The following is a 56,755-nucleotide window of genomic DNA, read 5'->3' as shown; positions in this document are numbered from 1 at the left end:
GGGCCGAGGGGGCCCGGGCGCATCTGCTGCGTCTGCTGGAGCGGCGGGTGGTAAAGGCGGCCACCGTGGTGCTCGGTACGACCTCGGACCTCGTGGACCGCGCGCGCCGGACCGGAGCGCGCGACGCACGGCTCGCCGCCGTGGCGCTGCCCGGCCGCCGCGGCACCGCCGAGCACGACGACCCGGAGCGGCTCGGCTCCAAGATCCGGGCCGAACTCGGCGCCACCGGGCGCCCGTTGCTGATGGCCGTCGGTTCGCTCGACCGGCACCGCGGTTACGACACCCTCCTGGACGCCACCCGCGCCTGGTGCCGCCTCGACCCCGTGCCGCTCGTCGTCATCGCCGGCGAAGGCCCGCTGCGGGGCGTCCTGCAGCGCCGTATCGAGGACGAGGAACTGCCCGTACGGCTCCTCGGGCGGCGCGACGACGCGAGCGAGCTGCTCACCGCCGCCGATGTGGCACTGCTGCCCAGCAGTTGGGAGTCCCGCTCCGTGCTCGTGCAGGAAGCCCTGCACGCGCGTGTGCCGCTCGTCGCGACCCGTGTCGGCGGCGTCCCCGAACTCGTCGGCGACGCCGCGGAACTCGTCCCGTACGGCGACGCGAAGGCCCTCGCCGACGCCGTCACCCGGCTCCTCGCCGACCCCGTCCGACGCGAACTCCTGAAGGACAGGGGCACCCGGCAGGCCGCCACCTGGCCGACCGAGGACGAGACGGTCGCCCAGGTACTGAGCGTCTACGACGAGTTGACGCAGCCCCGACCCCTCATTTAGGGATCTAGGGCACGTGTCGGCGCGCCCTGAGCGCCAGGCTCAACGCCAGTACGGTCTGTGGGTCTTCGAGGTCCGTGCCGAGCAACTCGCCGATGCGGGCGAGGCGGTTGTAGAGCGTCTGCCGGTTGAGGTGGAGTTCGCGGGCCGTTTCCGCCTTGCGGCCCGCGTGCGCCAGGTACGTCTCCAGGGTGGGCAGCAGGGGCGGCCGGGAGCGGTCGTCGTGGTCGCGCAGGGGGCCGATCGCGCGGTCGACGAAGGCCGCGAGGTCGGGGTGGTCCCGCAGCCGCCACAGCAGGAGGTCGATGTCGAGGCGGCGGGCGTCGTACCAGGGACGGTCGGTCAGGCCCTGCGCCGCCGTCGCCGTCTCCGCCGCGTGCCGCAGCCCCGCCGACGCTGCCGCCCAGCCGCCCGCGACGCCCACGACCACCACCGGCGGCTGCGCCCCCGGCCGCTGCATGCCGGCCCGCTCCACGCCGGCCCGCAGCGCCGCCGCCACCCGGTCCGCGACCGCCGGGCGCTCCGACTCCGACCGCAGGCCCAGCAGGACGAGGACACGGCCCTCGACGGGCCGTACGCCCAGCAGCACCGGCACCCCCACCGAGGCCAGTTCCTCGGAGACGGCACGCGCCAGCACCGCCCAGCCGCCCCCGGGCGACAGGGCGTCCCCGAGCCGCATGACGACCGGCAGCAGCGGACTGGTGCCGGGCTTGAAGCCCAGCACGCGCGCCTGCGCCGGCGCGTCCTCGGCGGTGATCCGGCCCTCGGCGAGGTCGGTGAGGAAGTCGCCGCGCCCGCGCGCCGCCAGCTCCTCCTCCTGCCGGGCCTGCATCAGCACCACGGCGAGGATGCCCGCAGCCCGCTCGGCCGCCATCCGGTGGACCGGCACCAGCGGCGCCCTTACGGGCAGCAACACCAGCCGTGCCCGCACGGAACCGGTCCCCGGGCCGCCCCCGGGGACGTCCACCAGCACGGAGCCGGACGGCGGGGTCTCCTTGTGCTGGCCGCGTAGCCCCTCCCACACCTGGAGCGGGTCCGCGCCCTCGGGGCCCTCCCCGGCGGCGTACAGGAGCTGGCCGTCGGGTGTCTCCAGGAAGACCGGGTTGCCGCAGAAGCCGGCCAGGATGCCCAGCACCTGGGGCACCCCGCCGCCGCCCAGCAGGGCCTCCGTACAGCGGCGGTGCACCTCCTCGGCCCGCTGGAGCAGCGCGTAGTGGCCGTTGACGATCTCGGTGTGGATCTCCTCGGTGACCGTCACGAAGGGCACCTCGCGGTGCAGCTGGACCAGCGGCAGACCGGCCGCGCGTGCCGTGTCGACGAGGGCCGCGGGCAGACGTGTGAAGCGCGGGCCCAGCTCGACGACGAGGGCGGCGATACCGCGTTCGGCCAGGGTGCGGACGAACACGCGCTGGTCGGCCGGGCGGGTGCCGAGTCCGTAGCCGGTGGTCAGCAGCAGCTCGCCGCCCTTGAGCAGCGAGGCGATGTTGGGCACCTCGCCCGCGTGCACCCAGCGCACGGTGCGCTGCAGCCGGTCGGCGCCCGCGAGCACCTCGGGCAGCCCGCTGCGCAGCCCGGGCAGCTCCAGCGCCCGCTGAACGGTGATTCCGGCGCCCTGGGTGGCGGGTCTGCTGTCCGTGCCGCTGTCCATAGCCGGACGCTACCTGCGCGGATGCCGCCACAACAGCTCAGGGCCGACGCGAGCGCCCTCGGGGCACGGGGAATTGCTTGACCGGCCGGGGCGGCACCGCGAGGCGCGGACGTCCTCGAGGCTCCCCCGGCGGGGCGGCTGAGCGCTCCGCCGGAAGCGCGGCGAGGGGCCGTCGGCCGACGTGGACCCACCCGCGCCGACCCAGCCGGGGGCGTCCTGGGCGATCGAAACGTCCGCGGCGCCGTCGTGGCTGGTCGCGCCCACGTGGCGGAGCCGCATGTCGACCGCCGGCCCCGCACCCCGTCGAACGCCACCGAACCGCGGCGGACCCGCCAGGTCCGTTCAGCCGCCGTAGGCGCCCGATGCCGTCAGGCGCAGGGCCGTGTCGATGAGCGGCACGTGGCTGAAGGCCTGGGGGAAGTTGCCCACCTGGCGCTTGAGACGCGGGTCCCACTCCTCGGCGAGCAGCCCGAGGTCGTTGCGGAGCGAGAGCAGCTTCTCGAAGAGCTTCCTCGCCTCGTCCACGCGGCCGATCATCGCCAGGTCGTCGGCCATCCAGAACGAGCAGGCCAGGAAGGCCCCCTCGTCGCCGGGCAGGCCGTCGACGCCCTCGCTGTCGCCCTCGGTCGGGTAGCGCAGGATGAAGCCGTCCGGGGTCGACAGCTCGCGCTGGATGGCCTCGATGGTGCCGATGACGCGCTTGTCGTCGGGCGGCAGGAAACCCATCTGCGGGATCAGCAGCAGCGAGGCGTCGAGCTCCTTGGAGCCGTACGACTGCGTGAAGGTGTTGCGCTCCTTGTCGTAACCCCTTTCGCACACGTCCCGGTGGATCTCGTCGCGCAGCTCCTTCCAGCGCTCCAGCGGGCCGTCCGCGTCGCCGGACTCGATGAGCTTGATGGTGCGGTCGACGGCGACCCAGGCCATCACCTTGGAGTGGACGAAGTGCCGGCGCGGGCCGCGCACCTCCCAGATGCCCTCGTCCGGCTCGTCCCAGTGCTGTTCCAGGTAGCGGATCAGCTTCAGCTGGAGGAGGGAGGCGTAGTCGCTGCGGGCCAGGCCCGTCATGTGGCCGAGGTGCAGGGCCTCGGTGACCTCGCCGTACACGTCGAGCTGGAGCTGGTGGGCGGCGCCGTTGCCGACGCGCACCGGCGCCGAGTTCTCGTAGCCGGGCAGCCAGTCCAGCTCCGCCTCGCCCAGCTCGCGCTCGCCCGCGATGCCGTACATGATCTGCAGGTTCTCGGGGTCGCCGGCGACCGCCCGCAGCAGCCACTCGCGCCAGGCGCGGGCCTCCTCGCGGTAACCGGTGCGCAGCAGCGAGGACAGGGTGATGGCCGCGTCACGCAGCCAGGTGTAGCGGTAGTCCCAGTTGCGGACGCCGCCGATGTCCTCGGGGAGGGAGGTCGTCGGCGCGGCGACGATGCCGCCGGTCGGGGCGTACGTCAGCGCCTTCAGCGTGATCAGCGAGCGGATCACCGCCTCGCGGTAGGGGCCGTGGTACGTACAGTGCTCGACCCACTCCCGCCAGAAGTCCTCCGTAGCCTCCAGGGAGGCCTCCGGCTCCGGCAGCGGCGGGGGCTCCTTGTGCGAGGGCTGCCAGGAGATGGTGAAGGCGATCCGGTCACCGGGGGCGACCGTGAAGTCCGAGTACGTCGTCAGCGACTTGCCGTAGGTCTCGCACTCGGTGTCGTACCAGACCGAGTCGGGGCCGGCGACGGCGACCGTACGGCCGTCGTGCTTGTGCACCCAGGGCACGACACGGCCGTACGAGAAACGCATGCGCAGGGCCGAGCGCATGGGGACGCGGCCCGAGACGCCCTCGACGATCCGGATCAGCTGCGGGGCGCCGTCACGCGGGGGCATGAAATCGGTCACTCGGACCGTGCCGCGCGGGGTGTCCCACTCGGATTCCAGGATCAGCGAGTCGCCGCGGTAGCCGCGCCGGGCCGCCCGCGGGGGCTGGGCGTCGGAGGCGTGGGCGGGGCCCAGCCGCCAGAAACCGTGCTCCTCGGTGCCCAGCAGACCGGCGAAGATGGCATGCGAGTCGAAGCGCGGCAGGCACAGCCAGTCCACCGTGCCGTCCCGGCAGACCAGGGCAGCGGTCTGCATGTCTCCGATGAGTGCGTAGTCTTCGATGCGCCCGGCCACGTGCAACTCCAGTCGAACGGCCACGTCACCCCCAGCAGGGGGCTGTCGCTATTGCGGTCAAGGGGTCGTTGTAATGCGTCGTTGAGCGGTGAAGCAAAGCAGTCGTGCCTGCCGTGTGGCAAAACGACAATTGATGCTCAACGAACTGACGAGCTCTCGTTGTTCCGGTCATCACGTGCGGGGGTGGTGACGTGTATCCGGCCGGGCTCGGCAGCGAGTGTCCGAGCAGGATACGACGCACGTAGATGATCTGTGTGCCGCTCCCGGCAACCGGGATCGGCCGAACGGGTGAGCAACCGTCGGGAAACAGCGGAAGAAGTGCACGTCCGTGGCGGTCCGTGTGCGGAGCGTGCCCGGAAGCCGTCGGCTGCGGTCGCTGATACCCTGGTAGCCCGTGGACCGGTGGGCGAGAAAACCCCGGAACCGCAACCCAGACCGCGACCACGGGAGCCCCCTCTTGGCCATGCCGCCGCATGTTTTTCGAAACAGCACAGCCACGACGACCAAGCACATCTTCGTCACCGGGGGTGTCGCCTCCTCCCTGGGCAAGGGCCTGACGGCCTCCAGCCTCGGCATGCTGCTCAAGGCGCGCGGCCTCAGGGTCGTGATGCAGAAGCTCGACCCGTATCTGAACGTGGACCCGGGCACGATGAACCCCTTCCAGCACGGTGAGGTCTTCGTCACGAACGACGGGGCGGAGACCGACCTGGACATCGGACACTACGAGCGCTTCCTCGACCGTGACTTGGACGGCTCCGCCAATGTCACTACGGGACAGGTCTACTCGACGGTGATCGCCAAGGAGCGGCGCGGCGAGTACCTCGGTGACACCGTGCAGGTCATCCCGCACATCACCAACGAGATCAAGCACCGGATCCGCCGGATGGCGACCGACGAGGTCGACGTCGTCATCACGGAGGTCGGCGGCACGGTCGGTGACATCGAGTCGCTGCCGTTCCTGGAGACGGTGCGCCAGGTGCGGCACGAGGTCGGCCGTGACAACGTCTTCGTCGTCCACATCTCCCTCCTGCCCTACATCGGCCCGTCGGGAGAGCTGAAGACGAAGCCGACCCAGCACTCGGTTGCGGCCCTGCGCAACATCGGTATCCAGCCGGACGCCATCGTGCTGCGCTGCGACCGCGAGGTGCCGACCGCGATCAAGCGCAAGATCTCCCTGATGTGCGACGTCGACGAGGCCGCCGTGGTGGCCTGTCCCGACGCCCGCTCGATCTACGACATCCCGAAGACCGTGCACGGCGAGGGCCTGGACGCCTATGTCGTCCGCAAGCTGGACCTGCCCTTCCGCGACGTGGACTGGACGACCTGGGACGACCTGCTCGACCGCGTCCACAACCCCGACCACGAGATCACCCTCGCCCTGGTCGGCAAGTACATCGACCTGCCCGACGCCTACCTCTCGGTCACCGAGGCCCTGCGCGCCGGCGGCTTCGCCAACAAGGCCCGCGTGAAGATCAAGTGGGTCACCTCCGACGACTGCAAGACCCCGGCCGGCGCCAAGGCGCAGCTGGCGGACGTCGACGGCATCTGCATCCCCGGCGGCTTCGGCGACCGCGGTGTGCTCGGCAAGGTCGGCGCGATCAGGTACGCCCGCGAGAACAGGATCCCGCTGCTCGGCCTCTGTCTGGGCCTGCAGTGCATCGTGATCGAGGCCGCGCGCAACCTGGCCGACATCGGCGACGCCAACTCCACCGAGTTCGACCCGGCCACCGCCCACCCGGTCATCTCCACCATGGCCGAGCAGCTGGACATCGTCGCCGGCGAGGGGGACATGGGCGGAACGATGCGCCTGGGCATGTATCCGGCCAAGCTGGCCGAGGGCTCCATCGTGCGCGAGGTGTACGACGGCAAGGAGTACGTCGAGGAGCGGCACCGCCACCGCTACGAGGTCAACAACGCCTACCGCGCGGAGCTGGAGAAGAAGGCGGGCATCCTGTTCTCCGGCACGTCGCCCGACGGCAAGCTCGTGGAGTACGTGGAGTACCCCCGCGAGGTGCACCCTTATCTGGTCGCCACCCAGGCGCACCCCGAACTGCGCTCGCGTCCGACCAGGCCGCACCCGCTGTTCGCGGGCCTGGTGAAGGCCGCCGTCGAGCGGAAGAACTCCGACTGACACAACGGTTGTACGGTGGCCGGGGCGCGCGCATTCAAAAGGTGAGCGCCCCGGCTGCTCTTTTTTGCATGTGGGGAAGGACAGGGCATGACGATCAAGGACACTCCCGAGGAGTGGGAGATCCGGGCGACGAGGACCCCCTTCGTGGGCAACAAGACCTCCGTCCGCACGGACGACGTGGTCATGCCCGACGGAACGGTCGTCCACCGCGACTACCAGGTCCACCCGGGCTCGGTCGGCGTCCTCGCCCTGGACGACGAGGGACGTGTCCTGGTGATCCGCCAGTACCGCCATCCCGTGCGCCGGAAGCTCTGGGAGATCCCGGCCGGCCTGCTCGACGTGCCCGGTGAGAACCCGCTGCACGCGGCCCAGCGCGAGCTGTACGAGGAGGCGCACGTCAAGGCCGAGGACTGGCGGGTGCTGGCCGACGTCTACACCACCCCGGGCGGCTCCGACGAGGCCGTGCGGATCTTCCTGGCCCGGGATCTGTCCGAGGCGGAGGGCGAGCGCTTCGCGGTCGAGCACGAGGAGATCGACCTGGAGTACGACCGTGTGCCGCTCGACGAGCTGGCCCGGGGCGTCCTCGCGGGTGACCTGCACAACAACTGCCTCGTGGTGGGCGTCCTTTCGCTCATCGCGGCGCAGAACGGCGACGGGCTCGACGCGCTGCGTCCGGCCGAGGCGCCGTGGCCCGCGCGTCCGTTCGAGTCCTGAACACTTCCCGGCGTGTCGGTGTGACCATCGGCTGATCCGATCGAGGGACCTGTCCGCCGCGCTCCACCAGGAACGTTGCAGAGCGTGAACTAGGCTCTGCCCCATGCCCGGACCGGGGTCCCGGCGGGTTTGCGTGCGGTGGGACGGGAGTGTGGCCCGTGACGGATCAGGCGGTGGACACAGAAGGCGGCGCACGGCTGTCGGTAAGTCAGTTCCTGGGCCGTACAAGGGAGTTGAAGGAGCTGCGCGCCGACATCGAGCGCGCCGGCCTGGACACCCTCTCCGGGAGGAAACCCCCACGCGCGCGCGTCCTGCTCATCGCCGGAAAGCCCGGCTCCGGACGCACCGCGCTCGCCGAGGAACTCGTGCGACAGGTCGCGGACCGTTACGACGACGGAGTGCTGCGCGCCCGGCTGAGCGAGCCCGACGGCACCCCCGTCCCCGTCGAGCACGCCGCCCGTGAGCTGCTGGCCGCCCTGGACCTGCCCACGCCCGCCGGAGCCGCCGCCGACGACCTGACCGAGGTCCTGCGCACCGCCCTCGCCGACCGGCGGGTCCTGCTGCTGCTCGACGACGCGGCCGACGCCGAGCAGGTCGACGCCCTCCTCCCGGACACACCCGACTGCCTGGTGGTCGCCGTGTCCGGCGGCCCCCTCACCGGCATCTCCGACGTCCGCCCCTGCACCCTGGGCGGCCTCGACACCAAGTCCGGCCTGGAGCTGCTCACCCGCCACACCGGTTCGGTCCGCATCACCGTCGACCCCCGTGCCGCCGAGGGCCTGGTCGAGGAGTGCCAGGGGCAGCCCGCCGTGCTGACGCTGGCCGGCGGCTGGCTCGCCGCGCGCCCCAAGGCGGCCGTCGCCGACCTGGCCAAGCAGCTGCACAGCGAGGACGGCGAGGGCACCCCGCTCAGCCGGGTCTTCCGGCTCGTCCACCACTCGCTGCCCCCGGCCTCCGCCCGGATACTGCGACTGCTCTCGCTGGCCCCGGCCGGCCTTGTCGACCCGCACACCGCCGCGGCGCTGGCCGGCTGCTCCGTCGACGGCGCGCGGGCCGCCCTGGACGACTTCGTCGCCCTCGGCCTGCTGCACACCGTGGACTCGCCGCTGCCCCAGTACGAGGTGCCCGGCTGTCTGCACCCCCTGCTCAGAAGGCTGGCCGCGAGCCAGGACCGCCCCGGCGAGCTCCAGCTGGCCCGCGCCCGGATGCTGGAGCGGACGGTACGCCTGCTGCAGGCCTGCCGGACCATCACCGAGACCGACGACCCCGAGGCCCGCGAGAAGCTGCAGGCGATGCCCCGCTCGCTGCGCTTCCCGAGCCCCCGGGCCGCAGAGGAGTGGCTGCGCATCCGGCGGCCCGCGCTGCTGGCCTCCGCCCGGGCCGCGGTGGCCGACGGGGAGCTGGACACCCTCGCCAGGCGACTGATGTCCCAGCTGGTCAGGGCGATGGTGGCGCACTTCGGCACCCAGGCCGCCGCGCCCGACCTGTACGGCGTCCACGCGCTGGTCCTCGATGTCGCCGAGCGCCGGAAGCTGCCCCGCGAGAAGGCCGCCGCGCTGTTGAACCTGGGCGATCTGGACGGCCAGACGGGCCGTACGGCGCAGGCTCTGGTGCGGTATCGGGCCGCGCTGGACGCCGGACGCGAGGCGAACGACCCGTACGCGACCGGGCGCGCGATGGAATCCGTAGGTGGCGCGCATCTGGAGCTCGAGGACTACGACCGGGCCGCCGACTGGTTCGGCCGGGCCCTGGCCCAGCGGCTGGCCCGGGACGAGCGCGCCGAGGCCGCCCGGCTGTACGGCCGTATCGCCGCCGCCCACACCTACGCGGGCCGCTACGGCGAGGCGCAGCGCAACTGGCGGGCCGCTGCCGCCGGGTACCGCAAGAACGGCGATGTGGCGGCCCACGCCCGGGCGTTGAGCGAGCTCGCGCGCGTCCAGGAGTACGCGGGGCGGCCCGAGGAGTCGCTGCGCACCTGCCACGAGGCGCTGGAGTGGGCGCGCCGGGCCGAGGACGAGCGGCTGCAGGCCGCGCTGCAGTTGCGGCTCGCCGACACGCTGGAGCACCTCGGCGATCCTGCGGCCGCCGCGCTGCACCGGGGACGGGCCGAGCGCCTCCTCGGTGACGAGCCGGAACGGGCCGATGACACGAAACAAGCCGCTGATGCCTGCGAAATCCGTAGTACATCCGCTGAAGATTGATGCAATGAAAGGCTAGACAGCGGGAACACCTTCATTAAACTGGCTCTGCCGCCTTCTCCTGCGGTGTCTCCCGGTGTGTTCCGTCATGCCTGGGTACGTGTTGTATTGCCCCACATCCACTGAGCCAAGGACCGTGATCCACGTGAAGGTCGGCATCCCCCGCGAGGTCAAGAACAACGAGTTCCGGGTGGCCATCACCCCCGCCGGGGTGCACGAGCTCGTGCGCCACGGCCACCAGGTCGTCATCGAGCGGGGCGCCGGCCTCGGCTCGTCGATCCCGGACGACGAGTACACCGCCGAGGGCGCCCTGATCCTGGACACCGCCGACGAGGTCTGGGCCACCGCCGACCTGCTGCTGAAGGTCAAGGAGCCGATCGCCGAGGAGTACCACCGCCTCCGCAAGGACCAGACGCTCTTCACCTACCTGCACCTGGCCGCGTCCAAGGAGTGCACCGACGCGCTCATCGAGTCCGGCACCACGGCGATCGCCTACGAGACCGTCGAGCTGCCCAGCCGCGCCCTGCCGCTGCTCGCGCCCATGTCCGAGGTCGCGGGCCGGCTGGCCCCGCAGGTCGGCGCCTACCACCTGATGCGCTCGGTCGGCGGCCGCGGTGTGCTGCCCGGCGGTGTCCCCGGCACCCAGCCCGCGCGTGCCGTCGTCATCGGCGGCGGTGTCTCCGGCTGGAACGCCACCCAGATCGCCGTCGGCATGGGCTTCCACGTCACCCTGCTCGACCGCGACATCAACAAGCTCCGTGAGGCCGACAAGGTCTTCGGCACCAAGGTCCGGGCGATCATGTCCAACGCCTTCGAGCTGGAGAAGGCCGTCCTGGACGCCGACCTCGTCATCGGCGCCGTGCTCATCCCGGGCGCCAAGGCCCCGAAGCTGGTCACCAACGAGCTGGTCGCCCGGATGAAGCCCGGAAGTGTCCTTGTCGACATCGCGATCGACCAGGGCGGCTGCTTCGAGGACTCCCGTCCCACCACCCACGCCGAGCCGACCTTCACGGTCCACGACTCGGTCTTCTACTGCGTCGCCAACATGCCCGGCGCGGTGCCCAACACCTCCACCTACGCGCTGACCAACGCCACGCTGCCCTACATCGTCGAACTCGCCGACCACGGCTGGGTGGAGGCGCTGCGCCGCGACCCCGCGCTGGCCAAGGGGCTCAACACCCATGACGGCAAGGTCGTTTACCGCGAGGTGGCTCAGGCGCACGGACTGGAGCACGTGGAGCTGGAGACGCTGCTCGGCTGAGCCCGATCGGGCCGAAAACGTAAGTCACCTTTTCGTAAAGGCGATACGTCAACAAGGCGCGTCAACCGTGCGCACCCGGCCGGACCTTGCCCCACAAGGTCCGGCCGGATGTGTGTATGGTCACTTTGCGCCTCTCGGTCAACTCGCCTCGAACGTAACCCTTCGACCGATTCGCACACCGGCGGAACCTGCCGTGCGACGGCCGTACGCCCTTGACAGCGGGATGTTTCATTGCCGACACATCGGGCCGGGTCCGGCGGATTGTGTTGCTGCGGACGCCCGACACGCCATAGAGTCGCCAACCGTCGGCATGGTGCCACGCTGACCTTGTCTAGAAGTTTCCTGGTCCCCAAGGAGGTAAGACGACTTGTGAATGAGTCGACATTTTCTCCCGGGGGTGGTCAACCAGGAATGCCTACGCGGGGCCCCGGTCCCGCGGGGCTCGAGGCTGTCGGCTCCGTCGCTGTCCGAACCTTCGCAGCCCAACAGAGCCAGACCGTCCCCCGCATGGTTCTGTCAGCACCCCAGAGCATGGATGGCCATCACGTGAACGCCATGGCCGGCGACGGAAGTGGCGCGCCCCACAACCACTTCGCCGACTACGACGAACTGCCCGAAGGGCACTTCTACGACCCCGACGCGGAGTACGAGCCGGATCCCGAGTACGCGGCCACGCTCGCGCCCGACGCTGCCCGCCAGCGCCGTGAGCGCATCGGCCCGACCGGGCGCCCGCTGCCGTACTTCCCGATCCCGGGCCCGCTGACCGACCACGGCCCCGCGAAGATCATCGCGATGTGCAACCAGAAGGGCGGCGTGGGCAAGACGACGTCGACCATCAACCTGGGTGCCGCGCTCGCGGAGTACGGCCGGCGTGTGCTGCTCGTGGACTTCGACCCGCAGGGCGCGCTGTCGGTGGGCCTCGGTGTCAACCCGATGGAGCTCGACCTCACCGTCTACAACCTGCTCATGGAGCGGGGCATGGCGGCCGACGAGGTGCTCCTGAAGACGGCGGTCCCCAACATGGACCTGCTGCCCAGCAACATCGACCTGTCGGCGGCGGAGGTCCAGCTGGTCTCCGAGGTCGCGCGCGAGTCCACGCTGCAGCGCGCCCTGAAGCCGCTCATGGCCGACTACGACTACATCGTGATCGACTGTCAGCCCTCGCTGGGTCTGCTCACCGTGAACGCCCTGACGGCGGCGCACAAGGTGATAGTGCCCCTCGAGTGCGAGTTCTTCGCGCTGCGCGGTGTCGCGCTGCTCACCGAGACCATCGAGAAGGTCCAGGAGCGGCTCAACCCGGAGCTGGAGCTCGACGGGATCCTCGCCACGATGTACGACTCGCGCACGGTCCACAGCCGCGAGGTGCTGGCCCGCGTGGTCGAGGCCTTCGACGACCACGTCTACCACACGGTCATCGGCCGCACGGTCCGCTTCCCGGAGACCACGGTCGCGGGCGAGCCGATCACCACCTACGCCTCCAACTCCGTCGGCGCCGCCGCCTACCGCCAGCTCGCCAGGGAGGTGCTCGCCCGGTGTCACGCCGAGTGAGTCTGCCGGGGGCCGACGAACTCTTCCGTACGACAGGGGGAATGGCGCTCCAGCCGTCCACTCCGCGGCGGGGGGCCAACGGCGAAGCCCCTGTGCCCGCGCCCGCCGGGGAGAGCGACCCGGCCGCCGCCGGGCCCGAGGACGCGCCGCAGTCGGTGCCCGCGCAGGGCGGCGACGGCGAGGGCGCGGAGCATGTGGCGGCGGAGCCCGAGCCGTCCGACGTGGGCGAGTCCCGGGATCGGCCGGCCCGCCGTCAGACGGCGCAGGAAGGTTCTGCCGCGGCCGACGCGGGCGCCCAGCCGCGCAAACGCGGGCGGGCGGCCAACCGGCGCCCCAGCGGGCGGGAACGGCACGACGAGAAGATCACCGTGTACGTGTCCGCCGAGGAGCTGATGGATCTGGAGCACGCGCGTCTGGTGCTCCGGGGCGAGCACGGACTGGCCGTCGACCGGGGGCGCATAGTGCGCGAGGCGGTCGCCGTGGTCCTGGCCGACCTGGAGTCCCGCGGGGACGCGAGCATCCTCGTACGCCGACTGCGCGGGCGGTAGACGGTAGCCTGCGGGGGCCATGACCTCGAACGACGTTTCCAGCCCCGGCCCCGGCGCCGGCCGCAGGCGTGCGCTGGGGCGGGGACCGGGCGCGGGCGCTCCGCGGGTCGAGCCGACGCCCCCGACGCCGGAGGAACAGGCCGCGGCGGAGCCGACGACCCCGGAAGCCCTGACCGAGGCCGGCGAGGAACGCACCGAGGAGCGATCCACATCCGCGGCGACGGGGTCCGGGCCGGTCGAGCGGGAGGTACGTGAGCGGGGTCCGGTCGGGGCGGAGGCCATCGGCGCCGCAGCAGCCGCATTCGAGGCCGTCGATCCCGCGGCAGCCGTATGTGAGGCCGTCCAGCCCGGGGTGGCGGGGGCAGAGGTGCTCGGGCCTCGGGTGGCTGAGGCGGAAGCGCTCGGGGCCGGTGCGGCTGGGGCAGAGGTCGTCGAGCCGGATGCGATCGGGCATCTCACTGGCGAAGGGGCGGGGACGCCCGAGCAGGCAGCCGACGCCTCTGACGTGATCCCCGAGCCGGCGAACACGCCTGCCGAGACAGGGGACGTCCCGCGGGAGCCGGCACCGGGCGCCGAGAGCGCAGCCTCCGCACCCCTCGCCGACCCGGACAAAGCCGACCACGGTGTCTTCAAGGTGCGGCTCTCCAACTTCGAGGGTCCCTTCGATCTGCTCCTGCAGCTGATCTCCAAGCACAAGCTGGACGTCACCGAGGTCGCGCTGTCCAAGGTGACCGACGAGTTCATGGCGCACATCCGCGCCATGGGGCCGGACTGGGACCTCGATCAGACGACCGAGTTCCTGGTCGTCGCGGCCACGTTGCTCGACCTGAAGGCCGCCCGGCTGCTGCCGTCCGCGGAGGTCGAGGACGAGGCCGATCTCGCCCTCCTCGAAGCACGCGACCTGCTCTTCGCCCGGCTGCTGCAGTACCGCGCGTACAAACAGATCGCCGACATCTTCAGCCGGCGGCTGGAGGACGAGGCCCGCCGCTACCCCCGCACCGTCGGACTGGAGCCGCACCACGCCGAGCTGCTGCCAGAGGTCGTCATCAGCATCGGCCCGGAGGGGTTCGCCCGGCTCGCGGTCAAGGCCATGCAGCCGAAGCCCAGGCCGCAGGTCTACGTCGACCACATCCACGCCCCGCTGGTCAGCGTCCAGGAGCAGGCCCGCATCGTGATCGACCGGCTCCGGGAACTCGGCGCGGCCAGCTTCCGCTCCCTCGTCGAGGACACCGACGACACCCTCACCGTCGTAGCCAGGTTCCTGGCGCTTCTGGAGCTGTACCGGGAGAAGGCCGTAGCGCTCGACCAGGAGACCGCCCTCGGGGAGCTGATCGTGCGGTGGACCGGCGGCGAGGGGGAGACCAGGCCGATGGTGACCGACGAGTTCGACCGACCGCCCGAGCCGCCCAAGGAGGACAAGCCGTGAGCGAGGAGACGACCGAGCTGCCGGCCGGCCTGCGCGCCGTCGCCGATCTCGAGCTCAAGCCCGCCCTGGAGGCCGTCCTGATGGTCGTGGACGAGCCCGCCACCGAGGAGCACCTCGCGAAGATCCTGGAGCGCCCGAAGCGCCAGATCGGCGACGCGCTGCGGGCGCTGGCCGACGACTACACCGTGCAGGGCCGCGGCTTCGAGCTGCGCTTCGTCGCGGGCGGCTGGCGTTTCTACAGCCGCGCCGAGTACGCCCCGGCCGTGGAACGCCTGGTCCTGGAGGGCCAGACGGCCCGGCTCACCCAGGCCGCCCTGGAGACGCTCGCGGTCGTCGCCTACCGCCAGCCGGTCAGCCGCAGCCGCGTCTCGGCCGTCCGCGGGGTCAACTGCGACGGGGTCATGCGCACCCTGCTGCAACGGGGTCTGGTCGAGGAGGCGGGCGCGGAACACGAAACAGGTGCGATCCTGTACAGGACGACGAACTACTTCCTGGAGCGGATGGGCCTGCGCGGTCTGGACGAGCTCCCGGAGCTCGCGCCCTTCCTCCCTGAGGCGGAGGCGATCGAGGCCGAGACCCAGGAAGGCGTTCCCTCGTTCGACCCGGACGCACCCGATGACGGTCCGGGCGCCCACGACGAACACACGACGACGACGGAACTTTGATGCGAAGCAGCGGCAGCGGCAAGAGCGGCGGGCGCGGTAACCACCGCGGAGCCGGCAACAACAGGGACCAGAAGCAGGGTCAGGGCCAGGGCCAGAGCCAGGGCCGCCCCCGCAAGCCCCGCCCCGAGGAGCGCCGCTACGACGTGGGCCCCGGCGCCACCCAGGACGGCCCCAAGTCCGGGCGCGGCGGCGCGGCCCGCGGCGGCGCCAAGGGCGGCCCCAAGCAGGGACAGCAGCGCGGCGGCCGCACGGCTCCCGCCCGCTCCCGTGAGTACGACGCACGGACCGAGGAGCGCAACCGGGACCGGTACGCGGGCAAGAAGGACATCAAGCCGCCCAAGACCTTCCCGGGCGCCGAGCAGGAGGGCGAGCGGCTGCAGAAGGTCCTCGCGCGCGCGGGCTACGGCTCCCGGCGCGCCTGCGAGGAGCTGATCGAGCAGGCCCGGGTCGAGGTCAACGGCGAGATCGTGCTGGAGCAGGGCAAGCGGGTCGACCCTGAGAAGGACGAGGTGAAGGTCGACGGCCTGACGGTCGCCACGCAGTCGTACCAGTTCTTCTCGCTCAACAAGCCCGCCGGTGTCGTCTCGACGATGGAGGACCCGGAGGGGCGCCAGTGCCTCGGGGACTACGTCACCAACCGCGAGACCAGGCTCTTCCACGTCGGGCGCCTCGACACCGAGACCGAGGGCGTCATCCTGCTCACCAACCACGGTGAGCTGGCGCACCGGCTGACCCATCCCAAGTACGGCGTGAAGAAGACCTACCTCGCCGCCATCGTCGGCCCGATCCCGCGGGACCTGGGCAAGAAGCTCAAGGACGGCATCCAGCTGGAGGACGGCTACGCGCGCGCCGACCACTTCCGGGTCGTCGAGCAGACCGGCAAGAACTACCTGGTCGAGGTGACCCTGCACGAGGGGCGCAAGCACATCGTGCGCCGCATGCTCGCGGAGGCCGGCTTCCCGGTCGAGAAGCTGGTGCGGACCTCCTTCGGCCCGATCACCCTGGGCGACCAGAAGTCGGGCTGGCTGCGGCGGCTGTCCAACACCGAGGTCGGCATGCTGATGAAGGAAGTCGACCTCTAGCCGATGCTTTTTCGCCCTCTTGCCGGTCTGTACTGCGTGACCGGCGAGAGGAGTGTGCAGGAATGCCTGCTACGACGACGGACCGCGACGAGTTCGTCCGGCTGACGGACCCGTACCGGCGGGAGCTGCTCGCGCACTGCTACCGGATGCTGGGCTCGGTCGACGAGGCCGAGGACCTGGTGCAGGAGACGTATCTGCGGGCCTGGCGGTCCTACGACGGCTACGAGGGTCGCGCGAGCCTGCGGACCTGGCTGCACCGGATCGCCACCAACACCTGTCTGACGGCCCTGGAGAGCCGTGCGCGGCGTCCGCTGCCCTCCGGGCTCGGAGGGCCGTCACAGGCGCCCGAGGAGCCGCTCAGGGGCGCCGCGACGGACGTGCCGTGGCTGCAGCCGCTGCCGGACGCCCTCGTCGACCCGGCGACCGTGGTGGCCGCCCGGGGCAGCCTGCGGCTCGCCCTGGTCGCCGCGCTCCAGCATCTGCCCGCCCGGCAGCGGGCGGTGCTCATCCTGCGGGACGTGCTGGCCTGGCGGGCGCCCGAGGTGGCCGCGCTGCTCGGAACGTCGACCGCGGCCGTCAAGAGCACCCTGCAACGCGCGCGTGCCCGGCTCGACGAGGCGGCCCCCGAGGAGGACCTCGTCGTCGAACCCGGGGGCGCGGCGGACCGCGAGGTGCTCGACCGCTACATGGCCGCCTTCGAGCACGCCGACCTGGACGCGCTGGTCGACCTCCTGCAGGACGGCGTGGAGCTGGAGATGCCGCCCAACCTGGAGTGGTTCCGCGGCCGCAAGGACGTGCTGCGGTTCCTGCACGCGCGCGTGCACGAGGAGGGCGGACTGCGGATGCTGCCCACGCGCGCGAACGGGCAGCCGGCTCTCGTCATGTACGTGCGCGGGGTGGACGGCGTGCTGCGCGCGCACTCGGTGCAGGTGCTCACCGTGGTGGACGGGACGGTGGCCCGGGTCACCGCCTTCCTCGACGTGGAGCAGGTCGTCCGCTTCGGGTTCCCGCGGGTGCTGTCGTGAACGCCGGGGAGCTGCTGGAGCGTTCGCTCGCCTACGCGCTGGGGTGCGTCGCCGGAGTGGGGGCCGGGCGGCTGGAGCGGGGGACGCCGTGCGCGGAGTGGGACCTGGGGGAGCTGCTCGGGCATCTCGACGACTCGCTCGACGCCCTGCACGAGGGGCTGACGGGCGGGCGGATCGGGCTGACGCCGGGGACCGCCGACCCGGCCTGCGCGTTCCGCACGCGCGCGTGTGCCGTGCTCGGTGCCTGGGCCGCCGGGCCCGGGGAGCGGGTGCTGGTGGGCGAACTGCCGCTGGACGTGCGGGTGATGGCCGCCGTGGGGGCCGTGGAGATCGCCGTGCACGGATGGGACGTGGCGCAGGCCTGCGGGCGCCGGCGGCCCATACCGGCCGCGCTCGCCGCCGAACTGCTTCCCGTCGCGCGGTGCGTGGTCGCGGCGGAGGACCGGGGCGTGCGGTTCGGCGCGCCGGTCGCCGTGCCGCTGGGCGCGGGGCCCGGCGGGCGGCTGCTGGCCTTCCTGGGGCGGCGCGATTCCTTTGCGGGGTGAGGGTGGTCTGCCTTCCGTGAGCGACCTCATGAGCTCATGGAAGGAACCCCCGTCATGACCGACACCCTGAATGTCTCCGTGCACGAACCCCCCGTGGCGAACGGCCCGTCCCGTCGCGGCTGGACCGTCCTGCTGGCCGGACTCGGCGCGCTGCTGTGCTCCCTGGACGTCGTGGTCGTCGCGACCGCGCTGCCGGCGCTGCGAGCCGATTTCGGGGCGAGCCTGTCGGACCTGGAGTGGACGATCAACGCCTACAACCTGGTCTTCGCCTGCCTCACCCTGACCGGCGCCGCACTCGGCGACCGCTTCGGACGCCGGCGGATGTACGTCGTCGGGCTCGCCGTCTTCACCCTCGCCTCCGCCACCGCCGCCCTGTCGAACGGGCCGGAACAGCTCATCGGCGCCCGGATCGTGCAGGGCGCCGGGGCGGCCGTCCTGCTTCCGCTCACCCTGACCCTGATCAGTGAGGCGTTCCCGGCCGAGAAGCGGGGGGTCGCCATCGGGGTGTGGGGCGGGGTGACCGGACTCGGGGTGGCCGCCGGGCCGGTGCTGGGCGGGGCCGTCACCGAGGGGCTGTCCTGGCAGTGGATCTTCTGGCTGAACGTGCCGATCGGCCTGGCGATGCTGCCCTTCGCCGCCACCAGGCTCCGGGAGAGTCACGGCACCCGGCCCCAACTCGACCTGGTGGGGCTGGTGCTGGCGGCCGTCGGGCTGACCGGGCTGGCCTGGGCGCCGGTCCGGGCGCCGCAGGCGGGGTGGGGGAGCGCCGAGGTGCTGGGCGCGCTGGCCGCGGGAGTCGTGTTCGTCGCGGCCTTCCTGCTGTGGGAGCGCAAGGGCGCCCGTTACCCCATGCTGCCGCTCGCGCACTTCCGCAACCGCGGCTTCGCCACCGCCAACGCGGCCGGCTTCCTGGTCTTCGGCTCGCTGCTGGGCGCCCTCTTCCTGATCACGCAGCTCTTCCAGACCGGACTCGGCTACTCCCCGCTCCAGGCGGGCGTGCGCATCCTCGTCTGGAACGCCATGCCGCTGCTGATCGCCCCGGTCGCGGGCGCCCTCGCGGACCGCTTCGGAACCCGGCCCTTCATGCTGATCGGGCTGCTGCTGCAGGGAACCGGCCTCGCCCTGCTCGCCTGGCAGGTCGAACCCGGTGTCAGCTACGGACAGTTGGTGCTGCCGCTGATCATCGCCGGCATCGGTGTCTCCATGGTCTTCCCGAGCGTCGCCAACGCCGTGACGTCCTCCGTCCCGCTCGGCGAGGCGGGCGTCGCGGCCGGCGTCAACAACGCCCTGCGGGAACTGGGCGGAGTCTTCGGCGTCGCCGTCGCCGCCCTGGTCTTCACCCGGTACGGCGGCTACGGCTCCCCGGCGTCCTTCCTGGACGGCTGCGCGCCTGCCCTGTGGGTGTCGGCGGGGGCCGCGGGAGCGGGCGCGCTGGTGGCGGCGTTCGCGCCGTCCCGCACGCGCGCGTGAGCCCACTCCGTGCCGTCGAGCAGCCCGCGCATGCGCTCGGCGGCACGGACCGCGGCCGCGCCGCAGCAGTTGTTGAACAGCACGTGCAGTCGGCCGACCCGCTCGGCGAGCCCGCGCAAGCGGGGCAGCCACTCGGCGAGTTCGGCCTCCCCGTAGTCGTACCGGAAGCGGTCCTCCTTGCTCCCCGAGCCCCAGGCGGGACTGCGGCCGTGGAAGCGGACGACGGACAGGTCCGGTGAAGTGACCGGTGTGACGGGCGGGATGGACGAGGGGAGCGTCTGCGTCATGTCGACGGCCACGGCGGCCATGCCATACCGCGCCAGCAGGGCGCGCGTCGCGTCCGCCCATTCCTCGCGCCACCAGTCCGGATGCCGGAACTCCACGGAGAGGGGCCATCCCGCGGTCCGTTCGGCGCATTCCCTCAGGAACCGCCCGGCCCGCCGTCCGGGCCGGAACCACGGAGGGAACTGGAACAGCACAGCGCCGAGCCGTCCCGCCGCCCGCAGCGGCTCGACGCCCTCGGTGAACCGCGCCCACACCGCGTCGAGCACCTTCGGGTCCCGGGGGTCGGCGGGCAACCCGTCCGGCATCACGGACCCGCGGGTCGGGTGACCGGTCAGCAGCGAGAACGCCTTCACGTCGAAGACGAAGCCCTCGGGCGTACGGTCCGCCCACAGCTCGGAGTTGCGGGCGCTGGGCAGGGCGTAGTACGCCGAGTCGACCTCGACCACCGGGAACCGGCACGCGTAGTACCGCAACCGCCCCTCGGCGTCCCGGCTTCCCGCCGGATACCAGCCGCTGCCGACCAGCGCGCGGTCCGTCCACGAACACGTGCCCACCAGGATCTCGCCCATGCGGGGCCGGTTACCCGCACGGGGGTTGTGGAAGCACGTCCATGCTGTTTATAGTCGTAGTGACTATTAAAGACGGCTGTCGAGAGGGTGGTGAACATGACGTTCGACAAGGCGAGTTACGACAAGTACGCCTACGAGCCCTTCGCCGTCACCGTCGACCTCGCCGTCCTCACCATCCGGGACGGCGCGCTGCAGGTGCTGCTGGTCGAGCGCGGGCAGGAGCCGTACGCCGGGCACTGGGCGCTGCCCGGCGGCTTCGTCGAGCCGGACGAGTCGGCGGAGACGGCCGCCGGACGTGAACTCGCCGAGGAGACGGGCCTGTCCGACGTCACCGGACTCCATCTGGAGCAGCTGCGCACCTACAGCGAGCCCGACCGGGACCCCCGGATGCGGGTCGTGTCCGTCGCGTTCACCGCGCTGCTGCCCCACGCGCCCGAACCGCACGCCGGGAGCGACGCGGCGCGGGCGAGCTGGCTGCCGTACCACGCGGACCGGCCGCTCGCCTTCGACCACGACCGGATCCTGGCCGACGCCCACGAACGAGTCGGCGCCAAGCTCGAGTACAGCTGCCTCGCCACCGCCTTCTGCGCGCCCGAGTTCACCCTCGGCGAGCTGCAGCAGGTCTACGAGACGGTCTGGGGCACGCCCCTCGACCGACCCAACTTCCGCCGCAAGGTGCTCGCCACACCCGGGTTCGTCGAACCGGTGCCGGGCGGCGCCCGACTGACCGGAGGGCGCGGCAAACCCGCCGCCCTCTACCGCGCGGGTCAGGCCACCGCTCTGCACCCGCCCCTCCTCCGACCGTCCCGGGAAGGACGCCCCGCATGAGCGCAACCATCGTCGACAAGCGCGCCGCCACCGGGGCGCTGATCGGGCTCGCCCTCGGGGACGCGCTCGGCTTCCCGACCGAGTTCAACGACGTGCCCTCGATCCTCGCCAAGTGCGGGCCGTGGCGGCAGATGCGACTGCCGACGCCGGCGATCGTCACCGACGACACGCAGATGACGCTGGCCGTCGCGCACGGCATGCGCACGGCGATGGACCGCGGGGTGCTCGCGCCCAAGCGGCTGGAGCGGCCGCTGCGCGAGGAGTTCGTGAACTGGTACCAGTCGCCGGACAACAACCGGGCGCCCGGGAACACCTGTCTGCGGGCGTGCAGCCTGCTCAAGGACGAGAACCGGCCCTGGCAGGACGCCAGCCAGATCGGCTCCAAGGGCTGCGGCGCCAACATGCGAGTGGCGCCCGTCGGGCTCGCACCGGGACTGAGCGACGAACAGCGCGCCGGGGCGGCCCAGTTGCAGGCCGGGCTCACCCACGCCCATCCCACGGCGCTCGCCGCGTCCGACCTGACGGCGAGGGCGGTACGACTGCTCGCGCAGGGCACCGAACCGGCGGCCCTGGTCGGGCTGCTGCGGACCTACGCACGTGACAACCGCAGCCGCTACCACCACCCCTGGCTCGGCGGCCTGTGGACCCGGGCCGACGACTCCACGGCCGAGGAGTTCATCGCCCGCGGCTGGGACGAGTGCCTGGGGGTACTCGACCGTCTCGACGAGGCCGTGCGCACCGCCGACTCCGAGACCGACCCGTGCCTGGCCACCGGCGCGGGCTGGATCGCCGAAGAGGCGCTGGCGACCGGCCTGTTGTGCTTCCTGCTCTTCCCCGACGAACCGGTCACCGCCATCCGCCGTGCCGCCTGCACCTCCGGCGACTCGGACTCCATCGCCTGCCTGACGGGCGCGTTCGCGGGCGCGTACCTGGGCGCGGACGCCTGGCCGACCGACTGGGCGGACCGCATCGAGTACCGGGGCGACCTGATGACGCTCGGCGCCCTCTGGGACGCTTGACCCGTGACCGACACCCTGCCCCTCGACCTGACCCCGGTGATCGCCGAACAGCCCGACCCGGTCCTCTTCGCGACCGTCTCCGGCGCACACCTCTACGGCTTCCCGTCCCATGACTCGGACGTCGACCTGCGGGGCGTGCACCTGCTGCCGGCCGCCGACCTCGTCGGGTTGCGTGAGCCGGAGGAGACGCGGTCACGGATGTGGGACCGGGAAGGCGTCGAGATGGATCTCGTCACCCACGACGTGCGCAAGTTCGTCCGGTTGATGCTGCGCCGCAACGGCTATGTGCTGGAGCAGCTGCTCTCGCCCCTGGTCGTCCACACCACGGACGCGCACCGGGAGCTGACCGCACTCGCGCCCGGTGTGCTCACCGCGCATCACGCCCACCACTACCGCGGATTCGCCACCACCCAGTGGCGGCTCTTCGAGAGGACCGGCGAGCTCAAGCCGCTGCTCTACACCTTCCGGGTGCTGCTCACCGGCATTCATCTGATGCGCTGCGGTGAAGTGCAGGCACATCTGCCCACGCTGCTCGGGGAGGTGCCCGAGGCGCCCGCGTACCTGCCGGAGCTCATCGCCGCCAAGGTGGAGCGGGAGCACGGGGACGCCGATGTCGACCACGCGCGCGTGGAGGCCGATGTGGAGCGGTTGCACGGGGTGCTCGACCGGGCGCAGGAGGCGTCAGAGCTGCCCGACGCCCCGCGGGGGTACGACGCCCTGCACGACTTCGTCGTACGGGTCCGGCTGGAGGGCTGAGGCGCGCCGGACGCGGAGGAGGAAGCCCTCCACGCGGCGCCGGTCCGGGGTTTCGGGCAGGGGGGTGTGCGCAGACGCCTCGTCCGCCTCCGTCGCCAGGCGGTTCATCCACGACTCGACCTCGGGCCAGGCGAGTTCGCCGCGTTTCACGGCGAGCAGGGGCTCACGCTGTTCGCCCACGTCGATGGTGAGGGTGCCCGTGCGGAGCAGGTCGCGGGAGCTCATCAGCAGGCGCAGCAGGTGCATCGCGTGCTTCCAGCGCGGGGCGCCGTGGGCGCGGACGTCCGCCTCCAGCTTCCTACGCTGGCCGAGGGCGTAGCGGGAGAAGGTCTCGTGGGTCAGGCGGGAGAGGAACGCCTCACGCAGGGAGAGCAGTTCGCGGCCCACGGGGTCCACGTGCTCCACCAGGGGGGAGTGCAGGCACTCCAGGATGTTCGGGTTCGCGCGCAGGGCCAGTTCGCAGAAGCGTTCCAGTTCCCAGCTGAACTGTTCGTCCGCCGGGCCCTCGACATGCGTCGGCGGCTTCTCGAAACGCCAGAACAGGGGAGTGGGGGCGAGGTACACGCCCCGGCGGTCGGTGTCGCTGCCCTCCGTCGCCAGACCGAAGGCGCGCGACCCCATGACGCAGGAGTAGATCGTGTGGTCGCGCACCAGGGCCTCGGGCTGCATGTCCGCGAGCGTACGCGGCGCCTCACGCCAGGTGGATCGAATTTCCCTCCACCGTGATCTGCTCCGGCGGCAGCGGCTTCGGCGCCGGTCCGCCCGCCACCGTACCGTCGGCGATGCGGTACTTGCTGCCGTGGCACGGGCAGTCGATGGTGCCGTCGGCGACCGTGCTCACCGTGCAGCCCAGATGCGTGCAGATCGCCGAGAAGGCCTTGAACTCGCCCTTCGCCGGCTGGGTGACGACGACCTTCTCGTCCTTGAAGATCTTGCCCCCGCCGACCGGGATCTCGGAGGTCTGCGCGAGCTCCTGGCCGGCCGAGGCCTTCACGGACGAGGAACCCGAACCGCCCCCGCTGTCGCCGTACTTGCTGCAGCCCGCGGCCAGCGGCACAGCACCTGTGGCGAGGAGAACCGTGCGTCGCGTCGAACGGTGGGTCATGTCGTCACTCCGAACGTACGGAAGAACCAGAGGGCGGACGTCAGCCAGATGAGGGTGAGAACGGTGAAGACCAGCCCACCGACGAACGGCAGCAGCCAGCCCGGCAGCCGCTCCGAGCGGAGCAGCAGCATCTTGGCACTGAAGGCACCGAAGAAGAAGCAACCCAGGACGGAGTGCCACATGACGCGCGTGCTGTACGTCTGGTAGCCCAGCGCGTACAGACAGTGAACCGCCACCGGGACCGCCACCAGGAACGCGATCCGCCCCGACCAGCGGTGCAGCGTCGGCGCCCAGCCCGGTCCGCGGAGCTTGCCGTAGACCATGAACGCGGACACCAGCTGGACGAGCGCGAAGAAGAAGGCGGTCGTCGCCAGCCACGACTTCACCGCCCCCGTACTGCTGAACCCGGCGAGGTTGAAGGCGGTGCCGGCCGGGTGGTGGGCCTTTCCGTAGACGCCGAGGCCGACGGCCACCGCGGCGGCGACCAGGGCCGGGACCAGATAGCGGGCCGGGCCCGGCGCCCGATGGCCCGGCCCCGGAGGCGGAAAGCTCTGCGTGGCGGCGTTCGGATCGACGGTCATGGTCGGCTCCCCGGGCAGAAGGATCAAGGAGTTACGGGACGTGCCGTGAGCTGCTCTCCGTCGACCGTCACCGCGCCCGTGGCCGGGTCGATGGCGGGCGCGGCCGTGCGCTTGCCGTCACGGGTGAGCAGACCGACCTGGCGGCCGTTCGGCAGGACGATCCAGCCGCCGACGATCCGGGCGCCGCGCACCTGGCTGTTGGCCCGGTACAGCCCGGACGGCTTCTTGGCCTTGGCCAGGGTGAAGGTGTAGTGGCCGCCACCGAGGTCGGCGGTACCGCTCAGCCGCGCGCCTCCCTTCAGGGTGCCGTTCAACCGCGCGCCGTTCTCGCCGGTCAGCGCCATGCTGCCGTCACCGCGCACATCGCCCTTCAGCCAGGACTCGATGTTGTGGCCGTCGCAGAAGTACGCGATCGCCTTGCCGCCGCGCAGCGAGACGGCGACGGCGGAGGAGTCGTCGTCCGTGCGGCCCGTGTAGACGCCGGTGGTCGCCGCCGTGTGCGTCGGAGTCGGGCTGGGACTCGGCGGTGCGCTGGTCCTCGTGGGCGCGGGAGACGCGGCCGGCGACTCCTCCTTGTACGTCGACGAGGCGCTCTTGGTGCCGGTGGTCGAGTTGAGCGTGAGCATGAACAGACCGAACAGCAGTCCCGCGAGCAAGGTCAGCAGCGGTCCCGGACGCTTCATGAAGGCCTCCCCCGAGGCGAGTTTCCTGTCATGAGACCGGACCGGCGGCCACGGCGTAAAGAGGCGCACGGGGTGTTCCGCCGCCAAGTATCGGAATAGAGACATTCGGGTGACATTGTCGGAGATCGTCGGGCCGTCTCAGCGGGCGGGCGCCGACGGCCGCCGCCGCGCGGGCTGACTAGGCTGGACGGTCGTAGAGCCGATACGTGAGCGAGGAGCAGCGCCGTGGCGGTACGAGCGGTCCGGGGAGCCGTCCAACTGGAACGGGACGAGGCCGGACACATGGACGAGCAGGTCGGAGCCCTGCTCACCGCCGTCCTGGAGCGGAACGGCCTGAGTGCCGACGACGTGATCAGCATCTGGTTCACGGCCACGCCCGACCTGCACAGCGACTTCCCCGCGGCCGCCGCCCGCAAGCTCGGCATCGTCGACGTCCCCCTGATCTGCGCGCAGGAACTCGACATCGCGGGCGCCATGCCCCGGGTGGTGCGGATACTCGCGCACATCGAGACCGACCGGTCCCGCGCCGAGATCAACCACGTCTACCTCGGCGCCGCGGCCGCCCTGCGCAAGGACATCGCCCAGTGAGAACCGCACTCGTCATCGGCACCGGCCTCATCGGTACGTCCGCGGCCCTCGCCCTGTCCCAGCGGGGCGTCGTCGTCCACCTCACCGACCACGATCCGGAGCAGGCCCGCACCGCGGCCGCCCTGGGCGCCGGCACGGACCAGGTCCCCGAGGGGCCCGTCGACCTCGCGATCGTCGCCGCCCCGCCGGCCCATGTCGCCGCCGTGCTCGCCGACGCCATGCGCCGGGGCGTGGCCCGCGGCTACATCGACGTGGCCAGCGTCAAGGGCGGCCCGCGCCGCGAGCTGGAGGCGCTGGGCCTGGAGCTGTCGTCGTACATCGGCACGCACCCCATGTCCGGCCGGGAGAAGTCCGGCCCGCTGGCCGCCACCGGCGACCTCTTCGAGGGCCGTCCCTGGGTCCTGACGCCGACCCGGGACACCGACACCGAGGTGCTGAACCTCGCACTCGAGCTGGTCTCGCACTGCCGTGCCGTGCCGGTGGTGATGGACGCCGACGCCCACGACCGTGCCGTCGCGCTCGTCTCCCACATGCCCCACCTGGTCTCCAGCATGGTCGCCGCGCGCCTGGAGAACGCCGAGGAGGCGGCCGTACGGCTGTGCGGGCAGGGCATCCGGGACGTGACCCGGATCGCCGCCTCCGACCCCCGGATGTGGATCGACATCCTCTCCGCGAACCCCGGGCCGGTCGCCGACCTGCTCTCGGACGTCGCCGCCGACCTGGAGGAGACCGTCGAGGCGCTGCGCTCCCTGCAGTCCTCGGACGACGCCAAGCGGCGCGAGGGCACGGCCGGCATCGAGGACGTGCTGCGGCGCGGCAACGCGGGCCAGGTCCGCGTCCCCGGCAAGCACGGCTCCGCGCCGCGGGTCTACGAGGCCGTGACCGTCCTGATCAGCGACGAGCCGGGCCAGCTGGCCCGTATCTTCGCCGACGCCGGCCGGGCCGGGGTCAACATCGAGGACGTGCGCATCGAGCACGCCACCGGGCAGCAGGCGGGTCTGATCCAGCTGATGGTGGAGCCGCAGGCGGCACCGGTGCTCAGTGCCGCGCTGCGGGAGCGGGGCTGGTCCATCCGGCAGTGATCCTCCTGATCATCCGCCTGTAAGAGGGGACCCGGGAGGCCGGTAACCTTGTGCGGGGCGCGCTCGCGCCCGTACACCACCCACCGCACCGCACCAGGAAGGTGTCCCCTCGTGGAAAACGGCGCCGCCAAGCCCGTGATCGTCGCCATCGACGGTCCGTCAGGCACGGGCAAGTCGAGCACGTCGAAGGCCGTCGCCGCGCAGCTCGGCCTGAGCTACCTGGACACCGGTGCCCAGTACCGGGCGATCACCTGGTGGATGGTGACCAACGGGATCGACCTCGAGGACCCCTCCGCGATCGCCGCCGTGGCCGGCAAGCCCGAGATCGTCTCCGGTACGGACCCGGCGAACCCGACGATCAGCGTCGACGGTACCGATGTGGCCGGGCCGATCCGTACCCAGGACGTCACCGCCAAGGTCAGCGCGGTCAGCGCGGTGCCCGAGGTGCGCGCCCGGATCACCGAGCTGCAGCGCACGCTGGCCGCCTCCGCGGAGACCGGCATAGTGGTCGAGGGCCGCGACATCGGTACGACCGTGCTGCCCGACGCCGATCTGAAGATCTTCCTCACCGCCTCCGCCGAGGCCCGCGCGGCCCGCCGCAGCGGTGAGCTGAAGGGCGCCGACGTCAACGCCACCCGCGAGGCCCTGATCAAGCGGGACTCGGCCGACTCCTCCCGCAAGACCTCGCCGCTCGCCAAGGCGGACGACGCGGTCGAGGTGGACACCACCGAGCTCACCCTCGCGCAGGTCATAGAGTGCGTCGTCACTCTCGTCGAGGAGAAGCGGGCCGGGAAGTGACCGCTGCTCCCATCGCCTCCGAGCGGGGCGCCGACGTCGGGCGCCGGATCGGCGTCGGCCTGATGTACGGGCTGTGGAAGCCGAGGGTGCTCGGTGCCTGGAAGGTGCCCGCCAGCGGCCCGGCGATCCTCGCCGTGAACCACTCCCACAACATCGACGGCCCCATGGTCATGGGAGTCGCGCCCCGGCCGACGCACTTCCTCATCAAGAAGGAGGCGTTCGTCGGCCCCCTCGACCCGTTCCTGACGGCCATCGGCCAGCTGAAGGTGGACCGCTCGGTCGCCGACCGCGGGGCCATAACGCGCGCGCTCGACGTCCTCGCGGCCGGGGGAGTCCTGGGCATCTTCCCGGAGGGCACCCGCGGAGAGGGCGACTTCGCCTCCCTGCGCGCGGGGCTCGCCTACTTCGCCGTCCGCAGCGGCGCCCCGATCGTCCCGGTCGCCGTCCTGGGAAGTTCCGAGAAGCCCGGACGGTTGATAAAGGGGCTGCCTCCGCTGCGCAGCCGCGTCGACGTCGTCTTCGGCGACCCCTTCGAGGCGGGCGACGGCTCCGGACGGCGCACCCGAGCGGCCCTGGACGCGGCGACCGAGCGCATCCAGAAGCAGCTCGGCACCCACCTGGAAAACGCACGGCGCCTGACCGGGCGCTAGGCGACACTGAGTAGTGGATCAGACCGGTGACACCGGGCGGTCCACCGATCACCACGATGAACGAGGTACGGACTTCATGAACGACGACATCCACTCCGAGGGCTCTTTCGAGGAGCACGACCACGGAGAGCTTGGCGATGCCGAGTACGCGGAGTTCATGGAGCTCGCCGCGGAAGAGGGCTTCGACCTCGAGGACGTCGAGGGGGCCATCGAGGCCGCGGGGCACGGGCCGCTGCCGGTGCTGGCGGTGGTCGGGCGGCCGAACGTCGGCAAGTCGACCCTCGTCAACCGCATCATCGGCCGCCGTGAGGCGGTCGTCGAGGACAAGCCCGGTGTCACCCGTGACCGGGTGACCTACGAGGCCGAGTGGGCGGGCCGGCGCTTCAAGGTCGTCGACACCGGCGGCTGGGAGCAGGACGTCCTCGGCATCGACGCCTCCGTGGCCGCCCAGGCCGAGTACGCGATCGAGGCCGCCGACGCGGTGGTGTTCGTCGTCGACGCCAAGGTCGGCGCGACCGACACCGACGAGGCGGTCGTACGACTGCTGCGCAAGGCCGGCAAGCCGGTCGTGCTGGCGGCCAACAAGGTCGACGGCCCGAGCGGCGAGGCGGACGCCGCCTACCTCTGGTCCCTCGGCCTCGGCGAGCCGCACCCGGTCTCCGCGCTGCACGGCCGCGGCACCGGCGACATGCTCGACGCCGTCCTGGAGGCCCTCCCGGACGCGCCCGCGCAGACCTTCGGCGGTACCGGCATCGGCGGCCCCCGCCGGATCGCCCTCATCGGCCGCCCGAACGTCGGCAAGTCCTCCCTGCTGAACAAGGTGGCGGGCGAGGAGCGCGTCGTCGTCAACGAAATCGCGGGCACCACCCGCGACCCGGTCGACGAGCTGATCGAACTCGGCGGTGTCACCTGGAAGTTCGTCGACACGGCCGGTATCCGCAAGCGTGTCCACCTTCAGCAGGGCGCCGACTACTACGCCTCGCTGCGCACCGCGGCCGCCATCGAGAAGGCCGAGGTGGCGGTCATCCTGATCGACGCCTCGGAGTCCATCTCGGTGCAGGACCAGCGGATCGTCACCATGGCGGTCGAGGCGGGCCGCGCCATGGTCATCGCCTACAACAAGTGGGACACCCTCGACGAGGAGCGGCGCTACTACCTGGAGCGGGAGATCGAGACCGAGTTCGGCCAGGTGGCGTGGGCGCCCCGGGTCAACGTCTCGGCGCGCACCGGGCGGCACATGGAGAAGCTGGTCCCGGCGATCGAGACCGCCCTCGCCGGCTGGGAGACCCGTGTTCCCACCGGCCGCCTGAACGCCTTCCTCGGTGAGCTGGTCGCCGCCCACCCGCACCCGATCCGGGGCGGCAAGCAGCCGCGCATCCTCTTCGGCACCCAGGCCGGCACCAAGCCGCCGCGGTTCGTCTTCTTCGCCTCCGGCTTCATCGAGGCGGGCTACCGGCGCTTCATCGAGCGCCGGCTGCGGGAGGAGTTCGGCTTCGAGGGGACGCCGATCCATATCTCCGTGCGGGTGCGCGAGAAGCGCGGCAAGAAGAAGTAGGCGCGAACGCCACGCGAACGACAAGGAGGGCGGCCCCCGTGGGGACCGCCCTCCTTCTCATGTCCGCTCAGTCGCCTCTGCGCGAACCCGGCGGCAGGGCCGCCGGTACGTGCTGCATCGCCGAGGCCTGCGGCCCGATGTGCCCGACCCGCTGCCACTGCGACTGCTGGCGCGCGACGGACGCCCCCGCGCTGTAGGCGCCGTAGGAGCTGCTGAAAGACCCCGGGTGGTGCCCGCCGTACGACCCCGTGCCGTGCGGGATGTTCCCGAAGGCGGTGAAGCCCAGGTCCTCCTCGCCGCTGCGGTCGCCCGGCAGCGTGCGGAAGGACTTGACGTACTCGGCGTAGAGCGCGTCGTAGATCGGCGTGGCCGATGGGCCGCCCAGGAAATCCGGGGCCGACCTCGACGAAGGGATCGACTGGAACGACTGGCGGCGCGAAACGTCGTATGCGTGCACGTATGTCCAAACGACCTCGGGTCACTTGGGATGCGGGTGCAGGCGACGGCGGCCCTCAGGTGCCGGCGAGGGGCATGGCCGCGGCGACCAGCTTGCCGCCCGCCGCGGCCTTGTCGAGCGCGTCCCGCAGCAGGTCCTCACGCGGCTGGCGGCCGATCGAGCCCACCGGCGCGGCGAACATCAGAACCTGCTGGTGCTTGTTGGCCGCGGCCCGCCAGCCCTCCGTCACCTGCAGCGGCTGGTGCGCCTGCCACCACGCCACCGGCTGTCCGCCGGCCGCGTTCGGCTGCAGCACCGCGTGCAGCTGCCCGACGGCCAGCAGCACCGACCAGCCGTGCAGCACCGGCGGCACCTCGGTGATCTCCGTCAGCGGCATGAACCCCTGCTCGATGAGCAGCGGCAGGAAGTCGTCGCCGAGACCCGTGGCCCCCGGCCGTACGATCGGTCCCGTCGGCTCGACCACCAGCGCCGGGTGCAACTCCCCGGCGATCAGCACGAGTCCGCTGGTCACCCCGAGCACGGCCTGCTCCGGCACGACCTTGTGCGGGTCCAGGTCCACCGTGTCGCCGGAGATGGACCGCACGGCCCCCTGGAGCTGCTCCTCGGTCACCTGCACGACCTGCGAGGGCAGGCAGGAGGCGTGGGCGAAGGCGAGGACGGCGGTCTCGTCGCCGATGAACAGGACGGTGCTGGTGCGCTCCTGCTCGGAGTCGCCCGGGGTGCGGCAGGACGTGCAGTCGTAGCTGCCGGGGGCGTTCGCTCCGGCGAGCAGCCGGTCGGCCTCTTCGTCGCCGATCTCGGCGCGTACCTCGTCGCTGACGTCGAGCATGCGGGGCACGGTGGCTCCCCTCGGGAAGTGTGAACCGGGCGGGTCCCGGACTCATGAAGAAGACAACGGAGGACCTGTGGCGAGAGTCACGCTCCTGGGCGAACGGAATCAATCCATCCAACGCGGATGGTCACGACGGGTTCGGAATCGGTCACTCACGGTCAAGTGCTTGTCAGGTCAAGGGAGTTGGTTGCGTGAAGTGAGTCACAGTCAGATGGCCCAGGTGGTCGAAATATCAGGAAATCACGGAGCGAATCAGGTCTCCGGAAAAACTCGCTACCTCCGGTAACACCCAACTGACCTGGCACGACGGCTCATTGGTTGTCGTCCCGCCCCACCGCTCCTTAGATTCCTCGGCCGTGTGCAACGAGCACCGCTCGGGAAACGTCCGTCCACCGCACCCGGCCCGCACCACCGGCCGGCGCGGTCGCGGCGGACGGGGCGGAGCGTGGCGACCGGCCCAAGTGCCGCGAGCGCGCCCCGCCTTGGGGGACCCCGGGTGTTTCGAGAGGGAATTACATGTCCGAGTGTGCCGATACCACCCGCGACAACGTTCGTAAGACGCGTACGACGGCGGTCCTCGCCGGGGCCGCACTGCTCGCCCCCCTCGGACTGCTGGCCGCCACCGGCAACGCGGTCGCGGCGGACGGCGGAGTGTGGGACCGCATCGCCCAGTGCGAGAGCGGCGGCAACTGGCACATCAACACCGGCAACGGCTACTACGGCGGGCTGCAGTTCTCCGCCGGCACCTGGCGCGCGTACGGCGGCTCGGCCTACGCCCCCACCGCCGACAAGGCCTCCAGGCAAGCGCAGATCGCCGTCGCCACCAAGGTCCAGCACGCCCAGGGCTGGGGCGCCTGGCCGGTCTGCTCGGCCCGGGCCGGTGCGTACGGCAAGGCGCCCGCCTCGTCGGGTGCCGCGTCCACGAAGGCCGCCCCCGAGGAGGTCGTCTCCAAGAAGGCGTCGAAGAACGCCTCGAAGAAGGTTGCGAAGCAGCCGTCGAAGGCGCCGGCCCACTCCACCGAGCACACCAACCGCAGCTCCTCCCGCGGCGACTACACGGTCCGTGAGGGCGACACCCTCAGCATGATCGCCGCGCGGCACGGAACCACCTGGCAGCGCCTGTACGCCGCCAACAAGGCCGTCATCGGCGGCGATCCGAACCTGATCGTGCCCGGGCAGCAGCTCGAACTCTGAGGCACATCCCCTCACCGGGTACCGCGGGGCCTCGTCCGGCACAACGGACGAGGCCCTTCGGCGTCCGTCGGTCACGGGGCAGCCCTGTCATCGTCTGGCCCGCTCGTCCGCCTCGCCGCCGAACACGACCGTCCCGCGCCGCAGTTCGTACACCAGGACCGGGGTTCGGTGGCGAAGCCCGGGCGGCAGCCGCTGCTCGGCGACGATCACACACGCGTCCAGACCGGCGAGCAGTTCGTACGTCCGGGCCGCGACCGGCGGTGACATCCCCTGCGCCGGCTCGTCGACGAGGACCACGCGCGCGTGTGCCAGCAGCGCCCGCGCGAGGGCGAGCATGCGCTGCTCGCCGCCCGAGAGCGTGCCGGCCCGGTGCTGGAGCAGGGGCTTGAGCTGCGGATAGGCGTCGAGGGCGAAGTCGTACTGCTGGGAGGCGAGTTCGAGGTTCTCATGGACGGTGAGGGAGCCGAACACCGCCTGGCGCTCCGGGACCAGGCACAGTCCGCGCCGGGCACGCTCGTACGCAGGCAGCCGGGTCACGTCGGTCCCGTCCCAGATCACCGTGCCGGCGGACAGGGGCACGGTTCCGGCCAGAGCGCGCAGGGCGGTCGTACGGCCGGAGCCGTTGCGGCCGAGGAGGACCGTGAGGCCGGGCGAGGGGGCGGCGAGGGTGACGCCGTGCAGGGCCTCCAAGGGGCCGTAGCGCACGCGGGCGTCGCGGAGGGCGATGCCGGTCATGGGACGACCTCGTCCAGTACGTGGTCCGGGGGGCCGGAGGCGACGATGTGACCGGCCGTCATGACGTGCACGACGTCGGCGAGGTCCGCGACCAGGTCGAGATCGTGCTCCACGACGAGGAGGGCGGTGCCGTCGGCCGCGAGGGCCTTCAGTACGCGGGTCATGGCGGCGACCTCGGTGCCGTCCAGGCCGGCCGCGGGTTCGTCCAGGAGCAGGACGCGGGGGTTGCCGGCGAGCGCCCGGGCCAGTTCCACGCGGCGGAGGGTGCCGGTGGGGAGGGCGGCGGCGGGGAGGGAACTCGCCGGGCCGTCCAGACCGAAGAGTCTCAGGGCGCGCTCGACTGCCTCCGGATCGGTGGGGCGGCCCTGTTCCGCGCCCACGCGGACGTTCTCGGCGACGGTGAGGGAGGGGAAGACGGAGAGCTGCTGGAAGGTGCGGGCGATTCCGAGGCGGGTGCGGGTGTGGGGTGGGAGCCGGGTGATGTCTCGGTCGCCGAGGTAAACCTGGCCGTGGGTGGGGTGGAGGGTGCCGGCCAGGCAGTGGAACAGGGTGCTCTTGCCCGCGCCGTTGGGGCCGACGACGGCGGTGATCCGGCCGGGAGGTACGTCGATGTCGACTCCGTCGAGGGCGGTGAAGCGGCCGTATCGGGCGTGGAGTGAGCGGGCCTTGAGGGTCGGTGCGGCGGCGGCTGCGGGTGCGGGTGCGTGGCGGGGCACCCGGCCTCCGGCCGGGTTTGTGTTCCAACCCCCACCACCCGTGCGGGATTCGTGGTCGGGTGCGGGTGGCCCTGGTGGGGGTGGAGCGCCGTCGGCGGCTGCCACCCGCGGCCGAGGGGTCACTCCCGCCAGTGCCCGTCGCCGGGTGGCAGGTCGAGCTGCGGGGTGTACGTGCGTCCGCACACGCGCTCCCGCCGGCGTGAGCTTCGCCGTCCGCCGGCCCCGCAGGCGGCTCGCCGCTGTGCGCAAGGCCTCGTGCGGGCCGGCCGGGAAGCGGCCCACCAGTACTGCCAGGACGCCGATCACGGCGGCCGCCACCCCGCCCCTGGTGCCGGCGTCGAGGCCGACCAGGAGGGCCGCCGCGGCCAGGGCCCCCAGGGTGCTGTCGGCGCCCAGGACCACCACCGCGGCGAACCAGAGGAGGCCGCGCACGGGGTCGAAGGCGGCGGGATCGAAGGCGCGCACCCCCATGCCCAGCATGCCGCCGCCGAGAGCGGCCAGCGCGGCGCCCGAGACGAAGGCCAGCAGCTTCAGCGAGGGCACCTGCACGCCGGTCGCCGACGCCCCCGACTCGTCGTCCCGCATCGCGGCCAGCGCCCGGCCGGTACGGCCTCGGCGCAGGGCGTGGGTCGCGAGCAACGCCGCCGCCAGCAGCACCAGTTCGAGGACGTAGTACGCGCGGTCGCCGTCGAAGGCCGCCGGGCGGTCCAGGGACAGGCCGGACGTCGCGTAGGGCTGGGCGAAGACGAAACGGCTCACGCCGACGCCCACGGCGAAGGTCACCAGGGCGAGCGCCAGGCCCCGGCGACTGATCGCGGGCCGGCCCGTCAGCAGGCCCAGGGGAGCCACCAGGACGACCGCGACCACGAGGGCGGCCAGTTCCGGGAGACGGGGCAGGCCCGGGAAGCGGCCGGCGGAGAGAAGGGCCGTGAAGAGGGCGCCCAGACCCGCGTACGCGGCCTGGCCGAGGGAGATCTGGCCGCCGCGGCCCGTGACGACGACCAGGGAGAGCAGGACCACCCCCAGCGCCGGTACCTGGACCGATGTGTGCAGGTCCGAACCCGCGAAGCCCAGCGGCAGCAGGAACAGCACGACCGCCACGATCCACGCGCCCGGCGGTGTCGGCAGGCGCGCGGTGGCCGTGCGGGGCAGGGCGTCACGCATGTCGACGCGAGGCATCGCCAGGGACGTGACCAGCAGGGCGACGACGAACAGGTTCGCGTCGGCCGCCTGCAGCAGCGGCCCGCCCCAGCCCGACGGATGCAGCCGGGTCAACTGGCTCTGCGCCACCCCGATGCCGAGCGCCACCGCCACGGCGACCGGCAGACTGCGCATCCGCGCGGCCACCGCCACCGCCACGACCTCCATGACCAGCAGCGGCAGTCCGTACGGGTCCAGCCGGACGTACGGCGCGAGCAGTACGCCCGTCAGACCCGCCGTGAAGGCCCCGAACGCCCAGCCGGCCGCCGCCACCCGGTCCGCGTCGATCCCGCCGAGCACCGCGAGCTGCCGGTCGTCCACCACGGCCCGCAGCTCCCGCCCGAACCGGGTCCAGCGGATCACGGAACCGACACCGGCCGCCAGGACGAGGACCACCGCCAACTGCCCCCAGGGGTCCGCCGACACCAGCTCGGGGGCGTCGTCCCTCGCCCCCTGCCCCCACAGCAGCGCCGCCCCGCCGACCAGCAGCACGAAGACACCGATCGAGGCGACCAGGGTCTGCGCCGGGTCGCTGCCCCGGACCGCGAGCGGGCGGAAGACGAACCGCTCCAGGGTCACGCCGATCGCCGGAGCCAGGACGACGAGTGTCGCGGTCGCCGCGAGCCACAGCGGCCACCCCCACTCGACCACGCACTGCCGCAGCACGTACGCGCACACCATGGCGATCGCGCCGTGCGCGAAGTTCAGCACGCCGGTCGCGCGGTACGTCACGATCAGGCCGATCCCGGTGAGCGCGGCCGCGCTGCCCACCGAGAGGCCGGCGAGCGTGAGGTCGTACGTCAGGGACGACATCAGTCGGTTTCTTCGACGGGCTCACAGATGGGGCACGGGCCCAGTTCGCCGCCGGCCAGGAGCTTGGCGTCCACCGGGACCGCCTCCACCTTCCCGGCCACCAGCGGACAGTCCGCCCGGTGCCAGAGCGTGCCCCCGGGCACCATCAGCAGGTCCCCGCTGACCGCGAGGGGCGCACCGGCCGGCTGCACCGGCTCGTCCGCGTCCGAGGGCTCGGCGGCGACCAGGAGGCCGTACAGCTCCTCCACGCGCGTGGCGGCGAGCGCGCCCCGGCCGTGCGTGAGCAGCACCGCCCCCGCGATGATCAGGGCCGCGCCCGGGATCGAGCAGGAGGCCAGATAGGGCAGCTGCCGCTCGGCGTAGCGCTCGCCCGAGACGCCGTACCAGCCGATGACGCACAGCACCGCGCCCGCGGCGAGCGCGGCCCAGCCGGCCCACAGGACGGGGTGCACGCTCCGGAGTCTGGCTGTCCGCATCTCTGGCTCCCACACGTCACGCGTCTGACTGTCTTCCCAGGTCTGCCGATCGCTTGCACTATGCCTTCTGGAAGCTGACCCTGAAAGCACCGGGCGCACCTTGCCCGGAACGACACCCGGTGGTGAGCCAGATGGTTCTCGGGAGCGACCTCAGGCGGGGGAAGGCACGAAGGGGGCGCGGCCCACGGGCGGCGGGACGGGGTACGGCGGCGCTCGCCGCCCTCGTTCTCATCCTCACCCCCGTCCTCGCGGCGTGCAGCGACAAGAGCGGCGGCGGCAGCCAGAGCGCGCCCCCCACTCCGTCCGTGGCGACCCCGGCGACGAGCGCACCGGCCACCGCGCCCGCCGACCCGGCGGCCGCCAAGCAGGAGATCACGGTCAACTGGCAGAAGTTCTTCGACCCGAAGACGTCACTGGCCGAGAAGCAGAAGGTGCTGGAGAACGGCGACAGCATGGCGCCGGTGCTGAAGGCCTTCAGCGGTGACAAGCGCGGCGGCCAGGTGCAGGCGCAGGTCCAGACGATCGAGTTCACCTCACCGACCAAGGCGACCGTGACGTACGCGCTGACCCTGCAGGGCGCCACCGCGCTGCCGAAGGCCTCCGGGACCGCGGTTCAGCAGGGCGGCACCTGGAAGGTGTCCGTCAACACCCTGTGCGCGCTGGTCCAGCTGAGCGGCGATGCGTCGGGTTCGCCGGCCGCGGGCTGCTGAGGGCGCGGCTGCCGCCGCGCTGCTGCTCCTGCTGGGCACGGCGTGCGGCAGCCGGCTGCCGGAGAGCGACTTCGAGCACGACACCCGCACACCCGTGCCCGCGCCGAGCGGCGGCACACCGATCCCGGTCGGCATCATCACCAGTGTCACCAGCCCGGTCGGCGGCGCGGCCTTCACCGGCCCGCGCGACGGCGCCAAGGCCTGGTTCGACCGCCTCAACGCGCGCGGGGGCATCGACGGGCACCCCGTCCAGGTGCGCGAGTGCGACGACGGCGGCAGCGGTGTCGGCGACAACACCTGCGTCCACCAGCTGGTCGACGAGGAGAAGGTCGTCGCCCTGGTCGCCACCACCGCCCTCGACTACGCGGGCGCCCCCCGCGTCTCGCACGCGCGCGTACCCGACATCGGCGGCCAGCCCATCGGCGCCGCCTACGACACCTGGCCGCACCTGTACGGCATCTACGGCAGCCTCGCGCCCAGGAACGGCACCCCGGGCTGGGGCGGGAAGCTGTACGGCGGCACGGAGGTCTACCGGTACTTCAAACAGAAGCAGGGCGCCCGTACGGCGGCCGTCGTGTCGTACAACCAGGCCTCCTCCGCCGCCTACGCCCGTCTGGTCGAGCAGGGGCTGAAGGCCGAGGGCTACAAGGTCGTCAGCGAGCAGGTCGACTTCGCGCTGCCCAACTTCCGCGCCGCCGCGGCCGACCTGAAGGAGCAGGGCGCCGACCTGGTCTTCGACGCCATCGACACCCACGGCAACGCCCAGCTGTGCAAGGCGATGGACGAGGTCGGCGCCAAGGTCATCGCCAAGGTCACGAACGTCCAGAACTGGACCTCCACCGTCCCGGACGACTACCAGGACTCGCCGCGCTGCCGCAACGCCCTGTGGGCGACGGGGGCCAGCCGCGACTACGACGACACCGCGAACGCGGCCGTGCGGGAGTTCCGGGACGCGACCAAGAGCCTGAAGACGCACTCCCAGTGGCAACTGGAGGGCTGGGCGGCCGCGATGTGGTTCACGGACGCGGCCAGGTCCTGCGCGCGGACGGGCATCACGCGCGCGTGCGTGGACGGATTCATGAACCGCGGCGACGGCTACACCGCCGACGGGCTGCTGCTGCCCGTGTCCTTCCAGCGGCTGGCCGAGCCGCCGAAGACCCGCCGGACCTGTCTGTCGGTGGCGCGCTGGAGGGACGGCAAGGGCTGGGTCTCACAAGGGGACATGAACCACACCTGTTTCGATGTGCCGCAACTGCCGTACTCCCCCTGATAGAGACTTTGACCATGCTGGAGACCTCGGCACGACTGCTGCGTCTGCTCTCTCTGCTCCAGGCGCACCGTGATTGGTCCGGCGCCGACCTCGCCGAGCGCCTCGGCGTCACCGCGCGCACGGTGCGCCGGGACGTCGACCGCCTGCGCGAGCTGGGTTACCCCGTCAACGCCAGTCCCGGCACCGGGGGCGGCTACCAGCTGGGCGCGGGCGCCGAACTGCCGCCGCTGCTGCTGGACGACGACGAGGCCGTCGCCGTGGCCGTCGGCCTGCGCACGGCCGCCGGGCAGGGCATCGAGGGCATCGGCGAGACCTCCGTACGGGCCCTCGCCAAGCTGGAGCAGGTGCTGCCGAGCCGGCTGCGCCGCCGGGTCGGCGCCCTGAACGCCTTCACCGTGCCCATGCTGCGCGGCCCCCTGCCCTCCGCGGTCGATCCCGCCGTCCTGACCGAGCTGGCCATCCTCTGCCGGGACTCCGAGCGCCTGCGCTTCGAGTACAGCGACCACGGGGGCCAGGCCACCCGCCGTACCGTAGAACCCCACCGACTCGTCTGCAGCGAGCGGCGCTGGTACCTCGTCGCCTGGGATCTGGAGCGCGAGGACTGGCGGACCTTCCGCGTCGACCGCATCACGCCCAGGCCGCCGCACGGCCCACGCTTCGCCCCGCGCACCCCGCCCGCCGAGGACCTCGCCGCGTACGTCTCGAAGGGCGTCTCCATGCGCGCGTACGCCACCCAGGCCGTCGTCCGTCTGCTCGTGCCCCGGGAGGAGGCCGCCGAGCGGATCTCGCCGAGCGCCGGGACGCTGGAGGCGGACGGGCCGGACGCCTGCGTCCTGCGCACGGGAGCGGCGAGCCTGGAGGTGATGGTGATTCACGTGATGATGACGGGCTTCGAGTTCGAGGTGCTGGAGCCCGCCGAGCTGATCGAGGCGATCAGGACGTCTCGGGACCGCCTGTCGCGCGGACTTCTCCGAGCGGCTCGTCCTCGGTCGCCGCGTACTCCGGATGGTGCAGGTCGAACGCCGGGGACTCGGAGCGGATCCTCGGCAGGCCGGTGAAGTTGTGCCGGGGCGGCGGGCAGGAGGTCGCCCACTCCAGGGAGCGGCCGTACCCCCAGGGATCGTCGGTCTCGACCCGCACGCCGTACTTCGAGGTCTTCCAGACGTTGTAGAGGAACGGCAGCGTCGACATGCCGAGCAGGAACGCCCCGATCGTCGACACCGTGTTCAGGGCGGTGAAGCCGTCCGCGGCCAGGTAGTCGGCGTACCGGCGGGGCATGCCCTCCGCGCCCAGCCAGTGCTGCACCAGGAACGTGGTGTGGAAGCCGACGAACAGCGTCCAGAAGTGGATCTTCCCGAGCCGCTCGTCCAGCATCTTCCCGGTGAACTTCGGCCACCAGAAGTACAGCCCGCCGAAGATCGCGAAGACGACCGTGCCGAACACCACGTAGTGGAAGTGGGCCACGACGAAGTAGGTGTCCGAGACGTGGAAGTCCAGCGGCGGCGACGCCAGCAGGACTCCGGTCAGACCGCCGAACAGGAACGTCACCAGGAAGCCGGCCGCCCACAGCATCGGCGTCTCGAAGGACAGCGAGCCCTTGATCATCGTCCCGGTCCAGTTGAAGAACTTCACGCCCGTGGGGACGGCGATCAGGAAGCTCATGAAGGAGAAGAACGGCAGCAGCACGGCGCCGGTGACGAACATGTGGTGCGCCCACACGACCACCGAGAGACCGGTGATCGACATCGTCGCGCCGACCAGCGTCAGATAGCCGAAGATCGGCTTGCGGGCGAAGACCGGGATGATCTCCGTGATGATCCCGAAGAACGGCAGCGCGATGATGTACACCTCGGGATGCCCGAAGAACCAGAATAGGTGCTGCCACAGCAGCGCCCCGCCGTTGGCGGGTTCGAAGACCTGCGCGCCGAAGCGCCGGTCCGCCTCCAGTACCAGCAGCGCCGCCGCGAGCACCGGGAACGCCATCAGGATCAGGATCGACGTGAACAGCGTGTTCCAGGTGAAGATCGGCATCCGGAACATCGTCATGCCGGGCGCGCGCATCCCGATGATCGTCGTGATGAAGTTGACCGCGCCGAGGATCGTTCCGAACCCGGCCAGCGCCAGCCCCATGATCCACAGGTCGGGGCCGAGACCGGGGGAGTGCACGGAGTCGTTGAGCGGCGCGTAGGCGAACCAGCCGAAGGCGGCGGCCCCGTCGGGCGTGAGCAGCGAGCCGAGCACGATCAGACCGCCGAACAGAAACAGCCAGTACGAGAACATGTTCAGCCGGGGGAACGCCACGTCGGGGGCGCCGATCTGCAGCGGCATCAGCTCGTTGGCGAAGCCCGCGAAGGACGGGGTGGCGAACAGCAGCAGCATGATCGTGCCGTGCATCGTGAACAGCTGGTTGTACTCCTGGTTGCTCAGGATCTGCAGCCCGGGACGGGCGAGTTCGGCCCGCATCAGCAGCGCCATCACCCCGCCGACCAGGAAGAACACGAACGAGGTGATCAGGTAGAGATGCCCGATCTTCTTGTGGTCGGTGGTGGTCAGCCAGTCGACGACCAGCCGGCCGCGCTGCTTGTGCGGTACGGGTCGCGCCGCCGCCCGCACGGTCTGGGTCCCCATCGTTCGCTCGCCCCTTCGCTCGTCGCACCGGGTCCGCTGCAGCCCGCGCTCGCTCGCGAGCTCACGCCATGATGCGCGCCTCGGCGTGCGCCGCGACAGGGGGTGTGCGGGGGTTGTGTGCCGGATCCATGTATTTCCTATGCGGTGTCAGCTCCCGCGACCGGCGCCCGGAATCGGCCCGGAATCGAATCCGACGGCGACCGGGGGCCGTTCTCACGGCACTTTCCGCCCGGGTATTGGACAAGCCCGAGCGACACGCGGGAATTACGTTCGATTGACTGCGGAAGGCGTACGGAACCGCTCGTACGTGTGACTCAGTGCCGCCGAAACGCGCGTCGTGATCCTGTGACAGAAGTGTGACCGGAGGGGCACGTGGGACCCGTCGTGGCGGTCCGGGGTACCGCGGGCCGGGGGCAGGGCCTAGCGTGGCGGCATGGCACCGATTCCCACTCCGCAGGCGGAGCCCGAGGACAGTCCGGAGGCGTATGTCGGCCTCGACCAGGCAGGCGCCGAGCGTCGCGCGCGGGAGCGCGGCTGGTCCACGGTGCGCTCACTGCCGCCGGGGGCGATCATCACGATGGAGTACCGCCAGGGCCGGCTGAACTTCGAGGTGAAGGACGGTCTGGTGGTACGGGCCTGGAAGGGCTGACACGCGCGAAGGCCCCGGTCCCTCGATGAGGGGGCCGGGGCCTTCGTCCTGCGGGGCGTGGGTTGTGCGTACCGGACCCCGCTGTCCTGGAGCCGCTCAGCCGCCCGTCACGGGGCGGGCCGAGGCCGGTGTGCCGCGGGAGACGCGGTCGGGGTGGGGTGGCCGCCGACTGCCCACCGGGGTCACCGGCGTGCGCTCGGAGCGGGCCGTGTGCGGGCCGGGGGCGAGATAGACGGGCGCCCGGGGCGAGCGGGCCGCCGGCTCGTGCGCGGCCTCGTCCTGAGCCGTCGTACGCGGTGTGAGCAGCACCGGCGAGCCCGCGGGGGCCGGGGTCGGTGCGGGTGCCGTGGCGGCCTTGCGAGCCCGCCAGCGGTCGCGCAGGTCGAACAGCTCGACCTCGGCGCGGGCGATGAGCGGTTCGCACCAGGGCAGGGCGAGCAGGACCAGCAGACCGGCCGCCCAGCCCAGCAGGACGTCGCTCAGCCAGTGCGTACCCAGGTAGACGGTGGCCATCCCGACGCCCAGCGAGGTCACGGCGGAGATCGCCGACAGCCAGCGGCGGGCCCTCGGCGTGGAGGCGAGATAGGCCAGGATTCCCCAGGTCACGACGGCGTTGGCGGTGTGACCGCTGGGAAATATATCGCCGCCCAGACCCATCTCGTTCGAGCCGATCGTGGTCGCGTAGTGCGGGCCCAGGCGGCCCATGCCGAGCTTCGCGGCGCCGACGGAGATGTTCAGCAGCAGCAGCGCCGTGCCCAGCGTCAGCAGCGGACGCAGCGTGTGCTGCCGCCAGGAGCGCCAGCCCAGCCAGGCCGCGACCATCACGGCGGTCGGGCCGCGCTGGCCGAGGACCACGTAGTAGTCGACGAACCAGTGGACGCCGTGCCACTGCTGGTACGGCCGGAAGAACATGACCTGCCAGTCCAGGCGGACGAGCCAGGAGGTGGTCACCACGGCCCACACGATCGCCAGGTAGAACGCCAGGGTGCCGGTCAGCAGCGCCACCCGGTGCCGGCTCATCTTCGGGACATCGAGGTTCGCCGGTCGTTCCGGCTCCCGGTCCAGTCTGGCGAACACCCGGTCCAGACGGGTGAGGTTTCGTTCGGTACGCACCCAATCGACGTTACAGCCAGTGAGGTAAGTTCTCCGTCTCTTCAGCGGGTTTGTGATGACGATGTGATGTGGGATTCCTCTCAGCGAGGGGTTTATTTCCAGGGAATCCGCAATGGTGGGCCGCCGCGCCCTTCATTTCCATTGATCATTCCGCGAATCAGTTTTCTGCGGCTTATGAATTCGTTCACCGAAAGCTGGCCGGGATTTACCTGGACGCTCACGAGGCGCCAGGATCGATCATGGCGGACCGGAGCCGTTCAGCCAGAACGCGCCGTACACGGCCGACGCCACCGCGACACCGCCCACCACCAGCGCCGACCTGGACGTACGGGCCCGGGCCAGGACGACGGCGAGCGGCAGCAGCAGCGGGAAGGCGGGCAGCAGCAGGCGGGGTTTCGAGCCGAAGTAGCTCGAGGCGCACAGCGCGAGCGCGGTGACCACGCCCGCGTACACCAGCAGCGGAACCGGCTGGCGTTGCCGTACGCAGACGACGTACAGCCACACCACGAGCCCGACCCCGAGGACGATCCCGGTGCCCGCGAGGGCCGACGGCAACGACGTGAACTTGTCGGCGACGAAGCGGACGAAGGCGGCGCCCCCGTCGAAGCCGTTGCGCCAGCCCGCCTGGACGTCCAGATAGCCCAGCGGACCCTTGCCGGTGCGGTGGCCGACCCACAGGACGTAGCCGGCGGCGCCCAGCGGGGCGAGGAGAAGCCCCAGCGCCCGCCGTACGGCCGTGGGGGCGCGCGCAGGGGTTCCGGCGCCCTCTGGTGGCGGGACGCGCTCCACGGGCCTCTCTGCGGGCGACGCGGGGGCGTGAGCGCCCGCGGGGGCGCCGTCCGCGTCCGGCGCGCTCCGGTTCCGCGCGAAAGAGGCAATCCCGGCGGCCCACACCGCCGCCACGACGGCCAGCCCGACCGGTCGGGTCAGCCCCGCCAGCGCGGCCAGCCCCCCCGCCGTCAGCCAGCGGCCGGTCAGCACCGCGTACAGCGCCCAGGCGGCGAGCGCGGTGAACAGCGACTCGCTGTACGCCATCGACTGCACGATCCCCACGGGCAGCGCGGCCCACAGCAGCACGGCGCACACCGCGGCCCGCCGGCCGTGCACCAGCTCCGCGACCGCGAAGATCCCCCAGGCCGCCGCGAGCGAGGCGAGCAGGCTGACGGCGAAACCCGCGCCGGCGTACGACAGGGGCGTGAGCGCGTGCAGCAGCCGCTCCAGCCAGGGCAGCAGCGGGAAGAAGGCCAGGTTGGAGTGCACGTCCCCGTTCGGCAGCCGCACCTCGTAGCCGTAACCGAGCTCGGCCACCCGCGTGTACCACAGCGAGTCCCAGCGGGCCGTCAGCAGCGTGTACGCGCTCTTGCCGCGCGCCCCGCTCCACACCGCCAGTACGAGCAGGCCCAGCGCACGCACGGCCGCGTACCCGAGGAGGGCCGGGGCCGCGCGGCGCAGGGCCCGGCCGGCGGGTGGCGCGGGGCGCGTCGCAAGATCCGTCACGGGCTCGATTATCGACGGCGCCGGAACCGGCGGACCCGGCGCCGCGTGCTCCCAGGTGAGGGGGAGTGGCGCACGCCACACGAGTTCTGTACGCCTCTGAGAGGTCCGCCACGTGAACGTGGCGCGAACTCGCGTACGCTGACGAGTCACTCGCCTTCGTTGCGCGGGCCGGGGACAGCCGCTCCTCCCCGGCCGAGATCACGGGGAGTCCCCACCCCGCGATGCCCGCCGAAGGCGAGGAAGCATCTGGGAGGTACGTACATGTCCGGGACGACCACGGCCGCAGCGCTGCGCCGTCGGGCGGCCGGGGCCGGTGCCAACCGCTGGGTCGTGCTCGTCGTGCTCTGTGTGAGCCTGCTGCTGGTCGCCGTGGACGCGACCGTGCTGCACGTCGCGGTCCCCGCGGTCACCGAGGACCTCAGGCCCGGCGCGATAGAGCTGCTCTGGATCGTCGACGTCTACCCCCTCGTCTGCGCCTCGCTGCTGATCCTCTTCGGCACACTGGGCGACCGCGTCGGCCGCAGACGGATCCTGCTCCTCGGCTACGGTCTCTTCGGCATCGCCTCCGGTCTCGCCGCCCTCGCCCAGGACCCGCAGGTCCTCATCCTCGCCAGGGCGCTGCTCGGCGTCGGCGGCGCGATGATCATGCCGGCCACGTTGTCGATCCTGCGCCAGGTCTTCCCCGACCGGCGGGAGCGGGCGCTGGCGATCGGCGTGTGGAGCGCGGTCGCCGCGGTCGGCGCGGCGGTCGGACCGCTGCTCGGCGGCTTCCTGCTCGAGCACTTCTGGTGGGGCTCGGTCTTCCTCGTCAACATCCCGCTGATGCTGGTCAGCCTGCCGGTGGGGCGGATGCTGCTGCCGGAGTCGCGGGGCTCGGGCGACGGGCCCTGGGACGTGGTCGGCGCGCTGATGGCCGCGGCCGGGCTCTTCGGTGTCGTGTTCGGGGTGAAGCGGCTCGGCGGCGGGGAGCCGGCGGGCAGCGCGTTCACCCTGGCCCCCCTGGTGGTGGGCGCGGTGCTGCTGGTGTTCTTCGTGCGCCGGCAGCGCCGGCGCACGCACCCGCTGGTCGACCTCGGTATGTTCGCCCGTCCGGCGTTCAGCACCTCGGTGGGCTGCATCGTGCTGGCGATGCTCGCGCTGGTGGGCCTGGAGCTGATCGCGGCGCAGTATCTGCAGCTGGTGCTGGAGCTGTCGCCGCTCCAGACCGGCCTGCGGCTGCTGCCGCTGACCTTCGCGGCGATGGCCGCGGGGCTGGCAGGGGCTCGGATGCTGCGCCGGTTCGGGCCGCGAGCGATGGTGTGCTTCGGGTTCTCTGCGACGGCGGGGGCGGTGCTGCTGCTGACGCTGATGGGCGCCACCGACAACCCGCCCCTGCTGCTGTTCGGCTTCGTCCTGCTCGGCTTCGGGCTGGAGACGACGCTCTTCGGGGCGTACGAGTCGATGCTGAGCGAGGCCCCGGCGGCGCAGGCCGGTGGCGCGGCGGCGGTCGGGGAGACCTCGTACCAGCTGGGCGCGGGGATCGGGATCGCGCTGCTCGGCAGCGTCATGAACGCGGCGTACGCGCCCGGCCTGTCCTCCGTTCCCGGGGTCCCTGCCTCGGCGTCGGCCTCCGCGGCGCACTCGCTGGGCGAGGCCTACGATGTCGCCGGGCGTCTCGGCGGCCCGGTCGGCGTCGCCCTGCGCCGCGCGGCCCGGGACTCCTTCGTGCACGGACTGCATGTGACGCTGCTGGTCAGCGCGGGCCTGTTGCTGCTGGGCGCGGTGATGGCGCTGCGGCTGCCGCGGGTGATGCAGTGCGCGGAGGCGGCGGCACCGGTGGAGCTGCCGGCGCCCCGGGAGGTCGCTCAGTCCCGTGTCTCCGCGTAGCCGCTCACCTCTGCGCGTGGGCCGCTCACTGGACGTGCGGGACACCGCGTCGTAACGTCGGCCCCAGAGTCGTAACTAGCGCTGCTAGTTTTCGTGTGCCGGAGGGTGTTCTGATGTCCGCGTCCTCGAAGTTGCCCCCGTTCGACCCCGCCGACCCCCTCGGCATCGACGACCTGCTGGAACCCGAGGACCTGGCGGTGCGCGACACCGTGCGGGCCTGGGCGGCGGACCGGGTGCTGCCGCAGGTCGCCGAGTGGTACGAGAAGGGCGAGCTGCCCGGGATCCGGGAGCTGGCCAGGGAACTCGGCGGCATCGGAGCCCTCGGCATGTCCCTCGACGGGTACGGGTGCGCCGGGGCCAGTGCCGTGCAGTACGGGCTCGCCTGCCTGGAATTGGAGGCCGCCGACTCCGGGATCCGGTCGCTGGTCTCCGTGCAGGGGTCTCTCGCCATGTACGCCGTCCACCGGTTCGGCAGCGAGGAGCAGAAGCAGACCTGGCTGCCGCGGATGGCGAGCGGTGAGGTCATCGGGTGCTTCGGACTCACCGAACCCGATCACGGGTCCGACCCCGCCTCCATGCGGACCTCCGCCAAGCGCGACGGCACCGACTGGGTGCTCAGCGGGCGGAAGATGTGGATCACCAACGGCTCCGTCGCCGGGGTGGCCGTGGTGTGGGCGCAGACCGAGGAGGGGATCCGCGGGTTCGTCGTACCCACCGACAGCGCCGGGTTCTCCGCGCCCGAGATCAAGCACAAGTGGTCACTGCGGGCGAGCGTGACGAGCGAACTCGTGCTCGACGACGTGAGGCTGCCCGGCGACGCCGTCCTGCCGGAGGTCGTGGGGCTCAAGGGGCCGCTGAGCTGTCTGTCCCACGCCCGGTACGGGATCGTGTGGGGCGCGATGGGTGCGGCCCGGTCGTGTTTCGAGGCCGCGGTGGACTACGCGAAGACGCGGGAGCAGTTCGGACGGCCCATCGGCGGCTTCCAGCTCACCCAGGCCAAGCTCGCCGACATGGCGGTCGAACTGCACAAGGGGATCCTGCTCGCCCATCACCTCGGGCGGCGCATGGACGCCGGCCGCCTGCGTCCCGAGCAGGTCAGCTTCGGCAAGCTCAACAACGTGCGCGAGGCCATCGAGATCTGCCGGACGGCCCGTACGATCCTCGGCGCCAACGGGATCTCGCTCGAATACCCCGTCATGCGGCACGCGACCAACCTCGAGTCGGTGCTGACGTACGAGGGCACCGTCGAGATGCACCAGCTCGTGCTGGGCAAGGCACTCACCGGGCTCGACGCCTTCCGGTGAACCCTGCGCGGGGGCAGGGCCGGTGAGCGGCCCTGCCTCAGCTCTGGTTGTAGAAACCGTCCTCACGGCGCGCGGCCGGCTCGCCGCTGACGATCTCGGTGTTCGCCGGGGTCAGCAGGAAGACCCGGTTGGCGACCCGCTCGATGGTGCCGCGCAGCCCGAAGGTCAGCCCGGCCGCGAAGTCGACGACACGCTTGGCGTCGGCCGCCTCCATGGCCGTGAGATTCACGATCACCGGGACGCCCTCACGGAACAGCTCGCCGATGGCGCGCGCGTCCCGGAAGCTGTCCGGGGTCACCGTGCCGATGCGGCGGCCCTTCTCCTCGGCGACGTCCGAGGCCACCTTGACCCGCGGGTCGGTGACCCAGGCATCCCCGGGCTGCTCGGTCCCTTCGGAGTAGTCGTCGTCGTAGTAACGCTCGTCGTCGTTGTCGTCGACGAGGCCGAGCCAGGCACTCGCTTTGCGTACCGATCCCATGGACGCCTCCTCTCACAGCGGTCTTTTTTGCTTTCCGCATCCCTATGGTCATCCATGATGCGGACGTCGCGCCAAGTGGATAGACGCCGCGCGGGGGGTTTGTGACGGTACTGGTGCACAGCGAATACGTCGAGAGCCCGGGTGCCCCAAGGGTCTTGATGTATGCGGCTGCTGACTGTGAGTGAAATATGATTCTTCGTGGCGTACGGGTGATGGACGGTGCGTCCGGGTGAACGGGTGATCGATACGATGCGGCAGCTCAGCGCCGTGCCAACGGCCCGGGAAGTCACACGCGTCACGGGGGATCACCATGTTCGGAATCGTCAGGCCCTGCACCCATCGGCTCGGTGAGAATCTCAAGTCCCAGTGGATGGCGCACTTGTGCGGACTGTGTCTCGCGCTGCGCGGGGACCACGGACAGTTCGCTCGGGTCGTCACCAACTACGACGGGCTCCTCATATCCGTTCTGACGGAGGCTCAGGCGGAAAAGGCGGGCATCTGGCGGCGTACGGCGGGCCCGTGCCCCTTGCGCGGGATGCGCACCGCCTCCGTCGCCCGGGGCGAGGGCTCGCGGCTCGCGGCCGCCGTCTCCCTGGTGCTTGCCTCGGCCAAGGTGCGCGACCATGTCGCCGACGGCGACGGGTTGCTGGCGCGAAGGCCCGTGGCGCTCGCGGCCCGCCGGGTCGCCGCGAGCTGGGGCGCGGCGGGGGCCCGTACGGGAGCCGACGTCGGCTTCGACACGGCCGTGCTGGTGGACGCCGTGGACCGGCAACTCGGCATCGAGGCGCTCGCCGGACCGGGCACGCCCCTGCTCACGGTCACCGAGCCGACCGAGACCGCGACCGCCGCGGCCTTCGCCCACACGGCCGTTCTCGCAGGCAGACCCCGCAACGCCGAGCCGCTGGCCGAGGTCGGGCGGCTGTTCGGGCGGCTCGCGCATCTGCTGGACGCCGTGGAGGACAGGCAAGCTGACGCGGCGTCGGGTGCCTGGAACCCGCTCACCGCGACCGGGACCCCGCTCACCGAGGCACGACGGCTCTCGGACGACGCGCTGCACGGGATCCGGCTCGCGCTGCGGGAGGTGGAGTTCGCTGACGGGAAGCTCGCTCACCGGCTGCTCGTGCACGAACTGCGCGCCTCCGTCGACCGCGCCTTCGGCACGGCGTCCTGCGCGCACCGCTCGACTCCCTCGCTCGCGGGACCGTACGCGCCGCCCGGCTCCCCCGGCGGGCCGCCGCCCCAGCCACCCCGGCGTGAGCGGCGCGGACTGCTCGCGGGGTGCGCGGTGTGGGCGGGGCTGGCCTGCACCTGCCAGGTGTGCTGCGGCGAGTACGAGGACCCGTGGAGCCGTGAGCGCAGGGACGGTCTGTGCCGCGACGCGAGCTGCTCCGACTGCGGGGACTGCGGGGACTGCTGCAACTGCTGCAACTGCTGCCAGTGCTGCGGGGAGTGCGACGGATGCGACTGCTGTGACTGCGGCTGCGACTGCGGTTGCTGAACCGGCTACCGACAGTGGCGTATACGGGATGCGCGCGGTCCGGCGGCCACCTGGTGTTTCCCGGAGATCCTGTTTCCGGGACGTAAAACAAAAACATGATCCGGTGACCGTCGCCTCGTGAAGGTCGTTGGGCGGGAGCAGAACAGTTTCTTCCTTCCCCCGACCCGCCCCTCATATAAGGCACTTCCGTGGACGTCACAGCAAACGTCACATCCCGAGCGACCACCAGTATCCGCACCAGACTGCTGAGGATCCTCATCCTCGCCCTGGCGGTCCTGCTGGCGCTGCTCGGGCTCGCCGCCGGCGAGCAGATCTCCGCCTACCGCAACGCATCCGCCACCGAGCACAACGCACGCCTGGAGATCACCCTCCAGGGCCTCGTCCACGAACTGCAGAAAGAACGCGGCCTCAGCACCGGATACGTCGGCGGCGTCTGGCAGTTCAAGGCCAAGCTGCCGGCCCAGCGCGAGGCCACCGACGCCGCCCGCACCGCGCTGGACAAGGCGCTGAAGGGCCGCGGCGACCGCGCCGCCGACTCCGTGCGCGAGTCGCTCGGACGGCTCGACGGACTCGCCGGCATCCGCGGTCACGCGGACGACCACACCGGCGTCGTGAAGGACACCTTCGACTACTTCACCACCACCATCACCGTCCTCGACCGGCTCGACCTCGGCCTCGACGAGGTCCACGACGGCCCCCTGCGCGACGCCTACCAGTCGCTGCAGACCCTCGGCAACGCCAAGGAGTTCACCGGCGAGGAGCGCGCCATCGTGCTCGGCTCGGTGCGCGGCGGGAAGTTCCACGGCGACGACTACAGCCGCTTCATGCAGATCCGGGCCGGCCGGCTCGCCGCCTTCGCCGCCTTCCCGCGCTCGGCCACCGCCGCCCAGGAACGGCGCCTGAACGCGGCCCTGACCACACCGGACGCCGAGCGCATGCTGGCGTACGAGAGCACCGCGGTGCACGGCGGCGGACGGCTCGGCTCCCGCGCCATCCCGCCGATGGCCTGGTGGGACGCGACCACCTCCACCATCAACGGACTGCGCCAGGCGCAGGTCTCGCTCGGCGCCGACGTCGAGAACCGCGCCGCCGAGCTGGAGAGCGCCGCCCAGCGCGACCTGCTGCTGTTCGCGCTGCTCGCCCTCGGCACCGTCGCCGCGCTCGGCGCCCTGGCCCTCGACTGTGTACGATCCGTCTCCGCGCCGCTCGTCGAACTCGCCCAGCAGGCCCGGGAGATGGCCGGCGAGCGACTGCCGCGCGCCGTCGCCGCCGTCCAGAACGCCGCCTCCGGGGAGACTCCCGAACCACCCGCCCCACTGACCCTCCCCGGCAGGACGGGCGCCGAGGTGCGTGAGGTGGCCGAGGCCTTCGACCGCGTCCAGCGCGCCGCCTTCGACCTCGCCACCGAACAGGCCGTGCTGCGCCGCAACGCCACCGACTCCCTGGTCAGCCTGGGCCGCCGCAACCAGAACCTGGTCCGCCGGCAGATCAGCTTCATCAACAAGCTGGAGCACGAGGACGCCGACCCGGCCACCCTGGCCAACCTCTTCGAACTCGATCACCTGGCCACCCGGATGCGCCGCAACGCCGAGAGCCTGCTGGTGCTCGCCGGTGAGTCCAGCCCCCGCCCCTGGGCCACCCCGCTCGCCCTCACCGACGTGCTGCGCGCCGCGCTCTCCGAGGTCGAGGAGTACCGCCGGGTCACCCTGCGGCGGATCGAACCCGCGCACATCACCGGCTCCGTCGTCGCCGAAGTCGCCCATCTGCTCGCCGAACTGGTCGAGAACGCGCTCAGTTTCTCCCCGCCGGACTCAGACGTCGAGATCGAGGGGCGCCGCACCAGCGCCGGCTACCTGGTCGCGATCGTCGACCACGGATTCGGCATGGACGCCCAGGCGCTCGCGGAGGCCAACGTACGGCTGTCCGGCACCGCCGGCTTCATGGCCGAACCCACCCGGTTCCTCGGCCACTTCGTGGTCGGCGCCCTCGCCCGCAAGTGCGGCATCGAGGTACGGCTCGGGGAGGCGCCGGCGGCCGGTGTGGTCGCCCGGGTGCTGATCCCGACCTCACTGCTGACGGAGGCCCCGCCGAAGAAGGCGGCGGACAAGACGGCGGACAAGGCGGTGCTGCCCGCACCGCGCAAGGAGACGGAGGTGCCGGCCGCCGAGCCGGTCACCGTGACGGCGGAAGCGAAGCCGAGCGTGGACGAGAACAGGAACGAGGGCAGGAGCGCCGGCGTGAGGGGCGGCGCCTCCGCCGCCCGTACCCGCAACGGGCTCGTCAAGCGGCCCCAGCGCAGCGCGATCGCGGACGCCGTCAGCGAGACGGACCGGCCGCACCGGCCGGCGCCCGCCGGGCCGACCCCCGACCGGAGCCCCGAGGAGATCTCCGGGATGCTCTCCACCCTGCGCAGCGCCCACATGCGGGGCGGGATCAGCGTGGAGAAGGAGAAGAAGCAGGACAAGCAGCAGGACAAGCAGCGGTCCGCCGAACAGGGTGAGGGTGACGCCAAGTGACCACCGTGGACGCCCACAACGACTCGCAGACCTTCAACTGGCTGCTCGCCAACTTCGTCCGGAGCACCGACGGGGTACGGGACGCGGTCGCCGTCTCCTCCGACGGGCTGCTGATCGCCGTGTCCGACGGGCTCGGGCGGACCGAGGCCGACCATCTCGCGGCGATCGTGTCGGGGCTGAGCAGCCTGGCGCGCAGCGCGTCCAAGCGGTACGGCTTCGACGGGGTCAAGCTCATCATGATCGAAATGGGGCGCGGATTCCTCCTCGTCTCCGCGATCCGGGACGGCAGCTGTCTCGGGGTGCTCGCCGACAGCAGCGGTGAACTGGGTCTGGTCGGCTATGAGATGGCCGTGCTCGCGGAGCGGGCGGGTGATCTGCTCACGCCCACGCTCATCGCCGATCTGCGGCAGGCGCTGCCGCGGTGAACGGCGAACTCCCCAGGGACGTAGAACCGGTCGAGGACGCGACCTTCGTCCGGCCGTTCATCATCACCGGCGGCCGGGCCGAGCCGCTCCGGGCGGACCTTCGGCTGGAGACGCTGGTCGTGGCCGTCGGTGTGCCCGACGAGACGCTGACCTTCGAACGGCGGCACATCGTCGCGGTGTGCGAGCAGCCGACGACGGTCGCGGAGGTGGCGTCGCGGGTCGGTGTGCCGCTGGGCGTCGCCAAGGTGCTCGTGTCCGACCTCGTCGTCGCGGGTCAGCTGACCTGCCGGCAACCCGCGGAGCTGCCGCTCCAGACGCTCGAAAGGATCAGGGACCATGTCCGGGCGCTCTGACAGGACCGTGCCGCTCGCCGTGAAGATCGTGGTGAGCGGGGGACTCGGGGTCGGCAAGACCACGTTCATCGGGGCGATCTCGGAGATCGAGCCGCTGGACACGGAGGCCGCGATCACCCAGGTCTCGGTGGGCGTCGACTCGCTGGACGGGGTCGAGTCGAAGACGACGACCACGGTGGCCCTGGACTTCGGACGGATCACCCTGGACCCGACGATCGCCCTGTACCTGTTCGGGACGCCCGGGCAGGACCGCTTCTCCTTCCTCTGGGACGACCTGGTGGAAGGTGCCCTCGGGACGGTCGTCCTCGTGGACACCCGGCGTATCGAGGAGTGTTTCCCGGCGGTTGACTACTTCGAGTCGCAGGGGGCGCCGTTCGTGCTGGCCGTGAACCGCTTCGACGGGGCGGAGCGGTTCGAACTGGAGGAAGTGCGCGAGGCACTGGGGCTGGGGGGCGACGTGCCGGTGCTGGAGTGCGACGCACGGGAGCGGTCTTCCGTGCGTGATGTGCTGGGCGCTCTGCTGGATCGGGTGATCGGGGTCCGGGCAGCGCCCAGGAGGCGGGCCGCGATGGTGCGTTAGCGGCCGACCGCGAAAAGCACGAGGGGAGGGGTGTGCGTGTGAAGGCGAGAGGAAGAAGATGAGCGGCGCCGGGCAGGGCGCGGGCAGAGCGGTCGGCTCAACAGGAACAGGACCACACGCGACCGAAGTCGATGTGGGAGCGCTTGACCAGCCACTGCTGTGGATGCATGGAGTAAGTGGAACAGGCATCCGGTTCCGCGTCAACTGAGATGAGACGTGCGGCTCATATGCTGGACGGCCTTGACAGTGACGGGAAACGGCCCCGTACAGTCGACGGACGGTCCTGCTGAGGGGCTCGGCCGTACTGCGCCCTGCTGCGTATCCGTGTGAAGGCACCACCGTGTTCCACCTACGTCGCGGAGCCTTCGCATGTCCTCCGACACCCTTGTCGCATTCCCCGCCGAGTCCGAGCGGCACTCCCTGGTGGTCGTGGGGGCCGGGCCGCGGGGGACCGGTCTGATCGAGCGGATCGCCGCCAACGCCTCCGAGTTGTACGGCGGTTCGGGTCTCGACATCCATCTCGTCGACCCGCATCCGCCGGGCGCCGGACGGATCTGGCGGGCTGCGCAGTCGCCGCTGCTGTGGATGAACTCGCACGCCGAGGACGTCACCATGTTCACCGACGAGACGGTGGCCATGGAGGGCCCGGTGCGCGAGGGTCCCACGCTGCACGAGTGGGCCGGCATCGACGGCGGTGTCTTCGCGGACCGGCAGCTGCAGGGCTCCTATCTGCGCTGGGTGCACGAACAGGCCGTCGCCGCGCTGCCCCCGGACATCACCGTCCACCACCACCCGCGGCGGGCTTTGCGGATCGGCGGTCCGCGCGAGGGGCGTCAGCAGGTGTGGCTGGAGGGTCGCTCCAGACCTCTCCCGGCCGATCTGGTGGTGCTGGCCATCGGCCATCTCGACGCGGAACTCGACGAGCAGCAGCGTGAGTTGGCCGACTACGCGGGTGAACACGGGCTGGTGCACCTGCCACCCGACTTCACCGCCGACAGCGATCTGTCCCCGCTCCGGGCCGGTGAACCGGTCCTGGTCCGCGGGTTCGGGCTGGCCTTCGTCGACCTGATGGTGCTGCTCACCGAGGGGAGGGGCGGGCGGTACGAGGGCGACACCTATGTGCCGTCCGGGCGGGAGCCGGTGCTGTACGTCGGATCGCGGCGCGGAGTGCCGTACCACTCCAAGATCGGCTACGACTGGAGTGGTGAGCGGCCGCCGCTGCCGCGGTTCTTCGGGCCCGGCGAGGTCGGTGAACTGCTCGCCAAGCCGGGCGGGTTCGACTTCCGGCGGGACGTGTGGCCGCTGGTGGAGAAGGAGTTGGGGTTCGCCCACTACCACCGGCTGTTCACCGTGCATCCGGAGCGGACCGCGATGTCCTGGGCCGACTTCGAGGAGAAGTACGCGGCGGGGAGCGGGGCGGAGATCCAGGCGCTGGTCGCGTCCGCCGTGCCCGATGCCGGGGACCGGCTGGACCTCGCCGCGCTCGACCGGCCCCTGGACGGGGTGCGGTACGGGTCGCTGGACGAGTTCCAGGAGGGGCTGCGCGGATATGTCGAGCGCGATCTGAGCAGACGGCACGATCCGCGGTACGACCCCGACCTGGCGGTCTTCCTGGCGCTGCTGTCCGTCTACGGGCAGCTGATCCGGCTCGGTGACATCGGGCCCTGGTGGCACGGGTTCTTCAGCTATCTGGCCTCCGGTCCGCCCGGGCCCCGGCTGCGGCAGATGCTGGCACTCTCCCGGGCCGGTGTGCTGAAGTTCCTGGGCGCCGACATGACCGTCACCGCGGAGGACGGGGTGTTCCGGGCGGCCAGTGCCACCGTGCCGGGCGCGGTCGTCGAGGCGCGGGCGCTGGTCGAGGCGCGGCTGCCGGAGCCCACCGTCGGGCGGGCGCGGGACACGCTGCTGCGCGAGCTGCAGGCCGACGGGGCCGCCGAGACGGCGGACGGCCTGCTGCGGGTCGATCCCGGCGACGGACGGATCCTCGACCGGGCCGGGCGACCGCACCCCCGGCGCTTCGCGCTCGGCCCCTACACCGACGGCCGCACCCCGGGCGCCTTCACCCGGCCGCGCACGGGCGGCCCCGCGTTCCGCCAGAACGACGCGACGGCACGGGCGGCACTGCGCTTCCTGACCGAACTGGCCTCCCGAGCAGCGGCATGACGGCCGGAGCGGGCGTGGCGGCTGGAAGCGCGGGTCGTTCGGGGTGGGGTGTAGCGGGGGTGGCCCGTGGGGGTGGAGCTCGGGTCGTCGGCAGTCGTGCAGCTCGGGTGGTCCGCGGTGGCGGAGTGCGGTTCGTCCCGGTGGTGTGCGGTTCGCGTCGGTCGTGGCGTGGGCGGTCCGGGGCGGCCGCGGAGGCGTGAAGCGCGGGGCGTCGTCGTGTGGGCCTCGTGCGCGGGTTCTTCCATCCAGGGCTCTTCGAAAGGTTCCTCTCCATGACCTCATCGCACGGCCGGGGGCTGTTGCACCTGGCCGCCGCTCTCGATCAGCCGACGGTGTTCGACGCCGGCCCGTACGTCGAGCTGGCACGGCTCGCCGAGCGGGGCGGGCTGGACTTCGTGACCCTCGGCGACACCTTCGCCCGGCCCGGGCCCGACGCGCTCGCCGTCCTGTCCCGTGTCGCGCCCGCCACCCGCCGCGTCGGCCTGGTCCCCACCGTCACCACCACGCACACCGAGCCGTTCCACGTCCAGGCCGCCGTCGCCACCCTCGACTGGGTCAGCCGGGGCCGGGCCGGCTGGCGCATCGACGTGTCGACCACCGAGGGCGAGGCCCGCCTCTTCGGCCGCCGGCACGCCGCTCCCGCCGAGGAGTTGTGGCGCGAGGCCGGTGAAGTGGCCGACGTGGCCGCCAGGTTGTGGGACAGCTGGGAGGACGACGCCGAGATACGGGACGTGAGCACCGGCCGCTTCATCGACCGCGACAAGCTGCACCACGTCGACTTCGCGGGCGCAGGCTTCTCCGTGAAGGGCCCCTCGATCGTGCCGCGTCCCCCGCAGGGCCACCCCGTCCGGGTGGTCGACGCGACCGAAGGACAGGCCCGGCGCACCGCGGCCCGGTACGCCGACGTGGTCCTCGTGCGCGCCGCCAGCGCCGCTCAGGCCGCCGCCGTACGGGAACAACTGCGTGCCACGGCCGCCGAGTTCGGGCGGGATCCCGACACCCTGCGCGTTCTCGCGAGCCTGCTCGTCGACCTCGGTGACGGGGAGCACGCGGCCGAGCCGGGGCATGGCGGGGGCGGGCCCCGGCAGACCGCGCAGGGCCCGCTGTACCGGGGCGGCCCGGTGGACCTCGCCGAGCTGATCACCGCCTGGCACACCGACGGTGTCGTGGACGGCTTCCACCTCACACCCGCCGAGCCGCGCCGTGACCTGGAGCGGCTCGTCAACGGCACGGTGGCGCTGCTCCAGCACCGCGGGCTGTTCCGCACCTTCTATCCGGGCAGCACGCTCCGGGAGCACCTGGGCCTGGCCAGGCCCGCCAACCGGTACGCCGTGACAGGGGGAGCGTCATGACCGTACGGCCTCGAAAAGAGATCCACCTGGCGGCCCACTTCCCCGGCGTCAACAACACCACCGTGTGGGCGGATCCGCGGTCACGGTCGCAGATCGACTTCTCGTCCTTCGAGCACCTCGCCCGCACCGCCGAACGCGGCCTGTTCGACTTCTTCTTCCTCGCCGAGGGACTGAGACCGCGCGAGCACAAGGGCCGCATCCACGACCTGGACGTGGTGGGACGCCCAGAGTCGCTCACCGTGCTGGGCGCTCTCGCGG

Annotated in this window: 51 protein-coding genes and 1 pseudogene (2 of these 52 cut by a window edge); 36 read left to right on the top strand and 16 right to left on the bottom strand. The window is 71.8% G+C overall.

Annotated features, from left to right (window positions below; translation table 11 throughout):
* A protein-coding gene (locus ABZ453_RS28500; protein ID WP_359019085.1) for a glycosyltransferase family 4 protein crosses the window boundary here: on the top strand, positions 1-770 show its 3' portion. Its footprint begins 367 nt before the window's first position; the window shows 770 of its 1,137 coding nt (coding positions 368-1,137); its start codon lies off the left edge, out of view; the stop codon is at positions 768-770.
* Between the two features lie 4 nt (positions 771-774).
* On the opposite strand, the gene ABZ453_RS28495 is transcribed toward ABZ453_RS28500, so the two are convergent.
* Both ABZ453_RS28495 and ABZ453_RS28490 read right to left on the bottom strand, forming a co-directional pair.
* Positions 775-2,415, bottom strand: a complete 1,641-nt coding sequence (locus ABZ453_RS28495) for a PucR family transcriptional regulator (RefSeq protein ID WP_359019083.1) — start codon at positions 2,413-2,415, stop codon at positions 775-777.
* Positions 2,416-2,757: 342 nt separating this feature from the next.
* A complete protein-coding gene (locus ABZ453_RS28490; RefSeq protein WP_359019111.1) occupies positions 2,758-4,560 on the bottom strand; it encodes a glycoside hydrolase family 15 protein in 1,803 nt (600 codons plus the stop codon).
* Between the two features lie 463 nt (positions 4,561-5,023).
* Here ABZ453_RS28490 and ABZ453_RS28485 point away from each other — a divergent pair, with 463 nt between their 5' ends.
* The 12 genes from ABZ453_RS28485 (at position 5,024) to ABZ453_RS28430 (ending at position 19,173) form a co-directional block, all read left to right on the top strand.
* Entirely contained in the window at positions 5,024-6,691 is a 1,668-nt protein-coding gene (locus ABZ453_RS28485; RefSeq protein WP_133047300.1) for a CTP synthase, read from the top strand.
* An 87-nt stretch (positions 6,692-6,778) separates the two neighbouring features.
* Positions 6,779-7,405 (top strand): NUDIX hydrolase, encoded by a 627-nt coding sequence (locus ABZ453_RS28480; protein ID WP_359019081.1) that lies wholly within the window; start codon positions 6,779-6,781, stop codon positions 7,403-7,405.
* A 158-nt stretch (positions 7,406-7,563) separates the two neighbouring features.
* Complete coding sequence (locus ABZ453_RS28475; RefSeq protein ID WP_359019079.1) at positions 7,564-9,606, top strand: tetratricopeptide repeat protein; 2,043 nt, start codon at positions 7,564-7,566, stop codon at positions 9,604-9,606.
* 142 nt (positions 9,607-9,748) lie between these two features.
* Positions 9,749-10,864 (top strand): alanine dehydrogenase, encoded by a 1,116-nt coding sequence (gene ald / locus ABZ453_RS28470; protein WP_359019109.1) that lies wholly within the window; start codon positions 9,749-9,751, stop codon positions 10,862-10,864.
* A 411-nt stretch (positions 10,865-11,275) separates the two neighbouring features.
* Complete coding sequence (locus ABZ453_RS28465) at positions 11,276-12,412, top strand: ParA family protein (protein WP_359019077.1); 1,137 nt, start codon at positions 11,276-11,278, stop codon at positions 12,410-12,412.
* A complete protein-coding gene (locus ABZ453_RS28460) occupies positions 12,397-12,960 on the top strand; it encodes a hypothetical protein (RefSeq protein WP_359019075.1) in 564 nt (187 codons plus the stop codon). Before ABZ453_RS28465 ends, ABZ453_RS28460 begins: the two co-directional genes overlap by 16 nt.
* 19 nt (positions 12,961-12,979) lie before the next feature.
* Positions 12,980-14,386 (top strand): segregation/condensation protein A, encoded by a 1,407-nt coding sequence (locus ABZ453_RS28455; RefSeq protein WP_359019073.1) that lies wholly within the window; start codon positions 12,980-12,982, stop codon positions 14,384-14,386.
* A complete protein-coding gene (gene scpB / locus ABZ453_RS28450; protein ID WP_359019071.1) occupies positions 14,383-15,051 on the top strand; it encodes an SMC-Scp complex subunit ScpB in 669 nt (222 codons plus the stop codon). The genes ABZ453_RS28455 and scpB overlap by 4 nt, the downstream gene beginning before the upstream one ends.
* The gene (locus ABZ453_RS28445) at positions 15,051-16,133 is read left to right on the top strand and encodes a pseudouridine synthase (RefSeq protein ID WP_359019069.1); all 1,083 of its coding nucleotides are present in this window, start codon (positions 15,051-15,053) and stop codon (positions 16,131-16,133) included. The genes scpB and ABZ453_RS28445 overlap by 1 nt, the downstream gene beginning before the upstream one ends.
* Positions 16,134-16,195: 62 nt before the next feature.
* Positions 16,196-17,158: a sigma-70 family RNA polymerase sigma factor gene (locus ABZ453_RS28440; protein ID WP_359019067.1), complete on the top strand. Its 963-nt coding sequence runs from the start codon at positions 16,196-16,198 to the stop codon at positions 17,156-17,158.
* Positions 17,155-17,703: a TIGR03086 family metal-binding protein gene (locus tag ABZ453_RS28435; RefSeq protein ID WP_359019065.1), complete on the top strand. Its 549-nt coding sequence runs from the start codon at positions 17,155-17,157 to the stop codon at positions 17,701-17,703. The genes ABZ453_RS28440 and ABZ453_RS28435 overlap by 4 nt, the downstream gene beginning before the upstream one ends.
* A gap of 54 nt (positions 17,704-17,757) precedes the next feature.
* On the top strand, positions 17,758-19,173 hold the full coding sequence (locus tag ABZ453_RS28430; RefSeq protein WP_359019063.1) for an MFS transporter: 1,416 nt from the start codon (positions 17,758-17,760) through the stop codon (positions 19,171-19,173).
* Here ABZ453_RS28430 and ABZ453_RS28425 read toward each other — a convergent pair.
* Positions 19,056-20,027: a DUF72 domain-containing protein gene (locus tag ABZ453_RS28425; RefSeq protein ID WP_359019061.1), complete on the bottom strand. Its 972-nt coding sequence runs from the start codon at positions 20,025-20,027 to the stop codon at positions 19,056-19,058. The two genes, ABZ453_RS28430 and ABZ453_RS28425, sit on opposite strands and share 118 nt — an antisense overlap.
* Positions 20,028-20,123: 96 nt before the next feature.
* On the opposite strand from ABZ453_RS28425, the gene ABZ453_RS28420 reads away from it, so the two are divergent.
* Genes ABZ453_RS28420 through ABZ453_RS28410 form a run of 3 tightly spaced genes read left to right on the top strand, consistent with a single transcriptional unit; the run spans position 20,124 to position 22,630 of the window.
* Positions 20,124-20,855, top strand: coding sequence for an NUDIX domain-containing protein (locus ABZ453_RS28420; RefSeq protein ID WP_359019060.1), 732 nt, complete (start codon positions 20,124-20,126; stop codon positions 20,853-20,855).
* Positions 20,852-21,874, top strand: a complete 1,023-nt coding sequence (locus tag ABZ453_RS28415; protein ID WP_359019058.1) for an ADP-ribosylglycohydrolase family protein — start codon at positions 20,852-20,854, stop codon at positions 21,872-21,874. Before ABZ453_RS28420 ends, ABZ453_RS28415 begins: the two co-directional genes overlap by 4 nt.
* A gap of 3 nt (positions 21,875-21,877) precedes the next feature.
* Positions 21,878-22,630, top strand: coding sequence for a nucleotidyltransferase domain-containing protein (locus ABZ453_RS28410; protein ID WP_359019056.1), 753 nt, complete (start codon positions 21,878-21,880; stop codon positions 22,628-22,630).
* Here ABZ453_RS28410 and ABZ453_RS28405 read toward each other — a convergent pair.
* From ABZ453_RS28405 to ABZ453_RS28390, 4 genes are read right to left on the bottom strand one after another with little or no spacing between them, the layout of a single operon-like run.
* Positions 22,556-23,299 (bottom strand): nucleotidyltransferase domain-containing protein, encoded by a 744-nt coding sequence (locus tag ABZ453_RS28405; RefSeq protein ID WP_359019054.1) that lies wholly within the window; start codon positions 23,297-23,299, stop codon positions 22,556-22,558. The genes ABZ453_RS28410 and ABZ453_RS28405 overlap by 75 nt on opposite strands.
* A gap of 22 nt (positions 23,300-23,321) precedes the next feature.
* Entirely contained in the window at positions 23,322-23,735 is a 414-nt protein-coding gene (locus tag ABZ453_RS28400; RefSeq protein ID WP_359019053.1) for a Rieske (2Fe-2S) protein, read from the bottom strand.
* Positions 23,732-24,316 carry a DUF6529 family protein gene (locus tag ABZ453_RS28395; protein ID WP_359019051.1) on the bottom strand — a complete coding sequence of 195 codons (585 nt, stop codon included), beginning with the start codon at positions 24,314-24,316 and terminating at the stop codon, positions 23,732-23,734. The genes ABZ453_RS28400 and ABZ453_RS28395 overlap by 4 nt, the downstream gene beginning before the upstream one ends.
* A 23-nt stretch (positions 24,317-24,339) precedes the next feature.
* Complete coding sequence (locus ABZ453_RS28390) at positions 24,340-24,999, bottom strand: hypothetical protein (RefSeq protein WP_359019049.1); 660 nt, start codon at positions 24,997-24,999, stop codon at positions 24,340-24,342.
* Positions 25,000-25,224: 225 nt separating this feature from the next.
* Between ABZ453_RS28390 and aroH the strand changes: the two genes are divergently transcribed.
* The 5 genes from aroH to der all read left to right on the top strand — a co-directional run bounded on the left by aroH (position 25,225) and on the right by der (position 29,672).
* Entirely contained in the window at positions 25,225-25,587 is a 363-nt protein-coding gene (gene aroH, locus ABZ453_RS28385; RefSeq protein ID WP_359019047.1) for a chorismate mutase, read from the top strand.
* Entirely contained in the window at positions 25,584-26,669 is a 1,086-nt protein-coding gene (locus ABZ453_RS28380) for a prephenate dehydrogenase (protein ID WP_359019045.1), read from the top strand. The genes aroH and ABZ453_RS28380 overlap by 4 nt, the downstream gene beginning before the upstream one ends.
* Before the next feature lie 111 nt (positions 26,670-26,780).
* Positions 26,781-27,467: a (d)CMP kinase gene (gene cmk, locus ABZ453_RS28375; RefSeq protein ID WP_359019043.1), complete on the top strand. Its 687-nt coding sequence runs from the start codon at positions 26,781-26,783 to the stop codon at positions 27,465-27,467.
* On the top strand, positions 27,464-28,117 hold the full coding sequence (locus tag ABZ453_RS28370) for a lysophospholipid acyltransferase family protein (protein WP_359019041.1): 654 nt from the start codon (positions 27,464-27,466) through the stop codon (positions 28,115-28,117). The genes cmk and ABZ453_RS28370 overlap by 4 nt, the downstream gene beginning before the upstream one ends.
* A 76-nt stretch (positions 28,118-28,193) precedes the next feature.
* On the top strand, positions 28,194-29,672 hold the full coding sequence (gene der / locus ABZ453_RS28365; RefSeq protein WP_359019039.1) for a ribosome biogenesis GTPase Der: 1,479 nt from the start codon (positions 28,194-28,196) through the stop codon (positions 29,670-29,672).
* 67 nt (positions 29,673-29,739) lie between these two features.
* On the opposite strand, the gene ABZ453_RS28360 is transcribed toward der, so the two are convergent.
* Together ABZ453_RS28360 and ABZ453_RS28355 are read right to left on the bottom strand one after the other, a co-directional pair.
* Entirely contained in the window at positions 29,740-30,129 is a 390-nt protein-coding gene (locus ABZ453_RS28360; RefSeq protein WP_359019037.1) for a hypothetical protein, read from the bottom strand.
* A gap of 55 nt (positions 30,130-30,184) precedes the next feature.
* Positions 30,185-30,967 carry a hypothetical protein gene (locus ABZ453_RS28355; protein WP_359019036.1) on the bottom strand — a complete coding sequence of 261 codons (783 nt, stop codon included), beginning with the start codon at positions 30,965-30,967 and terminating at the stop codon, positions 30,185-30,187.
* Positions 30,968-31,477: 510 nt separating this feature from the next.
* Here ABZ453_RS28355 and ABZ453_RS28350 point away from each other — a divergent pair.
* Complete coding sequence (locus ABZ453_RS28350) at positions 31,478-32,155, top strand: transglycosylase family protein (RefSeq protein WP_359019034.1); 678 nt, start codon at positions 31,478-31,480, stop codon at positions 32,153-32,155.
* Positions 32,156-32,242: 87 nt separating this feature from the next.
* On the opposite strand, the gene ABZ453_RS28345 is transcribed toward ABZ453_RS28350, so the two are convergent.
* The 3 genes from ABZ453_RS28345 to ABZ453_RS28335 are packed head-to-tail and all read right to left on the bottom strand — an operon-like array spanning position 32,243 to position 36,095.
* Positions 32,243-32,890: an ATP-binding cassette domain-containing protein gene (locus ABZ453_RS28345; protein ID WP_359019032.1), complete on the bottom strand. Its 648-nt coding sequence runs from the start codon at positions 32,888-32,890 to the stop codon at positions 32,243-32,245.
* Positions 32,887-35,619 carry an ATP-binding cassette domain-containing protein gene (locus ABZ453_RS28340; protein ID WP_359019030.1) on the bottom strand — a complete coding sequence of 911 codons (2,733 nt, stop codon included), beginning with the start codon at positions 35,617-35,619 and terminating at the stop codon, positions 32,887-32,889. Before ABZ453_RS28340 ends, ABZ453_RS28345 begins: the two co-directional genes overlap by 4 nt.
* Positions 35,619-36,095 carry a hypothetical protein gene (locus tag ABZ453_RS28335; RefSeq protein ID WP_359019028.1) on the bottom strand — a complete coding sequence of 159 codons (477 nt, stop codon included), beginning with the start codon at positions 36,093-36,095 and terminating at the stop codon, positions 35,619-35,621. The genes ABZ453_RS28340 and ABZ453_RS28335 overlap by 1 nt, the downstream gene beginning before the upstream one ends.
* A 131-nt stretch (positions 36,096-36,226) precedes the next feature.
* On the opposite strand from ABZ453_RS28335, the gene ABZ453_RS28330 reads away from it, so the two are divergent.
* Genes ABZ453_RS28330 through ABZ453_RS28320 form a run of 3 tightly spaced genes read left to right on the top strand, consistent with a single transcriptional unit; the run spans position 36,227 to position 39,133 of the window.
* Positions 36,227-36,805: a hypothetical protein gene (locus ABZ453_RS28330; protein WP_359019026.1), complete on the top strand. Its 579-nt coding sequence runs from the start codon at positions 36,227-36,229 to the stop codon at positions 36,803-36,805.
* The gene (locus ABZ453_RS28325) at positions 36,774-38,075 is read left to right on the top strand and encodes an ABC transporter substrate-binding protein (RefSeq protein WP_359019025.1); all 1,302 of its coding nucleotides are present in this window, start codon (positions 36,774-36,776) and stop codon (positions 38,073-38,075) included. Before ABZ453_RS28330 ends, ABZ453_RS28325 begins: the two co-directional genes overlap by 32 nt.
* Before the next feature lie 14 nt (positions 38,076-38,089).
* Entirely contained in the window at positions 38,090-39,133 is a 1,044-nt protein-coding gene (locus tag ABZ453_RS28320) for a YafY family protein (protein WP_359019023.1), read from the top strand.
* Here ABZ453_RS28320 and ctaD read toward each other — a convergent pair.
* Positions 39,066-40,703: pseudogene (ctaD, locus tag ABZ453_RS28315) on the bottom strand (cytochrome c oxidase subunit I); the annotation flags it as partial. The gene ABZ453_RS28320 and the pseudogene ctaD overlap by 68 nt on opposite strands.
* A 433-nt stretch (positions 40,704-41,136) precedes the next feature.
* Here ctaD and ABZ453_RS28310 point away from each other — a divergent pair.
* Positions 41,137-41,352 carry an I78 family peptidase inhibitor gene (locus ABZ453_RS28310; protein ID WP_359019021.1) on the top strand — a complete coding sequence of 72 codons (216 nt, stop codon included), beginning with the start codon at positions 41,137-41,139 and terminating at the stop codon, positions 41,350-41,352.
* Positions 41,353-41,448: 96 nt separating this feature from the next.
* On the opposite strand, the gene ABZ453_RS28305 is transcribed toward ABZ453_RS28310, so the two are convergent.
* Together ABZ453_RS28305 and ABZ453_RS28300 are read right to left on the bottom strand one after the other, a co-directional pair.
* The gene (locus ABZ453_RS28305) at positions 41,449-42,465 is read right to left on the bottom strand and encodes a phosphatase PAP2 family protein (protein ID WP_359019019.1); all 1,017 of its coding nucleotides are present in this window, start codon (positions 42,463-42,465) and stop codon (positions 41,449-41,451) included.
* A 237-nt stretch (positions 42,466-42,702) separates the two neighbouring features.
* The gene (locus tag ABZ453_RS28300; protein WP_359019017.1) at positions 42,703-43,962 is read right to left on the bottom strand and encodes a mannosyltransferase family protein; all 1,260 of its coding nucleotides are present in this window, start codon (positions 43,960-43,962) and stop codon (positions 42,703-42,705) included.
* Positions 43,963-44,223: 261 nt separating this feature from the next.
* Here ABZ453_RS28300 and ABZ453_RS28295 point away from each other — a divergent pair, with 261 nt between their 5' ends.
* Positions 44,224-45,828 (top strand): MFS transporter, encoded by a 1,605-nt coding sequence (locus tag ABZ453_RS28295; RefSeq protein WP_359019015.1) that lies wholly within the window; start codon positions 44,224-44,226, stop codon positions 45,826-45,828.
* Positions 45,829-45,941: 113 nt separating this feature from the next.
* Positions 45,942-47,132: an acyl-CoA dehydrogenase family protein gene (locus ABZ453_RS28290; protein WP_359019013.1), complete on the top strand. Its 1,191-nt coding sequence runs from the start codon at positions 45,942-45,944 to the stop codon at positions 47,130-47,132.
* A gap of 37 nt (positions 47,133-47,169) precedes the next feature.
* Here the strand turns inward: ABZ453_RS28290 and ABZ453_RS28285 are convergent, their stop codons facing one another.
* Positions 47,170-47,610 (bottom strand): cell division protein SepF, encoded by a 441-nt coding sequence (locus ABZ453_RS28285; protein ID WP_133047262.1) that lies wholly within the window; start codon positions 47,608-47,610, stop codon positions 47,170-47,172.
* A 310-nt stretch (positions 47,611-47,920) separates the two neighbouring features.
* Between ABZ453_RS28285 and ABZ453_RS28280 the strand changes: the two genes are divergently transcribed.
* The 8 genes from ABZ453_RS28280 to ABZ453_RS28245 form a co-directional block, all read left to right on the top strand.
* Complete coding sequence (locus tag ABZ453_RS28280) at positions 47,921-49,108, top strand: DUF5685 family protein (RefSeq protein ID WP_359019010.1); 1,188 nt, start codon at positions 47,921-47,923, stop codon at positions 49,106-49,108.
* A gap of 188 nt (positions 49,109-49,296) precedes the next feature.
* A complete protein-coding gene (locus ABZ453_RS28275) occupies positions 49,297-51,624 on the top strand; it encodes a nitrate- and nitrite sensing domain-containing protein (protein ID WP_359019008.1) in 2,328 nt (775 codons plus the stop codon).
* Entirely contained in the window at positions 51,621-52,049 is a 429-nt protein-coding gene (locus ABZ453_RS28270) for a roadblock/LC7 domain-containing protein (RefSeq protein WP_208785709.1), read from the top strand. The genes ABZ453_RS28275 and ABZ453_RS28270 overlap by 4 nt, the downstream gene beginning before the upstream one ends.
* Positions 52,046-52,402, top strand: coding sequence for a DUF742 domain-containing protein (locus ABZ453_RS28265; protein WP_359019005.1), 357 nt, complete (start codon positions 52,046-52,048; stop codon positions 52,400-52,402). The genes ABZ453_RS28270 and ABZ453_RS28265 overlap by 4 nt, the downstream gene beginning before the upstream one ends.
* Positions 52,386-52,982 carry an ATP/GTP-binding protein gene (locus tag ABZ453_RS28260; RefSeq protein ID WP_359019003.1) on the top strand — a complete coding sequence of 199 codons (597 nt, stop codon included), beginning with the start codon at positions 52,386-52,388 and terminating at the stop codon, positions 52,980-52,982. The genes ABZ453_RS28265 and ABZ453_RS28260 overlap by 17 nt, the downstream gene beginning before the upstream one ends.
* A 369-nt stretch (positions 52,983-53,351) precedes the next feature.
* Positions 53,352-55,145: an FAD/NAD(P)-binding protein gene (locus tag ABZ453_RS28255; protein WP_359019001.1), complete on the top strand. Its 1,794-nt coding sequence runs from the start codon at positions 53,352-53,354 to the stop codon at positions 55,143-55,145.
* Between the two features lie 272 nt (positions 55,146-55,417).
* Positions 55,418-56,497, top strand: a complete 1,080-nt coding sequence (locus ABZ453_RS28250; RefSeq protein WP_359018999.1) for an LLM class flavin-dependent oxidoreductase — start codon at positions 55,418-55,420, stop codon at positions 56,495-56,497.
* Positions 56,494-56,755, top strand: the start of a protein-coding gene (locus ABZ453_RS28245; RefSeq protein ID WP_359018997.1) for an NtaA/DmoA family FMN-dependent monooxygenase. 1,115 nt of this gene lie beyond the right edge of the window; only the first 262 of its 1,377 coding nucleotides appear in the window; it begins with the start codon at positions 56,494-56,496; its stop codon lies beyond the right edge, outside the window. Before ABZ453_RS28250 ends, ABZ453_RS28245 begins: the two co-directional genes overlap by 4 nt.

This window comes from Streptomyces sp. NPDC005799 (genome assembly GCF_040630525.1).
GTDB lineage: Bacteria > Actinomycetota > Actinomycetes > Streptomycetales > Streptomycetaceae > Streptomyces > Streptomyces griseorubiginosus_B.
This window is presented reverse-complemented; position numbering and strand designations above follow the sequence as displayed.

Bases quoted from the DNA above. Each gene is read 5' to 3' on its own strand.
- ABZ453_RS28285 (WP_133047262.1), bottom strand. From the start codon at position 47,610: ATGGGATCGGTACGCAAAGCGAGTGCCTGGCTCGGCCTCGTCGACGAC.
- ABZ453_RS28430 (WP_359019063.1), top strand. From the start codon at position 17,758: ATGACCGACACCCTGAATGTCTCCGTGCACGAACCCCCCGTGGCGAAC.
- ABZ453_RS28350 (WP_359019034.1), top strand. From the start codon at position 31,478: ATGTCCGAGTGTGCCGATACCACCCGCGACAACGTTCGTAAGACGCGT.
- ABZ453_RS28485 (WP_133047300.1), top strand. From the start codon at position 5,024: ATGCCGCCGCATGTTTTTCGAAACAGCACAGCCACGACGACCAAGCAC.
- ABZ453_RS28440 (WP_359019067.1), top strand. From the start codon at position 16,196: ATGCCTGCTACGACGACGGACCGCGACGAGTTCGTCCGGCTGACGGAC.
- ABZ453_RS28425 (WP_359019061.1), bottom strand. From the start codon at position 20,027: ATGGGCGAGATCCTGGTGGGCACGTGTTCGTGGACGGACCGCGCGCTG.
- ABZ453_RS28250 (WP_359018999.1), top strand. From the start codon at position 55,418: ATGACCTCATCGCACGGCCGGGGGCTGTTGCACCTGGCCGCCGCTCTC.
- ABZ453_RS28420 (WP_359019060.1), top strand. From the start codon at position 20,124: ATGACGTTCGACAAGGCGAGTTACGACAAGTACGCCTACGAGCCCTTC.
- ABZ453_RS28325 (WP_359019025.1), top strand. From the start codon at position 36,774: ATGCGTCGGGTTCGCCGGCCGCGGGCTGCTGAGGGCGCGGCTGCCGCC.
- ABZ453_RS28395 (WP_359019051.1), bottom strand. From the start codon at position 24,316: ATGACCGTCGATCCGAACGCCGCCACGCAGAGCTTTCCGCCTCCGGGG.
- ABZ453_RS28340 (WP_359019030.1), bottom strand. From the start codon at position 35,619: ATGTCGTCCCTGACGTACGACCTCACGCTCGCCGGCCTCTCGGTGGGC.
- ABZ453_RS28455 (WP_359019073.1), top strand. From the start codon at position 12,980: ATGACCTCGAACGACGTTTCCAGCCCCGGCCCCGGCGCCGGCCGCAGG.
- ABZ453_RS28480 (WP_359019081.1), top strand. From the start codon at position 6,779: ATGACGATCAAGGACACTCCCGAGGAGTGGGAGATCCGGGCGACGAGG.
- ABZ453_RS28405 (WP_359019054.1), bottom strand. From the start codon at position 23,299: ATGCAGCCCGAGGCCCTGGTGCGCGACCACACGATCTACTCCTGCGTC.
- ABZ453_RS28330 (WP_359019026.1), top strand. From the start codon at position 36,227: ATGGTTCTCGGGAGCGACCTCAGGCGGGGGAAGGCACGAAGGGGGCGC.
- ABZ453_RS28255 (WP_359019001.1), top strand. From the start codon at position 53,352: ATGTCCTCCGACACCCTTGTCGCATTCCCCGCCGAGTCCGAGCGGCAC.
- ABZ453_RS28290 (WP_359019013.1), top strand. From the start codon at position 45,942: ATGTCCGCGTCCTCGAAGTTGCCCCCGTTCGACCCCGCCGACCCCCTC.
- ABZ453_RS28295 (WP_359019015.1), top strand. From the start codon at position 44,224: ATGTCCGGGACGACCACGGCCGCAGCGCTGCGCCGTCGGGCGGCCGGG.
- ABZ453_RS28345 (WP_359019032.1), bottom strand. From the start codon at position 32,890: ATGACCGGCATCGCCCTCCGCGACGCCCGCGTGCGCTACGGCCCCTTG.
- ABZ453_RS28465 (WP_359019077.1), top strand. From the start codon at position 11,276: ATGCCTACGCGGGGCCCCGGTCCCGCGGGGCTCGAGGCTGTCGGCTCC.
- ABZ453_RS28390 (WP_359019049.1), bottom strand. From the start codon at position 24,999: ATGAAGCGTCCGGGACCGCTGCTGACCTTGCTCGCGGGACTGCTGTTC.
- ABZ453_RS28260 (WP_359019003.1), top strand. From the start codon at position 52,386: ATGTCCGGGCGCTCTGACAGGACCGTGCCGCTCGCCGTGAAGATCGTG.
- ABZ453_RS28320 (WP_359019023.1), top strand. From the start codon at position 38,090: ATGCTGGAGACCTCGGCACGACTGCTGCGTCTGCTCTCTCTGCTCCAG.
- ABZ453_RS28415 (WP_359019058.1), top strand. From the start codon at position 20,852: ATGAGCGCAACCATCGTCGACAAGCGCGCCGCCACCGGGGCGCTGATC.
- ABZ453_RS28495 (WP_359019083.1), bottom strand. From the start codon at position 2,415: ATGGACAGCGGCACGGACAGCAGACCCGCCACCCAGGGCGCCGGAATC.
- der (WP_359019039.1), top strand. From the start codon at position 28,194: ATGAACGACGACATCCACTCCGAGGGCTCTTTCGAGGAGCACGACCAC.
- ABZ453_RS28280 (WP_359019010.1), top strand. From the start codon at position 47,921: ATGTTCGGAATCGTCAGGCCCTGCACCCATCGGCTCGGTGAGAATCTC.
- ABZ453_RS28445 (WP_359019069.1), top strand. From the start codon at position 15,051: ATGCGAAGCAGCGGCAGCGGCAAGAGCGGCGGGCGCGGTAACCACCGC.
- ABZ453_RS28335 (WP_359019028.1), bottom strand. From the start codon at position 36,095: ATGCGGACAGCCAGACTCCGGAGCGTGCACCCCGTCCTGTGGGCCGGC.
- ABZ453_RS28400 (WP_359019053.1), bottom strand. From the start codon at position 23,735: ATGACCCACCGTTCGACGCGACGCACGGTTCTCCTCGCCACAGGTGCT.
- ABZ453_RS28310 (WP_359019021.1), top strand. From the start codon at position 41,137: ATGGCACCGATTCCCACTCCGCAGGCGGAGCCCGAGGACAGTCCGGAG.